Genomic DNA, 57,671 nt, shown 5'->3' on the forward strand with positions numbered 1-57,671 from the left:
GGCATCGGTGTGGCCCGCGGGGACGTCGAAGACCGGCATCCGGTCCTTGTGCGTGTACACGTCCTCGTACGACTCGACCCGCTCCGCGACCAGCAGCGTGTTGTCCGCCGCCCCCGGAACCTCCTTGTCCCAGTACTCCCGCATCTCCCGCGCCGACTTCAGGAAATAACCGTCCCCGTCGAACTTGAACCGCGTCGGATCGTTCAACGTCTTCCCCGCCTGCACGCACAACAACGCCGAATGCGTGTCCGCCTGGTCCTTCGTCACGTAATGCGAATCATTCGTCGCCAACGGCGGCAGATCCAGCAGCTTCCCGATCTCCAGCAACCCCTCCCGCACCGACCGCTCGATCGGAAGCCCGTGATCCATCAACTCCAGAAAAAAATTCCCCGCCCCGAAAATATCCTTGTAATCCGACGCCGCCTGAACCGCCGCCTCCCGCTGCCCCAGCCGCAACCGCGTCTGCACCTCGCCCGACGGACACCCCGTCGTCGCGACGATCCCCGCCGCGTTCTCCGCGATCAGCTCCCGATCCATCCGCGGCTTGCGGTAATACCCCTGCATCGACGCCAGCGACGACAACCTGAACAGATTCCGCAACCCCGTCGCGTTCCCCGCCACCATCGTCATGTGCGTATACGCACCACCACCCGAAACGTCCCCGCCCTCACCGAACTCGTCCGACCCCCGCTGCGACGCCTGCCCCCAGAACACCGGCTTCTTGTGAAACCGCGACTCCGGCGCGACATACGCCTCGATCCCGATGATCGGCTTGATCCCGTGCTTCTTCGACGTCTGATAAAACTCGTCCCCGCCGTACATGTTCCCGTGATCAGTCATCCCCACCGCGGGCATCCCCAGCCGGGCCGCCTCCGCGAACAAAGGCCCGATCTTCGCCGCACCGTCCAACATCGAATACTCAGTATGGACGTGCAGGTGGACAAACGATGGCATGGCCGCATTGGACCCGCCGCACCGCGCCGCCGTCCAACAACCGACACGCGTGCTCGGACCACCTCCGGTTGTGCCCCGAGGTGACCGCCGGTTGGCGAGTCCACAATGGACTCGCCAACCGGCGGGTTTTATTCTTCGGAGTCGTCGTCCGCGAGCAACGCGTACAGCCGGCGGCGGGCTTCACGAAGGACCTTGCGCGCCTCCGCGCACTGCGCCTCGCTGCCGGTGTGCGCGACCTGCGCCGCGGCCCCGGCCAACTCGCCGATCTGCTGATACAGCGCCGCGAAGCGGTCCGCACCCGGCTCCTCGCCGCGAGCCGGAGACTCCCAAAGCGCGGCGAACTCCTCCGCGCGCCCCGCTACGTGCTCCCGCCCCGCTTCCGTGAGATGCGCGACGCGACGGCCGCCCTCCTCCGCGGTGCGGACCAGGCCTTCGTCCTCAAGCTGCTGCAGAATCGGGTAAATGGACCCCGGGCTGGGCCGCCACTCGTCATGCGTGCGACGGCGGATTTCCTGCATCAGCTGATAGCCGTGGCGGGGTTCCTCCGCCAGCAGGGCGAGAACCGCCGGACGCACCGGGCGAGCCGGGCCTCGCCCGCCGCGGGGCGGACCTCCGAAGAACCCTCCCGGGCCGCCGGGGAAGCCAGGGAAACCGGGAAATCCCGGCCGATGCGGCGGCCCGGGCGGTCCCGGCAGGCCGGGCGGGAAGCCGCCCCGGGCTTCGAGCACGGTGTCGTCCCAGGCCTCCTCGCCGCCGGGCCGGCCCAGGCGACCGGGGTGGCCCCGGTGCTCGCCCGGACGGCCGAAGTGCGTGTGGTGCTCCCCCGGTTCGCCCGGGTGACCGGGGTGTCCGTGAGTTTCCCCCGGCCCGCCACGCCAGCCCGGATGCCCGCCCGGCCAACCCGCGTCCCAGCCCGGGTGACCGGGGTGTCCCTGAGGTTCCCCCGGCCCGCCCTGATGCTCGCCCAGCCAGCCCACATGACCGGGGTGTCCCTGAGATTCCCCCGGCCAGCCCGCATGACCGGGGTGTCCCTGAGGTTCCCCCGGCCCGCCGTGATGCTCGCCCGGCCAGCCCACATGACCGGGCCAGCCGAAGGCAACTCCCGGCTCCCCGAACAGCCCGGCCTGCCCACACCTGGCACCGGGTTCACCGAACACCGCATGCTGGCCGAACCCGGCTCCCAGGCCGCCGAACCGCCCAGGCCAGCCACGCTCCCCGCCTGCCCCAGGCCACCCGGGCCCCTCCCCCGGCCCGCCCGGATGTCGCCCCCTCCCCTCGCCGGGCCCGTCGCCGTGCGCCTCCGGCCTGCCGAACGGCGCCCCGCAGTCCCCGTCGCCAGGGTGAATCGCTCCGGGGCGGCCGAATCCGAACGGCACTCCGTGTCCGCCGAAGCGTTCTGGGCCGCCGAAGCCCCGGAACAGGTGTCCCCCGCCTGCGGTCCTGGTCATGTCATCCTCCTCCGTCGAACAATCGCCGATATGCCCACGATATATCGGCGATTGTTCGACGGCAAGGCCGCCTGGACCCAGCGGGCAGAAAGCTCAGGACGTCCCGGCGGGCGCGGNGCGGTGGTCGCGCCTTCGCCGCCGAAGCGGATGGACTTCGCTTCCTTCCCGAGGGAGGTCAGCACGGCGACCGCGATGAGCACCGGGATCACCGTCCACAGCAGCGCGGCCGGGTACCCCTGCGACTGCGCGATGCTTTCCTGGATCGGCAGGTTCAGCGCGGCCAGCAGGTTGCCGAGCTGATAGGTGACGCCGGGGAAGAAACCGCGGATCGCGTCCGGGGACATCTCGGTCAGGTGCGCGGGGATGACGCCCCACGCGCCCTGCACCATGATCTGCATCAGGAACGAGCCGAGCGCGAGCATCCCGGCTCCGTGGTCGACGGCGAAGATCGGGACGATCGGCAGGCCGAGGACCGCGGCGCCGACGATCGTCATCCGGCGGCCGAAGCGTTCCGACAGCGAGCCGAAGACCAGCCCGCCGATGATCGCGCCGACGTTGTACAGCACGGCGATCCACGTGCTGGTCGCCGCGCTCAGGCCCGCGCCGCCGTGCTCGGTCGCCTTCAGGAACGTCGGGTACACGTCCTGGGTGCCGTGGCTCATCCAGTTGAACGCGGTCATCAGCAGCACGAGGTACCCGAACCGGCGCAGCACCTTCGGGTTGAACAGGACGTCCTTGACCGACGTCCGGGTGACGCGCATCTTCTCCTGCGCCGCCTCCCACACCTCGGATTCCTTGACCCGCGCCCGGATCAGCAGGCTGATCAGCGCCGGGAAGATGCTCAGCACGAAAATCCACCGCCACTCCAGGCCGAGTGCGGTGTGGAACAGCAGGTACGCCAGCGCGGCCAGCAGGTACCCGGCGGAGTAGCCGGCCTGCAGCAGCCCGGAGAAGAACCCTCGCCGCTCCACCGGGATCTTCTCCATCGCGAGCGCCGCGCCCAGGCCCCATTCACCGCCCATGCCGATGCCGTAGACGAACCGCAGGATCAGCAGCACGGTGAAGTTCGGCGCGACCGCGCACAGCACGCCCGCCGCCGAGTACAGCAGGACGTCGACCATCAGCGGGATGCGCCGCCCGGACCGGTCCGCCCACAACCCGAACAGCAGCGCGCCGACCGGGCGCATGACGAGCGTCGCGGTGGTGATGAACGCCAGCTGGGTGGCCGTGGCCCCGAACGACTTGTCCTTCGCGATGTCCGCGAGCACGAACACGACCAGGAAATAGTCGAACGCGTCCATGCTCCAGCCGAGCCACGCGGCGAGGAACGAGTTCCGCTGATCGGCGCTGAGTTTGCGTTTTTCCCTGCCCCCTGCTGCGTTTTCGGTCACCGGCTTGGTCTACACCCGGTGCGGCGGAGAGGCAAGAGTCGCATGTGGACTCCCCCGGCCCCTGACATACCCAGCGAAAAAGGATGAAACGGGCTACCCGGGCGCTTGCGCCGAACGGGTCAGCAGGTGCGCCTCGCGCATCCGGCCGTCCCCGGTGAACCGCCCGAAAAACGCGACCACGATCTCCCTTTCCTGGCTGGCGAACGTGCAGCGTGTACCGCGCGGCGATGCGGTCGCCCTCGGCCATCGCCTCGTGGACTTCGATCCGGCTTTCCGGCCGGTTTTCCGCACCGGAAGGCAATGCGCGATCAGCCGCTCGCGGTCGATCCGCACCCTGCCGCCGCGTCTTCGTCGGTGCGCACCAGATCGTCAGTGAACGAAGTGAACTCCCCGGGATCGCCGCGTTCGGCGGATAAACTCTGACACACTGTAAGGTATCCGTCCGAGCTAACCTTGACAATGTGTAAGAAATGGTGAAACTCCGCGCCGCGATACTCGACGCGGCGCTCCGCGTGCTGGAAGCGGATCCGGACGCGAGCGTCGAAGCCGTCGCCGCGGCGGCGGGCGTAACCCGGCAAACCGTGTACGCCCATTTCCCGTCCCGCGAACGGCTTCTGGCCGCGGTGCTCGACCGGCTCACCGAGGAAGCTGTCGACGCGGTCTTACGAGTGCTAGCCTCCGCTCGCCGGACGTCCTCGCGCTATCCGATGCTGCTGCGCCGGTTCGCCTCGCAGCACGAGCCAGTCGCCAAGAGATTGCGGCCGATCGTCGAACGCGGGCAGCGCGCCGGGGAGTTCGACCGTCGTCCGCCGGCGGATTGGCTGGTCACGGTGATCATTCAGCTCAGCCACGCCGCCGCGGGCGAGGTCGACGCGGGACGGCTTTCCACGGAGGAAGCCGAAAGAGAGCTTTCGGCCACGGTGGTGCGGGTGCTCGGCTCGGCCTGAGGCTCAGACCGGAACACGGGAGTGCACCCGGCGGCCGATGTCCCGCGCCCACGCCCGGATCCGCTCCCAGTCGCGAAAATCCCCGGCCCGGCTGCCGCGCGCCATCAGCCTTTCCAGCACGCCCTCCGCAAGCGCCGGATCAAGCCGCCCACCGAACGTTTCGGTGCGCCCCGCGTCGATCGCAGCGGCCAGCAACGTCACCCGTGCGGGCAAGCTCACCCTGGCTGAATTCGCGCCAGGACCACACGGTCCACTGTGGAACAACCACACCGGACGCGCCCGCAACGCCTCGGTGTTGCGCTCCAGCAACCGCACCGCTTCGGGCCGCCACCGCGAGTAGTAGAGCGCACTGCCGACCACCACCGCGGCATACGCCGTGACACTGCCGGCCTCGCCCGCATCACGCACGTCGACGGCAAACCCGGCCGCGCGCAACTCCTCGCCGACAACTTCGGCGATCTCGCGGGTGCCACCGTGCTTGCCCGCGTACGCGACGAGGACATTGATCATGACTTTATTGTCCACCCCCGAGACGAACCTCGCCCGGCCGAACGCCGCCGTCCGTGAAGGGCTCTTCGCGGCTTTCAGGCCGGACCGCACACTCAGGCTTCGGGTGCCACGAGAACGCGACCACTCACCCCATCGTCCGATGCCGAGAAGCCAACCCCCCCAAACACCGTCTGCACCAGCGCCAGCACGATCAGCACCCCCAGCGCGGGCTTCCAAGACGAAGCAGCGTCATGCACCGCCCCGATGACGATGGGCCCCAGCGCCGCCAGCGTATAACCCGCAGACTGAGCCATCCCGGACAACGCCCCAGCGTCAGAATAATCCTTGGTACGCAGCCCAAACAGCGACAACGCCAACGCCAACGTGCTCCCGCCAGCCAACCCGGCGAAGACAGCCCAAACCACCGCGATCCCCGGCGCGACCAGAAGCCCAGTCAACGCGACCGTCAACAGCGACGATCCCGTGATCGCAATCGGACGCTGATCAGGCAGCCGGTGGATCAACACGGAGCAGACCAAGCTGCCAACCAGACCGGAAAGATTGAAGAGCAACTGGTGAAACCCAGCCGTCACCAAGCTGATCCCCGCGGCGTGCTCGATCGAAGACAGCCAGGTCACCAGCACATAGAAGGCGAGCGACTGCAACCCCATGAACACGGTGACCTGCCAGGCCAGCCCGTTCGTCCACGGCCGCGCCGCACCGGACGTCCGCACGAGCGCCGGTGCGGCGGCGGAACGGCGCAGCTGCGGCAGAAAAACCCCGAGAGCGACGAGCGCGAGCCCCGCCCAGACGCCCAGCGAAAGCCGCCATCCGCCGGCCTGCTGCCCGGCCAGCGGGACCGCGACCCCAGCAGCAATCGCGGCGACACCGGACTGGACGGCGGTGTACGTGCCGGTAATCGGCCCGACGCGGGCCGGGAAATCACGTTTGACGAGCGCGGGGAGCAGGACGTTCAGGATCGCGATGGCGACCCCGAGCAGGGCCGTTCCAGTCCACAGCAACACCTGCGGCGGAGCCGAGCGCACCAGGATCCCGATCGCGAGCAGCAGCACCGCCGCGCCGAGCGCGCGTTCAAGGCCGAGCTTCGCGGCAACCTTGGGGGCGATCGGGGAGCACGCGGCGAACGCGATGAGCGGCACGCTGACCAAGACGGACGCGGCTACCGAGGAAAGCCCCTGGTCGGCTTGGACGAAGCTCAGAACGGGGCCGAGAGAGGTGATCGCGGCGCGCAGGTTCACAGCGATCAGCAGGACGCCGGCGAGGACGAGCGCCGGACGCAGCGAGGTCGCGCGCTCGGGGGCGGCGCAGGCGGTCATGCGGCCTCCGCCCCGGGGAGCGCTGGGACGGCACGGGCGGTCATGCGGCCTCCGCCCCGGGGAGCGCTGGGGCGGCCCGGCCTCCGCGCCGCACAGCACCGACGGGCCGCAGAACCGGGTCGTCGATCATCGGAACCTCTCCCCCGCCGCCGGAGCACTCCCTGCGCCCAGCGCTGGATACCACCGGCATCGGGCGGACTCGCCGGTACCGATCCTGCCCGGTCGGGCACCAGGTCGGCAACAGCCTTACCGGTGCCCGGATTCGCCGACCGCGCTCGACTCGCGGGGCAGTCCGGCCGCGCAGCGGCACCGCTGAACCAGCCGGGCCGTCCCGCGCTGGTTCAGCGCACCGGCGCGATCATGGCCACAATGGACTCAGCCACGTGCGCGTCAGTGCGTTCGTCACCGGACGCGGCGAACTCGGCCAGTTCAAGACCGGGATGTTCGACGGCCGCGATCGCTTCGAAGATCTCGCGGGGCAGCAGTCCGTCGAGGTGACCCGATTCCGTGGTATGCGGAGTGGGGAAATCGCCGTACGCGTCGATCCGCGGCACCACGCAGGCCGGGTACGCCCGGAATCCGGCGGGCAGCGTCGCGAGAATTGCCGAACAGGTGCTGGCCGCGAGCACGGTGCGTCGTCCACCGGACCGGCGGGCACCGTGCCGCTGCCGCGCTCCCGGTCATTCCCGCGCCGCGGTCGTCGATATGGCTCCGGTCAGGCAGGGGCCGCCGCCTCGTCCGGCTGCGCGGTTTCGTTTTCCCGGAAGGAAAACGGGCAGGTATCGGTCCGGTCGACGTCCTCCTCGGGCAGGCCGTACTGCCACCATTCCAGCCCGGCGACGCCGTAGGAGCCGAGCTGGCGGGCGCGCGGGGCGCCGTCGTAGCGATCGATCCTCGCCCGGATGTTGCCGCGGACGTTGCGGCCGCTCGGGGTGTCGCCCGCGACGACGTCGAACCGCTCCCGCGGGTTGATCACGAGCACGAAGTGCTCGCCGAGGTTGCGGCTGCGCCGGACCTCGTGCGCGGGGCTGCTCATGTTGACGAACAACGGCATCCCGTTGAAGCACATAGACCACGAGCTTTCGCCGGGGTCGGTGCCGACGTTCTCCGGCCACGGGGCCGGGTCGACGCGGTGCAGTTGCTGGATCGCCTCCCAGCCGAACGCCTGGTACCCGGCGACCGACCCGGCGGACACCGCCGCGGGCGAAAACACGATCAGCAACGGGTACGCGGTGTCGAGATGACCGTTCCAATTCAGGGAAAGCTCGACGTAATCGGCGAGTTCGCCGCCGAGTCTCGCGATGGCGTCCGGTCCGGCGTCCTCCGCGAAAGCGAACAGCAGCAGCCTCTTCCGGAACGCGTTTCTGGAGAAGACGCACGGGAAACCGCGGTCGGTGAGCCGGGACTCGACGTCGCGGAAAGCGCGGGCGCGCCAGCCGTTTCCGAATGTTTCGGCCTCCTGCTGGGTGGCCAGGGTGGTGCTGCGGGATTCGAGCAATCGATGCATTCCGGCCCTCCGGGAACATTCTTCCTCGGGATACGCGTGCCCCGCTCCGCCGTCCGGCCGGGCCGCGGTCGCGCGGCGGTGATCGAGCCGCGATTCGGGGCCGCGGGCAGTTATTCCCCCATCGGACCAGCGCTGCCCCTCAGAACTCTATGGACCCAGGCCACCCCGCGCAGCGACCATCCGAGTGAACAATATTCGGCGAAGAATGCGCCGAAACAAGCCTCGGAACCGACCAATTCGCCTGCGACGTCCGGCGCAACCCGCGGCGGAGACAGCACGAGGTCACCCGCGTCAACTGGCCCGGACCACTGAAACCCCTTGACAGAAGGGCGAATCTTTTTCGTCCACAGTAGACTTTCACTGCGCGGACATTCAGGAAAGGAATCAACCGGTTCGCCCGGATGCCCCGACGACCGTACGCCGATCCGCCGATCCGCCGATCCGAACCCGGAATCCCACCCGCACGGCGGTGCGTTTTCGAAGACGTCCGACATTTCTTGGCGAACTGCTCATCGGTGCTTCATACGACCGGGGCCTCCGCGATCCGGCATCGGCCAAGGGCAGCGAAGATCGACGACAGGCGCTGGGCCGCGCTCACGCGTACGCCCGCGAAGCGCATCGCCTCCCGGCGCGAAACCTGCTTCTGGGAAGGTGCCCGCGACACCGCCCGGCTCCCCGGGAGCCCCTGCGGCGGTACCAGCTGACTTCGGCCACCGTGGACCGGCTTGGTCTACTGCGGCCCCGCCCTGCTGCTGCTCCTGCGGGACGAGCAGCCAGGGCAGATGCCCGCGACGATGCGGCTGGCCACGCTGAAAGGCTCAGCTGATCCGCTGAAGCAGAAGCCCGCCACGCTGCGCGCCCTGCTGCACCAGCACAGCCGCAACTTCAGCTACATCCACGTCGCCGACGAGCCCGCCGGCTTGATCCGGGTACTCGGCCTGCTGCAGCGGCGGGAAGCTCTGAACGGATTGGCCTCCGGCACCCCGACCGGCCTCCCGTTGCTCGAAGAAGCACTCACGGCCGAAACCACCGTCACCCCGCTGAGCTTCGACGCAGACGCGGCCGTCGACGTTGTGGCAGACGCGCTCAAGCGGGCGGAGCACGGCAGCCAGGCGCTCCAGTTGCCGGAACGTCCGCGGTTCGGGGAATCCGTGCCCTGGATCGAGGTCGCCGAAAGCGGAGCCGAGGTCGATCGCTGGGACCGGCCGGATCGAACGCGACGAAGCGAAGCTGATCTCCGCCCCGGACCCGATGCACTGGGCCAAACCCGGGGCCCGCCGCCCGTCGCAGGCAGCGCGCTACCGCGCCTGCGCGGTCCACGCCTCCGCCGAAACGGCAGGCAGCAGCGCATGCGGCACCGGACGCTCGTTGTGCACCACGAACGACGCGGTCACGATCACGTCCCAGCGGTCTGCCTTCTCGAAGGGCACCAGCTCGGACAGCTCGTCCCAGCTGATCCGGTCCCCGCCCTCGACCACGTCCCGCAGCCGGGAAACCGCGGCCTCGCCCGCTGCCGGAGCCAGCCGGGCCAGCGTCGCGTCGATGTCCAGGTCGTGTGCCGGGCAGTCCGCTTCGATGGCGGCGATCTCGGCTCGCGCCTGCGCCCTGCGGTCCTCGGCGAGATGCGCCCGCAGCCCCTCGAGAAACCGGAGCCGCTCCGGACGGTCGAGGAAAATGGTCAGCTCGCGCACAATGTCCGCCGGTTCGTCGCCGACGTGCACGAAGTTCAGGATCCGGTTGGGCGGGTTCAGCTTCGTGCGCAACTGGTGCGGACGGCGCTGGGCCGGATCGCCGACGCCTTTCAGCTCGCACAGCCGGACTGTCGCGGGCAATCCCGCGACCGGGCGGACGTCGCGCGCCAGGAACAGCAGCACATCGTTGGCGAGATACCAGAAAGTGCACAACTGCAGCCGGTCGACGGTGTAGATGTGCCAGTCGTAGCGCCACACCTCGCGTATCGAATGCCGGGTGTAGCCGAATCGCGTGGCGGCGACGGGCACGAAACCGTTGTCCGCCAGGTAATCCATGATCGGGCCGAGCCTGCGCCCGACCACCGCGTCCGGTTTGACCACCAGCATCGCCAGCCCGCCGAGCACTCTCGTCGCGGCACCGCCGAACACCGAAAGGACGTCCGCCCAACCCTCGCGGAAGTACAGGTCGTAGCCGAAGACCTCCCGCTTCTCCGGCACGACCGACAACTGCCGCCATTGTCCGGCCGTCGGCATCCCGTCGACCCGGTCCTCCCTGCCCGGCGTCCAGATCATCCGCTCATCCTGCCATGACGGCACCCTGCGCCGGCTCCGTTTCGCCGAGGACGGCGCTGGGCTGCCACGGTCCTGACGTCCGCTGCGGGTATCGTCGGCTGCCCGGACGACAGGAGGGTTGACGCGTGGCCAGGCAGCGGGTTCCGGTAGTGCTCGTCGCAGGTTTTCTCGGTGCGGGGAAGACCACGATGCTCAACCATCTGCTGGCCAACCGCCAGGGCGTCCGGGTCGGCGTGGTGGTGAACGATTTCGGCCAGGTGAACATCGACGCGCTCGCGGTCGCCGGGCAGGTCGACACGATGGTTTCGCTGGGCAACGGCTGCCTGTGCTGTGCGGTCGACGCCAGCGGGCTGGACGCGATGCTGGGCAAGCTGTCGCGGCCCGAGGCCGGGATCGACGTGATCGTGGTGGAGGCGAGCGGGATCGCCGAGCCCCGCGACCTGCTGCGGCTGATGATCGCCAGCGAGAACCCGGATATCCGGTACGGCGGGCTGGTCGAGGTGGTCGACGCTGTCGAGTTCGAGGCGACGCGGGTGCGGCATCCGGAGCTGACCGAGCATCTGCGGGTTGCCGACCTGGTGGTCCTCAACAAGGTCGACCGAGCCGAGGCGGACGCGCTGGCCAAGGTTCGTGCTGTCGTCGAGGAGCACGCGCCCGGGGCGCCGGTGCTGGAGACCGAGCGGGGGCGGGTTGATCCGGGATTGTTTTTCGATCCCCGGCCTCGGGAAAGCTATGGGCAGCTGTCTTTTGACGATCTGCGGGAACATGATCATTCCGAGCATTTGCACGAGCGGTATGAGAGCGTCGCCTTCACGGCCGAGCGGCCGCTTTCGCCTCGGCGGTTTCTCGCGTTTCTGGAGAGCCGGCCCGCTGGGCTGTACCGGGTCAAAGGGCAGGTGGATCTGGGGTCTCCGGAGTCGCGGTCCCGGTTCGGGTTGCACACTGTCGGGGCGTTTATGCAGGTAGAGAGGTCGGCTTGGCCGTCTGGGCCGCGGCGGACCGAGCTGGTGCTGATCGGCGCCGGGATTGATTCCGCGGCCGTTGAACGGGAGCTTGCCGCTTGCGTGGCCGAGGAGGACGGACCTGACGAGCGGGGGCTTTTGCGGTTTCTCCGGTATTTGGATGAACCCGGCGAGGGCGGGGCGCGCCACGCCGAAGATGCGTAAACGCGCGGGTTGGCGGTGCCGGGGTCGCAGTATGTCTTCGTAGCTCGGACCAGCCTCTTTGGAGGACTAGTTCCATGGCGGAGACAATTGCGGCTCGGTGGTACCTCGTGGGTGCGTTGCCGGAGGACGATCCTGTCGCGCATGTGATGACTCGGGCGGACGACCTGCGGTACCGGCGGTCGGCTTGCGGGGAGCGGGAATCGCGGACGTGGACGCCGATCGATCTGACCGCGCCGGGGACTGGGCATGTCACGCCTTGCCCCGGGTGCGCGGGCACTTTGGCCGGAGTGCCGGTGGGGGTTGGCGGGCAGGAGCAGTTGGCGTTTGATCTGCCGTTGGGGTGAGTCGGCTCGTCGCCGGGGGGGCGACATCGCTTGGGGTCGCTGGCGTGGGGCACCCCGAAGCCCGAGTGTGCTGACGGGAGGCTTCGTATCGGGGTGCAGGGGAGGGGCTGGGTGCCTCGATGGTGGGTGCAGCGACTGCGGGGAGGGGCTGGGTGCCTCGATCGCCGGGTGCAGCGGCGGCGGTTTGTGGGTGGGGCTGTGAAGGCTCATTGAGGGGATNNCCGGTGGAGGGTCGTGAGGGAATCAGAGTCAATGAGGGTGGCCCTCACGTACTTTCTGCTGGCTCGCGGAGTCACGCCTTCTTCGCCCGGCTCGGCGCGACCCGAGGCGGCTCGTTCGGCATCTTCGGGTACACCGGCGGCCACGGCGCGTCCATCAGCCCGCCGGCCAGGTCCTCTCGCGACATCTCCAGCAGCGCCTCGATCGACTGCGGCCGGTCGTTCGCGCCGGCCCACGGATCTCCCCGTTCCGCGACCAGCGCCGGTACCGTCGACAGCGTCAAGGCGTCCGGCTCCACCGTCGCCAGTTCGTCCCAGGCGATCGGCGTAGAAACCTGTCCGCCGACCCTCGGCCGCACACACCAAGCTCCGAAGACCGTTTTATGCGGTGCGTTCTGGTTGAAGTCCACGAAAACTCGTGAGCCTCGTTCTTCCTTCCACCATTGCGCAGTGATCAAGTCCGGATGCCGTCGTTCCAAAGCTCTTGCCAGNCGTAGCCGTCCCAGCGCGGTTCCAGCATCGAATACAGGTGCAGGCCGCGCGAACCGGAGGTCTTCACATAGACCTCGATTCCCAGCTCGGCGAGGAATTCTCGCACCAGCACGGCTGCCTCGCGCAGGTGCGGGAAGCCGATTCCGGGCGACGGGTCCAGGTCGATGCGCAGTTCGTCCGCGATATCCAGCGCCGCCGCGCGGTTTGGCCATACGTGGAAGCCCAGGCAGCCCTGGTTGACCGCCCACAGGACGTGCGCCAGGTCTGCTGCCACCAGTGCGTCGCTGGTGGTGCCGTTGGGGGTGGAGACGACGGCGGTGGTCAGCCAGGAAGGTGCGTTCTTGGGCGTGCGTTTTTGAAACCACGATTTTCCGCCCGCACCGTCGGGATAGCGTTCGAGCAGCAAGGGGCGGCCGCCAAGCCGGTCCAGCAAAGGGCCTGCGACAGCTCGGTAATAACGGACGAGATCGAGCTTGGTTTCGCCTCGTTCCGGGAAATAGACCTTGTCCGGGCTGGAAATGGTCAGTTCTACGCCGTCCAGTTCCAGCGAAACGCCGCTCATCGGGCCTCCCCGAACAGATCCGCCAGTTCGGCAGGCGGGGCCTCGTCCAGTTGTGCGTAGGTGCACGATTCCGGGGTCCGGTCCGGGCGGAAGCGCACCAACCGGCCGCCGTGGCGGAAGCGGCCGCCTTGGAGGTGTTCGTAGCGCACTTCGGCGACCTGTTCCGGGCGCAGCGGTTCCCACGACAGGTCCTTGTCCGGAGCCCACCGGCTGGTGGCGCCCGGCCGGCGCACCTCGTCGGCCTGCCATTCCGCCCAGCTGCGCCACGGATGCCCGTCGAGCGCGTTCTCCCGCCACGGGGCCAGCTCCTCGACCAGTTCCCGCCGCCGCGCCGCGGTGAAGCTGCTCGCCACGCCGACGTGGTGCAGCGAACCCTCGTCGTCGTACAGCCCGAGCAGCAACGACCCGACGCCCTTGCCGTCCTTGTGCCACCGGAAACCCGCGACGACACAGTCCGCGGTGCGCTCGTGCTTCACCTTCAGCATCACACGTTTGTCCTGCTCATACGGCAGATCGGCGGGCTTCGCCATGACCCCGTCGAAGCCCGCGCCCTCGAACCGGGTGAACCAGTCCTGCGCGGTGTCCGGATCCGTCGTGAGCGGGGTCAGGTGCACCCGCCGCAAGCCGGCCGAGGGAGCGAAAATCCCCTCCAGCGCCCGCCGCCGCTCGGCGAACGGCTCCTCGGTCAGGTCCCGCTCGCCGAGCGCGAGCAGGTCGAACGCGACGAAGCTGGCCGGGGTCTCCTCCGCGAGCTTCCGGACCCGGCTGGCTGCCGGATGCAGCCGCAGCTGCAACGCCCCGAAGTCCAGCCCGCGCGGCGTGACCAGCACGATTTCGCCGTCGACGACGCATTTGCCCGGCAACGCGTCGCGCAGCAGCTCGACCAGCTCCGGGAAGTACCGGGTGAGCGGCCGGTCGTTGCGCGAGCCGAGTTCGATCTCGTCGCCGTCGCGGAACACGACGCACCGGAAGCCGTCCCACTTCGGCTCGTACCAGAACCCGCCGTCGCGCGGCACCTCGTGCACGGCTTTGGCGAGCATCGGCCGCACCGGCGGCATCAGCGGTAGTTCCACCTGCGCGATCCTAAGCGGAACAGACGCTGACCTGCACCTTTTTGCTAGTCCGACCAAAGTAGGCCGACCCCGCCCGGCACGTAACCGTTGCTGCGAAGCCATTGGGCCGTGGCTGTGGTCGGATTAGTAACGATCGGCACAGTACCAACGCGCCAGCACAAGCCCGCCTCGCGGCTTGGGCGTGAAGTACGTAGCCTTCCGCGGCATCCGCCGTCCCGCCGCGTGCACCGCCTGCACCGTCTCGAACGGCACCGGGGCCAGCTGCACCACCGCGTCCGCGTCCGGCGGGACCGGGCTGCCTGGCAGCAGCGGACGCACGTGCGGGCCGTCCGGGTCGAGGCCGAGCGCCGAGCCGAGGAGCGTCTGTTCCACCACCTCGTGGTCGATCACCAGCGGATCCCCGGCGGGCAGCCGCACCGACAGCACCCGTGAACCAGCCAGCACCACTGCCGTGCCGGGGCAGGAAGGCGGGGTCGAGTCGTCCGACCAGGCCACGTCCAGCCCTGCCGCCTGCCAAGCCGCGAACAGGCTCTCGGCAGAGTGCCCGGTCCCGAGGAGCACGCGGTTGATCGCCCGGATCTCCAGCTGCGAACCCGCCGTGATCAACGCCAGCAGCTGACCGCTCCCGGCCGCAGCCGCGACACGGTGATTCCCGTCCGCCACCAGCAGATCGCTCGCCGACGCGGCCTCCAGCAGCCGTTCCTGCAGTTCGCCCGGCCGCACCACCCACAGCTCGTGCGACAGTCCCGCCCGGTCCACAGTGGACACATCTGGATCCGCCGCGCCCACTGCCTCCTTGACCGCCGCGGTCAGCTCCGCGCCGTCGCCGACCGGCACGAGCAGCGCGGCGCTCGTCGCACAGCCGAGACCGTCCAGCACGGCCGCGCGCTCGGCGACCACCTCCGGATAGACCTCCTCGGTGTGCTTCACGTGCGCCCCGGCCGACGTCAGCTCCCGGACGTCGACCAGGCACAGCACGCCCGCGATCGTCTCGCCGATCCGGTAAGCCGCGACGAACCCGGTTTCCGGCCGGTAATGCCCGGTCAGCAGCCGTTCGAGCGTCGCCCGCGCCTCCGGCAACGCGGCCTCGACATCCAGCCCGGCTGCCAGCGCGGCGGGCGTCCGCGCCGGATGCTGCGCGGCCAGCAGCGTGTCCCCTTCCGCCGCCGCGAGCGCTTTCGTCACCGCTTCCGGTTCGGCGAACTCGTCGACATCCGGTCCCGGCACCGCGCCCTCAACGACCCAGCCCCGGCCGATCGGCCGCACCCATCTGTCCATCCCCCCATGATGGCGGTCGGACGGGCCCCGGGCACCGATCGATCGGCTGGGGAATGCTTGCCGCGGCGAAGGAGTTCATTCCCGGCATGGGTAGCACGAGCAGTCCGCCCGCGGCGAAACGCGCCGCCGTGGGCCTTCGTTCCGAGCGGGGTCCCGTCCTCGCCGCCGTCATGCTGAGCACCGGCCTCGTGGCCCTCGACAGCACCATCATCGCCACCGCGGTGCCCTCCGTGGTCCGCGACCTCGGCGGGTTTTCCCAGTTCCCGTGGCTGTTCTCGATCTACCTGCTCACCCAGGCGGTCACCGTGCCGCTGTACGGCAAGTTCGCCGACGTCCTCGGCCGCCGCCCGGTGATGTTCTTCGGCATCGCCGCGTTCCTGGTCGGCTCGGTGCTGTGCGGGTTCGCGTGGAGCATGCCGGTGCTGATCGCGGCGCGCGCGGTGCAGGGCATCGGCGCGGGCGCGGTCCAGCCGATCAGCATGACGATGGTCGGCGACCTGTACACGGTCGAGGAACGCGCCCGGGTGCAGGGCTACCTCGCCGGCGTGTGGGCGGTCGCCTCGGTGATCGGGCCGACGCTCGGCGGCGTGTTCGCCGAATACCTCAGCTGGCGGTGGATCTTCTTCGTCAACCTGCCGCTCGGCGCGCTCGCCGCGTGGATGCTCTACCGCAAGTTCACCGAGCAGGTGAACCGCACGCGGCACAAGGTCGACTACGCCGGCGCGACCCTGCTGACGCTCGGCTGCGCGCTGCTGATCCTGGCCCTGCTGGAAGGCGGGGTCGCGTGGAGCTGGACGTCGGCGCCGAGCCTGGCGATCTTCGCCGTCGCGGTCCTGATGCTGGTCACGTTCGTGCTGGTCGAGCGACGCGCGGAGGAACCCGTGCTGCCCCTGTGGGTGTTCACCCGCCGCACGCTGATCGGCGGAAACCTGGTCGCGCTCGTCACCGGCGCGGTGCTGCTGGGCTTCAGCTCGTTCCTGCCCACGTACTCCGAAGGCGTGCTCGGCACGGACGCGCTCACCGCGGGTTTCGCGCTGGCCGCGCTGACGATCGGCTGGCCGATCGCGGCGTCGCTGTCCGGAAGGATCTACCTGCGGATCGGATTCCGCGACACCGCGCTGATCGGCAGCGGATTCCTGCTCGCCGGGGCGGTCATGGCCACGTTCCTCGGCTTGGACTCGGTGGTCTGGACGGCCGCGGCGGCCGTATTCGTGGTGGGGGTCGGCCTCGGGCTTTCCTCCAGCCCGACGGTCGTGGCCGTGCAGTCCACCGTCGGCTGGGAGCGTCGCGGCGTCGTGACCGCGACCAACATGTTCAGCCGCTCGCTGGGCAGCGCGGTCGGCACGGCCGTCTTCGGCGCGATCGCGAACGCGACCCTCGCGGGCCGGTTCGCGCACCCGCCCGCGGAGGTCGCCGGGCATCTTCCGCAGAGCGTCGACGCCACCAGCCGCATCCTCAGCGGCGCGCACGACAACTCACCGGCGACGGTGTACGTGCGCGAATCGCTCGCCGGGGCCACGCACAACGTGTTCCTCGCGATCGTCGCCGTGTCGGTGGTGAGTGTCGTCGCGCTGCTGCTCATGCCCCGCAAGACCGAGCAGCTGACGTTCTAGTTCTGCAGCGGCCCGAGTTCGCGCACGAAATCGTCGAGGAACTGCCGGTAGTCGCCGGAGTAGCCAGGCCGGACCACGAATTTCGTGAGGCCGGCCTCGACGTGCCGCTCGATCATCCGGCGTGCTTCGGCCCAGCTGGTGGGCACGAGATCGGTCGCCGGACGGCCCGGATTGCGCTGCTGCGCCACCGCCCGCAGCCGTTCCGGGATCCCGTGCGGCGCGAGGACCATGCTCAACCCGAAGTGGTCCGATTCGATCTCCCGGCCGGCCTCGGCGGCGGCTTCCTGGATCGCCAGCCGCGCCGCACGGGACTGATCCGGCGTGTGGAAGCTGCCGAGCCATCCGTCGGACAACCGGCCCGCGCGCCGCAAGGCGGCAGGCGCGGCCCCGCCGACCCAGACGTCGAGCCGTTTCGCCGGACGCGGCCCGATCGTCACGCCGTCGACCTGGAAGAACTCGCCGTCGAAGGACACGTCGTCCTGGTCGAGCAGCAGGCGCAGCAGCGCGAGCGACTCGTCGAAGACCGCCGCGCGCCGGCCGTCCGGCACCGGGAACAGGGCGCGTTCCGCGGGCTGCGCGGGCAGCAGGCCGAACACCGGGAGCACGCGTTTCGGAGCCAGTCCGGCCAGCGTGACCAGCTGTTTCGCGACCAGTACCGGATTCCGTCCGGGCAGGATCGCCACACCGGTGCCCAGTTTGAGCCGTTCGGTGCGGGCCAGCGCGTGCGTCATCCCGATCAACGGGTCGACATCCGGCGAATAAACCACTTCCGACAGCCACAGCGAGTCGACGCCCGCCGCCTCGCTCAGCTCGGCCAAACCGGTGAATTCCGCCGGCCCGGTCCCGAGTCCCGGCGCCACCCCCACCCGGATCTTGTCCACGCTCGCTCCGCTCTCCTCGGCACGTTCCCCTCGGCAGAACCGGATCCCGGCGCGAGTTCTTCCTTCTCAGGCGGTCGCTTCGATGACCCGGCCCAGCGCGGCGTGCAGCGCCTCCAGTTCGGAAACCTCCATGCCGAGCCGCTCGACGACGCGATACGGGATTTTCTCCGCCTCGGCGCGCAACTCCCGTCCCTTCTCCGTGAGCTCGACAGTCAGCTGGCGCTCGTCGGTCCGGCTGCGGCCCCGGGTCACGTACCCGACCGCCTCCAGCCGTTTGAGCAGCGGAGACAGCGTCGCGGGCTCGTGCCGCAACGCCGTGCTGAGGTCCTTCACCGACCGCGGCGACTGCTCCCACAGCGCCAGCATCACCAGGTACTGCGGATGGGTCAGCCCGTGCGGCTCCAGCAGCGGCCGGTAAATCGCGATCACGCTGCGCGAGGCGACCGACAGCGCGAAGCACACCTGCCGGTCGAGCTTCAGCGGGTCCTCGCCAAGGTCGATCTCGGCCACTCGTCCTCCTCGTGCTCGGGCCCACTCTAGCGCGGGCTGCACCACACTATTAGTTAGGGTACTAATCATTAGGGTACTGTGGTCGCAGACCCCGAGGAGGAACGATGACCGACCGGCCCGGCGTTCTCCGCTGGTTCGCCTACGCCGTGAGCGGACGGCTTCCCGAGCGCTACCGCGACTGGCTGCTGCACGACGCGACGTCCAAGCACTGGAAGGCCCGGCACGTCCTGCGCGCGACGGTGGGGATCGCCCCGCTGTGCCTGATCTGGCTGCTGCTGCCGGCCCCGCTCGGGCTGCGGCTGGCGATCGTGCTGATGGCCGCGCTGGTGTCGTACTTCTACTCGTGCGCGTACATGGAGGAAAGCATCGACCACCGGTTGTCCCGCAACGGTTTCCCGCCCGGAACCGGCAAGCGGGTCCGGCGCGAGAAAGCCGCCGAGGCAGGAGCCGAGGCGACCGCCCGCTACATCGCGGCCTACCGGCAGAACTCCGCCGACTAGACTCGGGAGCCGATGAGACGCAAGCGCCCGGCCCCGATCCCGCCCCGGCACGGCCTGGACCCCGCGCGGCTGCGGCTGCCCGAGGAGGGTCCGTGGACGACGCTGCTGGAGCACCTGGTCGAGCGCCTGCCCCGGGTCGCCCCCGCGCGGATCGAGGAAATGCTGCACGAGCAGCGGATCCACGGCGAGGACGGTCCGCTGGGGATCGACGCGGCATACGTCCCCGGTTCGTTCATCTGGTTCCACCGCGATGTGCCGGACGAGGTCCCGGTGCCGTTCGACGTCACCGTCCTGCACCGCGACGAGCACCTGCTCGTGGCCGACAAACCGCACTTCCTGGCGACCATCCCGCGCGGTCGGCACGTCCTGGAAACCGCGTTGGTGCGCCTCCGCCGTTCGCTGGACCTGCCCGCCCTCTCCCCCGCCCACCGGCTCGACCGCGTGACGGCGGGGCTGGTGATGTTCGTGATCACGCCGTCCGCGCGCGGGGCGTACCAGACGATGTTCCGCGACCGGTTGGTGCACAAGGAATACGAGGCGATCGCGCCGTACGACGCCGGCCTTGAGCTGCCCCGGACCGTGCACAGCAGGATCATGAAGGAACGCGGCGTGCTGGCCGCGCAGGAGGTTCCCGGGCCGCCGAACGCGGAGTCCACAGTGGAGCTTCTCGAACACCGGGACGGGCTGGGCCGCTATCGCCTCACGCCCGCCACCGGACGCACGCACCAGCTGCGGGTCCACATGTGTTCTTTAGGGATCCCCATCCTGGGCGACGATTTCTATCCGGAGCTGCACGAGAAACCGCTCGACGACTTCACGAAACCGTTGCAGCTGCTGGCGGAAGTGCTGGAATTCGACGATCCGCTGACTGGTGAGCATCGCCGGTTCACCAGCCGCCGGACGCTCGCGGCGTGGGATTCGCTCGAAGAATGGGCTAGGTGAGGGCCACCGCGAGGAAATGCGCGCTGGCGTTGATCAAGAGCGGATCTTGCTCGACCAGGCGGGCGCAGCGAAGGGCCGCGTCCACGCGCGCGTCGAATTCCTCGATCCCGGCCACGTCCAGGGCGGGCCAGGCCGGGCCCTCCACTCCGTACTCGGAAATCCCGGACAGGCCAGCGGTTTCCAGCTCGTCACGCAGTTCGTCCGCGGTGTGGAAATGCGCGGGTACGAAGCCGACGTGGCCGTCATAGCCGCCCGTATCGATCACGGCTCTTACCGCCGGGCTCACCTGTTCGGTGAGCTGGCCATTGGTTCCGCTCTCCAGGGCCGAGAGGTAACGACTGATCGCCGCCGCGAACAAAATGCCACCCGGACGAAGTACGCGCCGGGCTTCGGCAAGCGCCCGCTGGCGGTCACCGGATTCAGTCAAGTGATAGAGCGGCCCCATTAACAGCACGACATCCGCACTGTTGTCCGGCCAAGTCAAAGCTCGGGCGTCGCCGATTTCCGCTGTGCCGCCTTCGACCCCAGCTGCCTCGGCGACGTGCGTTGCCACGGGATCGACCACGTGCACGGAATGTCCGTCCGCAGCCAGCCATCGGGCGTGCACCCCGGTGGCCCCGCCGACGTCGAGCACTCGCTGCCCGGTCGCCGGTATCGCCCTGCGCACGAGTTCTTGCGTGCGCAGGAATTCCAGCCTGCCGTGCGGCGATCTGACCAGCCGCGTGTTCTCAGTGGTCTCGGTGTCGTAGTGCCCAACCAAAGTCATGACCGCGACAGTGGCCGAGTTCCCCTGCCGCGGCAACGGAATTACCGCCGGACGGGTGCCACGCGGCGGCAGGCACCCGCCCGGCCGCTCACCTGGTCCAGAACTTGATTCCGCTCCACTGCACGGTAATCGGCCCCGCCCCGCTCGCCGTCCGGTACGACCCGAACTTGTCGTAGTAACTACCCGATGGGCTGTCGTCGGTCTGCTTCAGCGAGCCGTTGATGTATACCTGGTGGGAGCTGCCCACTTGATTGATCGTGGTGACCCGCACCGAAGTCCCGGCCGTCGCGCCGGTCGCCACCGTCTGGCCGTTCTCGACGGCGTAAAGACGTCCGCCCTTCTCCACCGCCAGCAGAAAATACGGCCCGGCGTTCGGACCGTCGCGGAACGTCTGCTTCAGGCTGATCCGCGAACCGCCCATGCTGGTGATCTTGAAGGAACCCTCGAACTGGTGCGTGCCGCCGGCGTAGGTCTCGTAGCGGCGCTCGGCGCGCTGTTCGCCGCTGCCGTCGGAGCAGGTCAGCTTGAAGGTGAGCCCGCTGATCTGGCCGCAGCCCTTCCGCTGTTCCTTGTACCCCGGCGACCAGGATTTCCAGGTGCCGCCGCCGACCTGGGCATCCGCGACCGGGGCGAGAATCGCGAGCCCGCACACCGCCGCCGCCAGTGCTCCGCCGATCCGGGTTCTCGTGCGCACGTGCCGACCTCCGTGGAACTCAGGGCGGCGGTAGCGGTACAGGTCCAGACCACTGGCTGATCACTCTAAGTCCCCGGCCGGTCGCGGGCAAGAGCTCCTCCCTTGACGACTTTGTTTGTCACTGCTTGGCTCAGGGGATGCAGGACGTCGAAGTGATCGAGGACCCCGCTGTCGCGGCGGCCGCGCTGGACCCGGTGCGCGCCCGCCTGCTGGCCGCGCTGACCGAACCGGCGTCCGCCGCGGCACTGGCCGCCCGAGTGGGCCTGACCAGGCAAAAGGTCAACTACCACCTGCGCGCGCTCGAATCGCACGGCCTGGTCGAACCCGCCGGAACCCGGCAGTGGGGCGGCCTCACCGAACGCCTTTTCGCCGCCACCGCCGGCGCCTACCTGGTCTCCCCCGCCGCCCTCGGGGCCGTCGGCTCCGCCCGCGTGAAGCCGGACCGCCTGTCGGCGAGCTACCTGCTCGCCGTCGCCGGCCGCACCCTGCGCGAGGTCGCCGGATTGGCCCGACGCGCGGCCCGCGCGGGCAAACCGCTCTCGACGCTGACCCTGGACACGGAAATCGCCTTCGCGTCCGCCCGCGACCGCTCGGCCTTCACCGACGAGCTGGCCGCCCTCGTGACCGACCTCGTGTCCCGCTACCACAACGAGTCCGCCCCCGACGCCCGCCTGCACCGCCTCGTCGTCACCGCGCATCCCAAGCCCGCCGAGTAGTTCATCCGAACAGGCGTTCGAATATCGTGTAATTTGGAGGCATGAGTCAGGCATTTCAGGGCTCGCTGTTCGGTGCCAGCGGGCCGGCCACGCTGGGCCCGCTGTCCGGCGTGCAGCGCACCGAACTGGGGCAAGGCGCGTGGATCGACGTGCTGCCCGGGTGGCTCGACGGCTCGGACGAGCTGTACGAACACCTGGCGGCCGAGGTCCCGTGGTACGCGGAACGCCGCCAGATGTACGACCGAGTCGTCGCCGTGCCGCGTTTGCTGTGCTTCTACCGGGAGCACGCGCCCTTGCCGCACCCTGTCCTCACCGAGGCCCGCGAAGCACTGTCCGCGCACTACGCAGGTGAGCTGGGCGAACCGTTCCGCACGGCCGGACTCTGCTACTACCGCGACGGCCAGGACAGCGTCGCCTGGCACGGCGACGACCTCGGCCGCGGCCGGACCGAGGACACCATGGTGGCAATCCTGTCCGTCGGTGCCGCCCGGCACCTGGCCCTGCGCCCACGAGGCGGCGGAGACTCAGTGCGGTACCCGCTGGGGCATGGGGACTTGATCGTGATGGGCGGATCGTGCCAGCGGACGTGGGAACACGCGATCCCGAAGACGGCCCGTGCGGTGGGGCCGCGGATCAGTATCCAGTTCCGGCCGAGAGGGGTGCGATGAGGCAAGAAGCCCGGCGAGGACAGTGCGGGCAGAGGCGACGGGTTCCGCTCACCTGCGTGGGCCCAGTCCGACCAGGACGCGCTCATCACGAGTGCGCGGTCGGTTCGGTCAAACGGCCTCGTGCGTTCATGAGCACTGCGGGTTCGGCCGTACCGCCCGTGCGGACCAGGCACACGCTGCTGGTCCGGCCAGGGTGCCTGGTGCACCCATCAGCGCACCGCCGCTGCGCACCACCCGCCCGCGGCCGGTCCAGCCACGCCACCCCGCACACCCTGAACCCACCACCGGTCCAGCCGCCCCGCACACCACGACCCCGCCGCCGGTGCGGCCACTGCCCAAGCCATCCGCCGGGCACATCCGCGGCATCCGGCAGCAGACGGCCGATCCCACCAACTCAGCCGCAGCCGCACGAGACCCCCCGCACCGACCGGCCGCCGACCCGCCCCGAGGCGACCACCCGAGCCAGCCCGGCNCCCGCCCCGAGGCGACCCCCCGAGCCAGCCCGGCCGTCCAGCGATCCGAAATCAGTCCACCAGCACCGGCAGCGAATCAAGCCCGTACACGATCGACACCTTCCGGAACTCCAGCTCCTCCGGCTGCACCGCAAGCCGCAGGTTCGGGAACCGCCGGACCAGTGCCGGGTACGCCGCCCGCAGCTCCATCCGGCCCAGCTCCGCGCCGATGCACCGGTGGATCCCGTACCCGAACGCCAGGTGCGAGGACGGCTCGCGGGCCGGGTCGAAGCGGTCCATGTCGCCCTTGCCGAGCACCGGGTCGCGGTCCGCGACCGACAGCGAAACCAGCACGATGTCGCCCTCGCTGATGCGCACGCCCGCGATGTCCATGTCCTGCTTCGCGAACCGCGGGAACGCCATCTGCACCACAGTCAGATAGCGCAGCAGCTCCTCGACGAACCGGTGCACCGCATCGTCGTCGCCCCGGACCGCCTCGAACGCCGCCGGGTCGCGCAGCACCACCAGCGCGCCCAGCGCCAGCATGCTCGCCGTGGTCTCCAGGCCGCCCGTGAGAATGCCGTCCGCGAGACCGGCGAGCTCGCGGTCGTCGATCTCGTCGCCGTGCTCCTTGATCAGCATGCCGAGCAGGCCGTCGCCGGGCTGTTCGCGCTGCTTGCGCACGATCTCCAGCAGGTACCCCAGCGACTCCGAGATCGCCCCCAGCGAGGCGCCCGCGCCGCTGAACAGGTCGAACCGCGCGGTGCTCAGCCGCTGGAAGTCCGCCCGGTCCTCATAGGACACGCCGAGCAGCTCGCAGATCGTGAGCGACGGGATCGGCAGCGCGAACTGCTCCCACAGGTCCACCGGGCCGTCCGCGGCGGCCATCGCGTCCAGCTGGTCCGCGACGATCTCGTCGATCCGCGGCGTGAGCCGGGAAAGCCGGCGCATCGTGAACTCGGGCGTCAGCAGCTTCCGCAGGCGCGTGTGGACCGGCGGGTCGGCGAATCCGAGGCCGCCCGGGTTCTGGTCCTCGGTGACGCCCGCGTTGCCGACGAGGTTCGTGAAGTCGTTGCTGAACTCCGTGCCCTTCCCGAGGACGGCCTTGGCCTCCTCGTAGCCGGTCACGAGCCAGGCGTTCATCCCGAACGGCAGGTCCAGCTTGCTGATCGGCGCCTCGCCGCGCAGCTTGCCGAGGTCGGGAACCGGGTCGAGGCCTTGGCGGCGCAACGGCTCCAGCGCCGAATCCGGCAGCAGCGCCATCTTTTCGAGATCGAAACCACGCTTCTGCTGGCGGGCGATGTACCGGCGGCCGGCCCAGGCGAGGATGCGCGAACGGAGACTCCCCATGGCGGCGACAGTACCGCAACCACCCCTTCCGCCGGTCCCGGGCGGAGACGCCCGTCACCCTGTGACCAACGGAGGTCCACAGTGGACTCCCGTCACCCGGCCAGGTGACGGGTCCCGGGAATTGTCAGACCCCCCGGACAGAATGGCCCGCATCGGCAGCGACCTGGTGGCCGGCCGGTCGCAGCCGGTGAAAGTACGCGACGACGAGGCGAGTCCCGTGAGAGGCTCGCAAAGAAAGGGAGGAACCGGACATGACTGCGGCGCTGATCGGGCGGGCCCACCCCGCCGCGACCTTGCGCGCGCAGCTCTCGCGCGCCACGGCCAGCCACGGCGGCCTCGCCCTGGTCGCCGGCGAGGCCGGAATCGGCAAGACCACGCTGGTCAGCGCACTGGCCGACGACGCGCGAGAAGCAGGCGCGCTCGTCCTCGGGGGCACGTGCTGGGAGTCCGGGGCCGCGCCCGGCTATTGGCCGTGGGTCCAGGTCATGCGCTCGCTGCGCCGCGAGGCCGCGCCGCACGAATGGGCCGTCGCCAGCTCGCCGACGCTGTCCGCGCTGCTCGGCGAAACCCCCGAGCCGCCCGCCGACGACGGCTTCGAACTGCCCGACGCGGTCACCCGGGCGCTGGTCACTGTGGCGCAGGACCGACCGGTGGTCGTCATCCTCGACGACTTGCACTGGGCCGACCCGGCGTCGCTGCGGCTGCTCGAATTCGCGGCCCAGCACACCTGGTTCGAGCGATTGCTGCTCATCGGCACATACCGCGACGTCGAGGTGGACGCGCCCAGCCATCCCCTGCACGAGCTGATGCTGCCGCTGGTCGCGAAAGCAGCCACGATCACGCTCACCGGCCTCGACGAAACCGGAGTCGCCGAGCTGATGAGCCGCACCGCGGGCGCGGATCCGGGCGCCGAACTGGCCGCCGACGTGCAGCGCCGCACCGGCGGCAACCCTTTCTTCGTCGAGCAGACAGCGCGGTTGTGGCGCAGCGGAAGCACCGTGTCCGCAGTCGCGCCCGGAGTCGCCGACGCACTCCAGCGGCGGCTGTCCCTGCTCCCCCGCGCGGTCACCGATCTGCTCACCAACGCCGCGGTGCTCGGCCGCGAGTTCTCGCTCCGGCTGCTCGCCGCCACCGTCGGTGCGCCAGCCGCACAGGTCGACCACCTGCTCACCCGNTCACCCGCGCCGTAGCCGCCCGGCTCGTCATCGCACTCGGCGAAGGCCGCTTCTCCTTCGCGCACGACCTGGTACGGGAGTCGAGATACGCCGAACTGACCTCCGGCGAAGCACAACGCCGCCACGCCGCGGTCGTGCGCGCCGGTGAACACACACCGACCCTGATCGGCGTCGCCGAGCGCGCCCGGCACGCCTACCTTGCCCATGCCGAGCTCGATCCGAAGCAAGTAGTCCGCCTCTTGCTCGCCGCAGCCAAAGACGCAGGCGCCCGGATGGCCTTCGAAGAATCCATCGCGCACCTGCGCCGAGCCCGCGAACGAGCGGCAGACGACCGCGGCCAAGCCGTCGTAGCGCTGGAATTGGCCACCGCGCTGTGGCGCTCCGAGGCGAAAGACGAAGCCTGGCTGCTCTGCGAGGAGGCCGTGGCCCTGGCTCGCCGAGAGGACAACGCGAACCTCCTGGCCCGGGCCGCCCTCACCCTGTCGAGATTCGGCACCGGCGGTGCCCAGCGCGAGTTCACCGTTCACGTTCTCCGCGAGGCGCACGAAAAACTGTGCGGCGGCAACGCGGCCGAACCCCTCTCGCTGGACCGCATCAGGCTGGAACTCACCGCCCGCGCCACGATCCTCGCCCGCGCCGACGAGGACGACGACGCGCTGGCGTTCACTTTGTGGGCCAGACACGACGCGATCTGGGGCCTGGGCAGCGGCGCCGAACGCGAGCGGCTCACCGACGAACTCGCCGCCATCGCGCGGCGCACCGGCGACCGGGAGAACGAGTTCTTCGCGGCCTCGCTCAAGTGGGTCGCGATGCTGGAACAGGGGGATCCGCGGTACCTGGACCAGTTCCACGCGTTCCAAGGGGTCGCCGGAGAAGGCGTGCAAGCCGCGAAACTGGCGGAAGCGATCGACCGCAACATCATCTGCGCCTTCCGCGGCCGCTTCGCCGAAGCCGGCGAAGCACTGGCCGCCGTGGAAATCTTCGGCAGCAACGACTACGGCTACATGCCCGACCAATTGCGCTGGAGCGCGCTGCTGGTCCAAGGCCGATTCGCCGAAGCCGCCGACCTCCCCGCAAAAATGGCCGATGCCGGTTTCCCCCACCCGGCCCTGTTGCGCACCCTCGCCGCAGCACTGGCCGGCGACGCAGCCACCACCCGACACGAACTGTCCGAAGCGCTCGCAGACGGCCCATACGCCCGTGCCTTCACCCCGCTGTGGCTGCGTTGCCAAGCCCAAGCGGCCGTCGTGCTGGAAGACCGCGCAGCAGCCGAACGCTTGCTGCGCGAGCTTTCCCCGCACTCCGGAGAATGGCTGGTCTCCCTGTACGGCTGCGAACTGAGCGGCCCGGTAGACCTGTGGACCGGCCTGCTGCACAAGACCCTGGGCGACCACGAAACAGCCGCCGCCCACTTCACCTCCGCCGCCCGCTCCGCAGACCGGTTGCGTGCCCGCCCGTGGGCCGTCGAAGCCCGCAACCACCTGGCAGGCACGCTGCTGGACCTGGGCGACACCGACCGCGCCGCCGCCCTGGCCGATGTCGTCTCCGCTGAAGCCGTCGAACTGGGCCTGCACCACATCACCGCCCGCCCCCGCCCCGCGACGTCGCCACCACCTGCTGCCGTCAACGAATTCCACCGAACCGACGCGGTCTGGACCCTGCGCTTCGCCGGCCGCGAGGTACGCATGCCAGACGCAAAAGGCCTGCGAGACTTGAACTTCCTGTTGAGCAGACCTGGCACCGAAATACCCGCCGCGCACCTGCTCGCCCCCGACGGCGGCCAAGAGTCCGAAGCCACCCGCACCTTCAGCGGCGACCCCATCCTGGACGACACCGCGAAAGCCGCCTACCGCCGCCGCCTGGACCACCTGGACGAGGCCATCGCCGCCGCCGCCCTCCGCGGCGACGACGCCAAAGCCGCCACCTTGGACACCGAACGCGCCGCCCTGCTCGACGAACTCCGAACGTCCACCGGCCTGTCCGGCCGAACCCGTCGCCTCGGCGACGAAACTGAACGAGCCCGCAAAGCCGTGACTGCCCGCATCCGCGACACCCTCCGCAAACTGACCGCCCTCCACCCGGAACTGGCCGACCACCTCCGCCGCACCATCACCACCGGCTCGTCCTGCAGTTACCAACCGGACACCCCCATGACCTGGCGCCTGTAACCGCCAGCGCGCCCGGCCGACCGCGCCCAGGCCGGGCATCAGGGGGAAGAGAAAGACAAGGAGAAGGGAGAGAAAGAGACAGGAGACAAGAACAAACCGCACCACCGCACCACCGCACCACCGCACCACCGCACCACCGCACCACCGCACCACCGCACCGAGTGAGGGTGGCCAGGCGGGTCAGGTCGCGCAAGCGGGCTCATGCAGCCAGGCCGCCCGGGGAAGGGGCTGCCGATGCCGCGGCTCGCGCGAGGCCGAGCCCGGCAGGTCGGCGAGGCTCACGGGCGCGGCAGTGCTTCACCCGGTGCACCGGAACCACACGCCGGCCGAAAGGGCGGAGTCCGAGCGCGGCAGCGGTGCTGGTGGCTAGGCTGGCCGTCCGCGTCGACGTCGAGGTCGTGGAGGCCGCAGGCAGATATGGCAGGCACACCCGCACACAACGACTCCGGTTATCTCGGTTCAGCAGGCGGGACCTCGTGCCATGTGGTGCGCACGAACCGTCCGTGGGAATCCGGGATCGATGCCATCGGAGTCTCCGTCGGTGACATCCTCGGCAGCCTCGGCCGCGCCGTCCGCGAACAGTCGCTGGACTCGGGCTGGGATTCGATCGACTACGAGGCGATTGTCCCCGAAAGGCCGTACGTGCTGAGCATCCGCGGCACCGACCGGGGCTCGCTGCGGTTCGCGGTGCTCATGACTCCGCACGAAGGCGGCGGCTCCAGCCCGCCGACGTTGCCGGCGATCGCCACGGCCGCTGAAGCCGGCATTCGTTTCGCAGCGAGGGCGAACTCGAGCGCGTTCGGGTTGCCGCTGCTGGGCACCGGCGATCTCGGATTCAACGAGGAGGAAGTCGCCGCGGTAGTGATTCCAGCGGCGGTCCGGGCGCTTCAGGACACCAGCGGCCTGCGCAGTCTTGTCTTCGTCTGCAACTCCGAGCCTGCGGAAGACGCTATCCGCGCGGCCTGGCACCAGGCGGGCGGCATGCGATTCTCCGCGGTCGAACTGGCCGGCGGCGTCTCGAACGACCTGGTCGATCCGACGCGCGGCATCCCTCTCGAACGCGACCGGCTCGGCGTCGCACCCTACGTGTCGATGCTGGCGACGGTGATCGCCGACCGGAGCACTCTGCCGCCGCTGTCGGTCGGGGTGTTCGGCGAGTGGGGGTCCGGCAAGAGCTACTTCATGGGGCTGATGCGGGCCGAGGTGGGCAGGCTCGCGGGGTCGGGCAATCCGGCTTACTGCCGCGAGATCGTCCAGATCGGGTTCAACGCCTGGCATTACGCGGACCGCAATCTGTGGGCCAGCCTCGGCGACGAGATCTTCCGGCAGCTCGCCGGTCCGGGCCCGAATGCGCAGCAGCGGCGTGACCAGCTGCGCGAGGAGCTGGCCACACGGCTCGATCAGGTCACCGAACTCGAGGACGCGAAGCGGCAGGCGCAGGCGACTGCGGCGAAACTCCAAGCGGATGTCGACAAAGCCGCGCTGAATCGGAAGGACGCCGCGAGAGTCCTGATCCGGGCGTTGGGCGGCAGCCGGGAAGTGTGGCAGCGCCTCGGGATTCAGGACGAGGCCGAGCAAGGGGCGCTGCTCGTCGAGCAACTGCGCGGCACGTTGTCCGAAGCCGAGGCATTGCGCAGGTCGCCGAAGGGGCGTTGGGGCAAGGCGGCGCTGGTCGCGTCCGCGGTCATCCTGCTCGCCGGGTTCTTCGTCGCCGCGATCGTGCCGGTGGCGCGGGAATGGCTGGCCGGGGTCGGCGTCGGGTTCGCCGCGGTGGCGGGCACGGGGGTCGCGTTGCTGAGCCGGGCCCGGTCGGGATTTCGGGAGTTGCGCGAACTCAGCGAGGATCTCCGCCGCGGCATCGACCGGCGCGCGAGCCGGATGGTCTCGCCCGAGGTCGCCCGGATGCTCGAGGAGATTCGGCGGGCGGAGACCGATCAGCGGGTCGCCGAGGCGCAACTGGAAGAAGTGGTGGCGAGGGTCGGCGAACTCGGCCGGGAGCTGACCGAGCTGACGCCGGGCCGCAATCTTTACGCTTTTCTGGCCGACCGCGCGCACGGCGATTCCTATCGGCGCGACCTCGGGCTGATCTCGACCATCCGGAAGGATTTCGAGCAACTGGTCGAGCTCATGGACGATTGGCGCGCGCACCCCGATTCGGCCGGCACCCCGATCGACCGGATCGTGCTGTACATCGACGATCTCGACCGGTGCGGCGCGCGCCAGGTGGTCGAGGTGCTGGAGGCGGTGCATCTGCTGCTCGCCCTGGAGTTGTTCGTGGTGGTGGTCGGCGTCGATCCGCGGTGGCTGACCCGGTCGTTGCACAGCCGCTACGACGGGATGCTCGACGATTCCCCGGACGCAGGCAGGCTCGCTTCGCCGGAGGACTACCTCGGGAAGATCATCAATCTGCCGTTCGTGCTGCCGACGATGTCCGAGGGGAGCCTGCGCCGCTTGCTGCGGTCGCTGACCGACGACCGCCTGCTGGAGCCGGCGGGCGAGGAACGGACGCAGCGGATTCCTCCCCCGGCAAGGACACTCCCGGACCTGGTTCCCGAGATCGAGGAAGGGTCCGAAGTAGACAGTCAGAGCCGTCCGGAGCGGGCCGCGGATCCGCCGCGTCCGCTCACGCCCGCGGAGATCGACCTGCTGTCCGAGCTGGACGCGCTGATCAGCACGCCGCGCGAGGCGAAACGGCTCTTCAACCTGTACCGGATGCTCCGCGCGACCCGGGACCTGTCCGCGGCGTCGCATTTCCTCGGCGACGACACCGAACCTGGTGACTACCAAGCAGTCGTGGCGCTGCTCGGTCTGCTCACCGCGCCGGGACTCGTGCTCGAAAAGGCACTGGACACGCTGCCGGACCCGGAACGATCGATCACCGGCGGCCTCGTCCACCGTCCGCCGGATGCCGCCTGGGCCGCGTTCGTGGCCGATTGCGCACCGCGGCGCCACGGCGAGGTCTGGCGGAACCCGGTCGCCGGGACGCTCTGCGACAGCGAACTGCGGGACTGGCGTCAGCTGCATCGCGGCCTTGCCCACGTTTCGGCCACGCTCCGCATCGACACGCTTTCCCGATTCCAGCGCTGGATTCCGGCCGTCCGCCGATTCTCCTACGTGCTCTCCCCCACGACCTGACTTCCCGGGAGACCGTCCGGTTCGCGACCCGGACGATCTCCGCGGAGCAGGGGTTGTACAGCGGCGCGACCGGCACCAGCCACATCACGGCCTCGCCCACGTATCAACCACACCGCATCAACACACTTTCCCAGCCCCAGCACTGGATCCCGGCCGTCCGCCACGCACCACCCCACGACCTGACTACCCAGAAGACCAACCAGCCCGCGCCCCAGACGCACCCGCCGGAGCAGAGTCACTTTCGGCTGCACAGCGGCGCGAACGGCACCAGCCACATCACGGCCTCGCCCACGTATCGACCACACCGCATCAACACACTTTCCCAGCTCCAGCACTGGATCCCGGCCGTCCGCCACGCACCACCCCACGACCTGACTGCCCGGAAGACCATCCGGTCCGCGACCCAGACGGGACCCGCAGAGCAGGGTCACTTTCGGTTGTACAGCCGCATCGTCAGCGTCCCGAACACTGCGGTCAGCGCGACCGACGCGATCAGCGTCCAGGTGATGGCGCCGCCGTCCCAGGCTCCGGACATCATCGAGCGCACCGCGGTCACCAGGTGGCTGATCGGGTTGGCCGAGACGCCGGCCTGGAGCCAGCCGGGCATGGTGGACGGGTCGACGTAGATGTTGCTGAGGAACGTCAGCGGCATGATCACCATCATGCTGACGCCCATCACCGACTTTTCGGACCTCAGCAGCAGCCCGAACATCGTCCACACCCAGGACAGCCCGAACGAGAACACGAGCAGCAGCAGGACTCCCGCGGCCACGCCGCCGACGCCGCCGTCCGGGCGGAAGCCCAGGATCAGGCCTACCACCATGATCACCACGGACGCGATCAGGTACCGCAGCACGTCGCCGAGGAGGTAGCCGACCATCGGGGCGGGACGCCAGATCGGGAGCGTGCGGAAGCGGTCGAACACGCCCTTCTCGATGTCGGTGTTCACCGCGACGCCGGTGTACATCGTGATCATCACGACGCTCGACGCGAGGATGCCCGGCAGGAAGAACTGCAGGTACTGCGTCGGCGAACCGGCCAGCGCGCCGCCGAACAAGTACGTGAACATCAACGTCATCATGATCGGGAACGCGGTGACGTCGAACAGTTGCTCCGGCACGTGCTTGATCTTCAGCACCGCCCGCCAGCCGAAGGAGAACGACGCGGACAGCGCGCTCGGCCGCGGCGGCCGTTCGGTGGCGAGCAGGACCGCGGCCAGCTCGTCCGGTTTCGGGGTCGCGAGGTCGAGATCGGGTTCCTTGACGGTGGTCACGCCGCCTCCTCGGTGGCTGTGCGGTCGGTCAGAGCCAGGAAAACCTCGTCGAGGCTGGGCTGGCCGAGCGAGAACGTGTCGACGATGACGCCGGCCTTCGCGAGTTCCGCGAGAGCCCGCGACGCGCGGTCGGCGGCGGCTTCGTGCGCGTCCGACGACAGCCGCGCGGTGATCGCGACCGGGTCGGGATCCAGTTGCACGGTGGCGGACAGTGCGCGTTCCAGCATTTCGGCGGCGGTCGCGCGCTGGTCGGCGTCCCGCAGTCGCACGTGGACGGCTCCGACTCCGACCGAGGCCTTCAGCTCGCCCTTCGTGCCCTCGGCGATGACCCGGCCGTGGTCGATGACCGCGATCCGCGACGCCAGCTGGTCGGCCTCGTCGAGGTACTGCGTGGTGAGCAGGACGGTGGTGCCCTGCGCGACGATCGCGCGGACGATGTCCCACACCTGGTTGCGGCTGCGCGGGTCGAGGCCGGTGGTCGGTTCGTCGAGGAACAGCACATCCGGCGTGTTGAGGATGCTCGCGGCGATGTCGAGCCGGCGGCGCATGCCGCCGGAGTAGTTCTTCACCTGCCGGCGCGCGGCGTCGGTGAGCCCGAACGCGGCGAGCAGCTGGGCCGCCCGATCGCGCGCGGCGGCGGTGCGGTGCCCCAGCAGTTTGCCGAGCAGCACCAGATTTTCTTGCCCGGTCAGGTCTTCGTCGACCGAGGCGTACTGGCCGGTGAGGCTCACCCGGCTGCGCACGGCGTCCGCCTCGCGCACCACGTCGTGGCCGAACACCCGTGCTTCGCCGCCGTCCGGGCGGGACAGCGTGGCGAGCATCCGGACGGTGGTGGTTTTGCCCGCGCCGTTGGGCCCGAGGACGCCGTACACGGTTCCGGCGGGCACCACGAGGTCGACCCCGTCGACCGCACGGGTCTCGCCGAACACTTTGACGAGCCCGGAAGTCTCGATCGCCGGTTCCCCGGCAGCGTTGCTCATGTCTTTTCCTTCCCCTCAGTTCTTCATCCGCGATACGGCCGCGCGCGCCGGCCGTCGCGCAGCGCGAGTCCCCACCAGATCAGTTCGTCCAGTAGAGCAGAGGCCGCGTGGCCTGCGGATTCGCCGTGCGGACCCGCGCCGGGGTCGTCGCATTCGTGCTCAAGCAGGTCGAGACACACCGAATCCCGCACCGTCGCCGTGTGCAGTTCGGTGAAGACATCCCGAAGATGCTCCACCGCGTAGCGGCCTCCCGCGCGGTAGCCGTAGGAGACGAAGCCGACCGGTTTGGCCCGCCATTCCTCGTACGCGCAGTCGATCGCCTGCTTCAGCGACGCCGGGAAGCTGCGGTTGTACTCGGGCGTGACCACCACATACGCCTCGGCCGCCGCGATCCGCTTCGCGAACCCGGCCATGACGGCCGTCGGCTCGGCAGGCAGCCGGGCCGGGATCGCGAACGTCGCGAGGTCGAGCACGTCGAGCACCGCCCCGCCGTGCCCGGCGGCCCGCTCGACGAACCATCGTCCGATCTCACCGCCGGCCCGGCCTTCCCGGGTGCTGGCGACGAGCACGGCTACCCGCAGCTCCTCGTCCACATTTCTTGGGCGCCAGATTGGTGCGCGATGCTGCCAGATTGGATCTAGCAGGGCGTTTGTGCTGCTCAGCGAGCCAGGGAAGAGTGCCCGCGAGTCCGCTGGACGGCAGCGGGGAGAGACGCAAGAACGGATCTGGCGCGTTCTCTTCTCGGCGGCAGTCAGCGGCTCACCGCCGCGGCGCCAGCCCCGAAACCGCCATCGCGGGCAGGATGACCCGCATGGACACGGATCTGCCCACAGTCAGTGTGCGTTTGCGGCGCGCCGATGCCGTGGTGCTGTTCGACTGGTTGATGACCGTCGACCTGGACACGGTGCCCATCACACATCCAGCGCAGAAGCAGGCGCTAGCCGATCTGCTCTCCGGCTTGGAATACCTGACCGACAGCGACGTCGCTCAATCCACGGCTGAGGAAATCGAGGCCGCGCAGGCGGAGGTCGCCAAGGACATGGGCTGGTAGCCGCTAAGACTTGGTACCCGTGACCGGCGAGGCGCGGAAACAACCCCGCCGGTCACGGAGACTCACTCCCGCAACGCCAACGCCACCGCGCCCAGCAGCGAAGCGTCCTGGTCGAACCGCGCGGGCACCAGTTCCGGCGGGAACGGCACCGCCGCGGTCAACCGCTCCCGCAAAGCGGGCAGCAGCACGTCAGCCGACCGGACCAGCCCGCCGCCGACCGCGATCCGGGCGGGGTCGAAGGCGATCGCCAGGTTGGCCACGTGCATGGAAAGCTCGTCCAACGCCGAAGCGACCAGCTCCTTGGCCTCCGTGTTTTCCCGTGCCAAGGCGAACAACTCCCCCGCAGTGACCGGGCGGCCGAGCAGCGCGGTTGCCCGCGTGCCCAGCCACCGGCCTCCGACGGCTTCTTCCAGCGGCGCCGCTCCGCTGGCGAAACCGTCGGCGTCGTGCGGGGTGCGCAGGTTGTATCCGATCTCCCCGGCCGCCCCGTTCGCGCCGGTCAGCAGGCGGCCGCCGACCAGGACCGCGGCGGCGATTCCGGTGCCGAGGGACAGGAAGACCGCGGGGTCGGCTCCCTTCAGCGTGCCCCAGGTCCATTCCGCCAGTGCCGCGGCTTTGGCGTCGGTGCCCACCGCGACCGGAACGGCGGGGAAGGCTGCCGACACCAGTTCGGCCAGGCGGAGTTCTTCCCAGCCGGGCACGTTCGGGGCCAGCAGGATCCGGTCCGGCAGCACGATTCCCGGGCTGACCACGCCGATCGCGGCCAGCGGGGTACCGGAAACCAGCTCGGCGGCGGCGGCCAAAGCCCGCGTGACCACCTGTTCGGCGCCCGCTTCGGCGTCGGTTTCCAGGCGGCGGGCCGCCAGCAGGGCGCCAGTCCGGTCGGACAGACCCAGCGCCACTTTCGTGCCGCCGAAGTCGATGCCCAGGATCAGGTCTTCCGATGTCACTCGCGGGTCCCCTCGATGACCGGCGGGACAGCGCCCTGGCTGTCCCGGTGCGGACCGGCGGGCACCACGACCCGGCCGGTGTTGAACCCGTCGACGCTGACGGTCGGGGCCGCGCCGCGGAGGTCGGCGGCCCGGTAGCGGACGGTCAGCGTCTGCGACTGGCCCGGCCACAACGTGATGTCGTTGTCGTCCCAGGTCGCGGCTGGCAGCTGCGACCCGTCGGCAGAGCGGCGCAAGTCCGCGCGCAGGAAGAAACTGACCGCGGAGGTCTTCGACGTGTTGGTGACCGTGACCGCGGTCGCGGTGTCCGTGCCGTCGGGGCCACGCGACGGGCGGGTCGACGCGGCCACGCCGACCCGCGACTTCGGCAGATCGCGCAGGGCAGTCAGATCGCTGTACTGGCTCATCGTCGCCTGCGGGTTCTGCAGCGTCTTCGCCCAGTCGACGACGTCCTTCCGCGTCGACATCCAGTAGACGTTCCGGTCCACGACCTTCCCGCCCTGGCGCACCTGCAACTCGACGAAGTACACCTGCGCCTTCGCGGGGGCCTTCGTCTCCGCCGGGACCTTCGGCTTCAGCAACTCGGTCGCGACGCCCTGGCTGTCCAGCGAAACCGCCGGAGCGGTCTGGTCGTCGAGGACCTTGCCCGCGGTGTCATACACCTTGGCACGCACCGAAATCCCGTTCTGCCGCGCGGCGCCCAGATTGGACAGCGCGACCGTGCCGGTGTCATAGGCGTAGAGCGCGTGCAGCGGCTTGTTCGCCTTCTGCGCACCGAAATACGCGCCTGGCTGGTCGCCGTCGTTGTTGTACAGCGACCACAGCAGCGTCGGCCAGCCCTTGTTCAGCTGCCAGTACACCACGCCGGTCGACGGGTTCTCCTTGTCGTTGGCGTGCGCGAGGAACGCCTCGAACTGGGAACGGGTGTTCTCGTAGTTCGCGATCTGCGCGGACTCCACATAGGACTCCAGTGAATCCCATTTCCCGTATCGACGGGCGATCGACTCGTCCAGAGTGTACAGCGTGCCGAACTTGTAGCCGCCGTGCCCGGATTCGTCATTCGCGTGGTACTGGTTGTACGCCGGGTCCTGCCACAGCTTCGCCTGCTCCTGCGGCGACAGGAAACGCCGGAGCGAATCCAGTGTCGGCACGGTGTGCCCGGCACTCTGTTCGCTCGCGAAACCCCAGGCGCCGCCCGCGTTCGTGCGGCTCGGGTCGGTCTTGTCGAAGGTCGACGAGTCGTACCAATAGGCTGGCGGGACCCAGTCGTAGGGGCCTTCCTTCTCCCCCGACGGGCCGAGCGTCTTCGTGCTCTTGTACTCCGCCGACGCGATGACCGGCACGTCCCAATCGGCGGCCTTGAACGCGCTCAGCGTCTCGGTTTCCTGTCGCGGGATCGGCTCGTTGTCGCTCCAGCCGTAGGTGATCACGCTGGGGTGGCCGCGTTCGCGCTGCGCGATCGAGTACGCGGAATCGTGCATGATCCGGTAGTCGCGATCGGTCAGTTTCTCCGGATGCTCCGGCTGCCAGGCGTCGCAGCAGAGGAATCCGCCGAGCACCAGCAGTCCGGCGCGGTCGGCCTGGTCGTAGAAGTCCGCGGGCATGTCGTGGCCTTCGAGCCGGACTCCGGACAGGCCCATGTTCTTGATCAGCGCGATCTGGTGCGCGATGTCGGACTTGTCGTAGCGCAGGAACAGGTCCGGTGCGAAACCGCCGCCGCGGAACACGAAATCGCGGCCGTTGACCGCGAACTTCCGCGCGCCGTCCGGCAGCGCCGGGGACTTGCCGATCAGCTTCGACGTCACCGTCCGGATCCCGAACGTCTCCGACGACGAGGTCGACACCACGCCGCCCTGCGAAACTGTCGTGCCCAAGGTGTACAACGGCTGTGCACCCATCGAGTACGGCCACCACACCTGAGGCTTGACGATCTTCAACTGCGGGAACTTCGCCGGCGTGAACGTCACGGTTTGCTTGGCGTGCGCGGGAACCGTGACATTCTGCCGCACCACGACCGGCCAGCCGCCGCCCGGCGGTGTGACGGTCGCGGCGACCTCGCCGGTCTGCGGCGCGGGCGCGTCGTTGGTGACGTCGACCTTCGCGGTCAGCGAAGACGTCGACAGATCCGCCGCGTTGTCCTGCACGACGTGCGCGTTGGCGCCGCTCAGCGCGTCCGACAGCTGCAGCGTCGGCGGGAACTGCAGGCCGGTGTTGTTGTCCGGCACGATCTGCGCCCAGTCGGCCTGGTCGAGCGTGTACATCGAATTCGGGTCGTTCGGGTACATCTTGACCGCGAGCGTGTTCCGGCCCGGCCGCAGGAGTTTCGTGACGTCGAAGGTGTGCCCCGCGTACGCGCCGCTCACCACGTCCTTGCCGGCGACGAGCGTGCCGTTCAGCCACACGTCGCCCTCGCCGACGACGCCCGGGATGGTCAGCTTCGCGTTCTTGCCGGGCCGGAAGCCGGGGTTGAAATCGGTGCGGAACCACCACGGATCCTTGAACTGCTTCGTGGTGACCGGCCCGCGCTTCGTCTGGTAGCCGAAGCACTTGCGCATGTTGTCCGAGTAATACACGTTCGCGCACTTGCCGTTTTGCACCAGCGCGGTGATCTCGGTGCCCGGCGCGCCCGCGTCGTCCGGCTTCACCTTCAGCCAGCCGCGCGTCGGGTAGCCGGGCTTCGACACCGCCGTGCCGCCGTCCTTGACCTGCGCGGTCGTCAGCACCTGCCAGCCGCCGAGGCCGATTGCCGGCGGACCCTGCGGACGGGACGCCACCGGTTCCGGTTGCTGCGCGGAAGCGGTGGCCGTGACTACGCCGGGGAGGAGGACCAGCGCGGCGATCCCGGCGATCAGCGGTTTCCTCACGACTCCGCCCCCGCGGGCTGGGACGCGAACGCCTCGCGGATTTCCTTGGGACCGAACGGCCACACCTTTTCCTTCGAGGCATAGACCAGGAAGGCGACGAGCCCGAGGGCGATCCAGGCGATCGAGAGCCAGATCGAAAGCCAGCTGGCCGACACGTACACGTAAACCCACCCGATGAGCGCGACGATCGTCGGCACCGGATACAGCACCTGCCGGTAAGGCCGCTTGAGGTGCGGCTGACGGCGGCGCAGCACGATGATCGCCGCGACCTGCGCCAGAGACTGGATGATCACCAGCACGGTGACCGCCGCGTTGATCACGTCAGTCAAGGTGAACAGCGAGCCGATCGCGGTGATCGCGCCCATCGCGAGCACGCCCGCGGTCGGGAGGTTCAGCTTCGGGTGCAGTTTGCCGAACACCGGCAGGAACACCTTGTCGCGCGCGGCTTCGAAGGGCACCCGCGACCCGCCGAGCAGGCCGGCGAACACCGAACCGACCGCGGCGATCACGATGAAGACGGTGACGATCTTCGCGGTCGCCGAACCCCACGCCTGCTCCAGCACCGACGATGCCACGGATGTCGCGTTCTTGAGTTCCTCCAGCGGGGTCGAGCCGAGAACGCCGACCTGCAGCAGGAAGTAGAGCGTCATGATGCCGAGGATGGAGAAGAGGATCGAACGCGGGAGCGTGCGGCCCGGATCGCGGACCTCGCCGCCGAGGTAGGCGCTCGTGTTGTAGCCGAGGTAGTCGTAGACGGCGATGACCAGTCCCGCGCCGAGACCGGACCAGAACGCGCCGCCCGAGCCGAAGGCTCCCGGGGTGAAGTCGAACGCCTGGTGCGCGTCGAAGTGCGAGAAGGCCGCGATGATCACCGCGAAGACGGCGAAGAGCATGATCAGGAACAGCGCGGTGGTGAGCTTGCCGATCTGGCCGATCCGGCGGAACAGCGCGAGCACGATCAGCACGACGAGGCCGATGCCGACGACCTTGCCCAGCGGGGTGACGCCGCCCGCGCCGGTCACGCCCGGCACCAGGTAGCCCAGGTACTGGACCAGCCCGATGATGCCGGTGGACATGATGAGCGGGATGAACAGCACCGCGCTCCAGGCGAAGAGGAACGGCATCAGCCGCCCGGAGCGGTACTGGAACGCTTCGCGCAGGTAGATGTAGGTGCCGCCGGCCCCGGGCAGCGCCGCGCCCAGTTCGGCCCACACCAGCCCGTCGGCGAGCGCGATGATCGCGCCGATGATCCAGCCGAACATCGCCTGCGGGCCGCCCATGGTCGCGACCATCGCGGGGATGGTGACGAACGGGCCGATCCCGCACATCTGCGTCATGTTGATCGCGGTCGCCTGCAGCGGCCCGATCCGGCGTTCGAGACCGTCCCCCGGAAGGGTCGCGGAGTCCCCCGGGCGGGTGGGTGAGCTCACGTCGTGCCTCCATCCAATAGTTAGTAAAGCTTCTTAACATACGCGGAACGGGGTGCGGAAGAGCTGCGTCCGGAAAGTTGCCGAAACCGGTGCGGGAGCGGAAGAAGGGAACGGCGGGGCGCGGGTCCGGCGGACGGGGCCGCCTCCCCGTGCGGGGCGGGTCCGGTTGACGGGGCGCCTTCCCGTGCGGGGGCGGTCCGGCGGACGGGGCCGCCTCCCCGTGCGGGGCGGGTCCGGTTGACGGGGCACCTTCCCGTGCGGGGCGGGTCCGGCGGACGGGGCCATCTCCCGTGCGGGCGTGCCATCCGGCCGGATGGCACCGCTGACCGGGAGCTTCGGCAGCGAGCCTCGCGCGAACCGGCTGCCGGGCGGAGCGCGCGGCTGCCAGGCCGCTTCCCGCCGTCCGCCGATCCGGGAGCGTTCGCCTGATGTCCCAACCCGTTGTGCGCCCCGGGTGCCTCCGGCTGGTCCCGTTGTCCACCGGACATCTCAAGCACCTGGCCGAACTCTCCGCCGCCCCGGAAGCGATGCGCTATCTGGCCGGTGTGCAGACCAAGGAGGGGGCGCGGGAGCTGCTCCGGCACAGGTTCCGCGACATCGGGCTCGACCGCAGCTACGCCAGGACGGCAGCGGACGGCCAAGCCTCCCCGGCGACGATGGCGTCGATCGGGCTCCGGCGCGTCCGGGACTTCGTCGCCGCCCCCGAGTACTTCGCCCCGGGTGACGACCGGCACGCGGTCGAGTATCCCGTCGGCCGCGAAGAGCGGCTGGCGTGTTCGCCTGATGTTCCGACCGGTCTCGCGCACCGAGCGCATCCGGCTGGTCCCGTTCGCCGGTTACTGGGCCTTGCGGCCCGGCGAGACTCCGGGAGAGGCGCGACTTCGTCTCCGCCGGCCCCGGCTGCTTCGCGACGAGTGGCTGGCCCGGAACTAGCGGAAACACGTTCACCCCGGCGCGCCGCGGAGGCGGATGGCACGCCGGCCCGGCGACCCCATATCGTTGCGCGGGCAGCCGTCCGGAGGTGGAACCCGAACCGTGCCCGACTACTACGCGGTACTCGGCGTGGGGAAATCCGCGTCCCCCACGGAGATCAAGGCGGCCTACCGTCGGCTGGCCAAGACGTTGCACCCGGACGCGGGCGGCACGGTCGGCACCTTCCAGCTGTTGCGCGAGGCCTACGACACCCTCGCCGACCCCGATGAACGCGCGCGCTACGACGCCGGCGTTCCGGCCGCCTCGGTGCCCAGACCGCGGCCGCGGCGGCGGTTCGGCGAACAGCCCGGCTACCGGTTGGAAGCGCCGGACATCGATCCGGAAACCCTGGAGTGGTGGTCGTTCGCCGCGGCCGATCCGCGGATGCGGCACGGGCGGCGGCGCGGGCCGGGGCACACGCCGGTCGTCGCGGCGGTCGCCGGCACGGTGCTGGTGCTGGCGCCGCTGCTCGCCGGGATCGACTTCACGCCGCCGGTGCTGATCGTCTGGCTCGCGCTCACCGCGGGCACCGCGCTGCTCGTGCACCGGCTCGCCCGCGGTTTCCTGTCCGCGCGCCGCGCCCGGCACGAGTTCGCGGAGGAGTTCGGCGGCAACGCGGTGTTCGGCTCCCCCGGCGCCGAGGCCGACGAGCTGGCCGAACGGCTCACCGCCGACCTGCTGGAGCGCTATCTGACCCGGTTGCCCGGCGCGCGCATCTTCCACGGTCTCGCGTGGCCCGGTTCGGTGTTCGCCGACGTCGACCACGCGGTGCTGTGCGGGAAACGCCTGGTGCTGGTCGAATCGAAGCTCTGGCTGCCCGGACACTACGAAACCGCGGAGGACGGACGGCTGCTGCGCAACGGGCGGCTGTTCCGCGGCGGCGGCAGCCAGCTGGAAGAAAGCCTGGAGCGCTACCGCGAACTGCTGCCCGGCGTCGCGCTGCGCGGCGCGATGATCGTGTACCCGAGCCGCGACGGGGAGGTCACCACCGCCGAACCGGACGGCGAACCCGGTCCGCCGATGACGCCGGAGCAGTTCCTGCACGAGATCGGCGGCTGGCTGTCCGCCGAACCGTCCACTGTGGACCACAACGCGCTGCGCACGGTGCGCGCGCAGGTCACCGGGTCCGGCCGGGCGGCCTGACTCACCGGGGACATATCCGGCACGTGTCACGCTGAGTGCATGACCACCGTGTCCGCCGGCCGCCGTCCCGTCCTGCTCGCGCTGGCCGGGATCGCCGCGCTGGCTCTCGGCGCCGTGCTGGTGCTGCTGTTGCAGGTGGTACCGCCCACCGACGAGATCAGCGCGACCCGGCGGACCATCAGCGAATACGGGCTGTCGGACCGCAAGTGGGTGTTCGACCTGGCGGTCGTGCTGGTCGCGGCCGGTTCGGCGGTCGCGTTCGCCGTGCTGCGGCTGCAAGGGCGGCTGCCGGTCCTCGCGGCTGTGCTCGGAGCGTTCTGGACGGCCGGGTTGCTGGTGATCGTCGCGTTCCCGAAGACCGACTGGACCCAAGCGGCGGCGACCGGCGCGGGCGGCACCCTGCACCGGGTCGCCAGCGTCGTCGCCTTCGTCTGCCTTCCGCTCGCGGTGCTCGTCTCGGCGCGCAGGGCCTTTCCGAACTCGCCAGGCCGCCGGTTCCTCGCCCGCGCACTCGCGGTCGCGTCGCTCGCCTGGTTCGCGGTGATCCTCGGCGCGGTCGCCGTCGCCGCGATGACCGACCAGCACTGGTGGCTGCTCATTCCGCTCGGCCTCGTCGAACGCGGGATGGCGCTCACCGAACTCGTCGCGCTGGCCGCGCTGGCCGCCCCGGGAAGCGCCGCGTCAGCATCCGGACGCTGAGGACCGCGCCGGCAGCCAACGCGCTCAGCACGGAGGCGTTGCCGAGCACCATCTCGCCCGGATTCCAGGACAGCCCCCGGTGCCCGCCCTCGGGAACCACGGCCAGCGCGATCCCGCTGAAAACCGCTCCGGCACAGATCAGCGCGCGCCTGCCGGACAGAAAACCGGCCAGCGGCACCGCCCAAATCCAGTGGTGTGTCCACGAAAGCGGGCTCACCAGCAGCCCGCACCCCGCCGTCACGAGCAACGCGGCTCGCGGGTCGCCGCGCCGGTGGAACTCGCGGACCAGCAGCGCGCCCGCCAGCAGGCACAGTGCGGCCGACGCCGCGTACCAGCCGAGCGAGGTCGCGCCGAACCTCGCGAGCATCCCGTGCAGAGATTGGTCGAGGACCCAGTCGACGGTTCCGGCGTTGCGGTTGTCCAGCACGGCCGAGGTCCAGTACCGGATCGTGTCTCCCGGCAGGATCAGCGCCCCGGCCGCGCTCGTCCCGAGGAAGGTCGCCGGCGCGTGCCACGCGCCGGAGCGGCGGCCGGTCAGGACTCGGTCTCCTGGCCAGCATTTCGGTCATCCCGTTGCGGGCGGTGTCCTGGATCGACTGAAACTCCTCGCGCAGGCCTTCGTCGAGGCCGGGGAACCGGTAGCGCGCCGAGTCCGCGCGCATGGCCAGCACCGACAGGTGGTGCGCGACCACGTCGTGCAGCTCGCGGGCGATCCGGGCGCGTTCCTCCAGCACCGCCCGGCGGGTGGACTCCGCTTCCAGGTCGCGTTCCGCGCCGCGCAGCCGGGAAACCAGCCAGCCGAACGCCAGCGGCACCGCGAGCAGCACGGAGATCGCGACCAGTTCGCCCCGCACGTTCGCCAGCAGGGCGCCGACCCCGGTGGAGATCAGCCAGACCCACGCCAGCACGCCCGGCCGGCGGGTGCGGCCGACCGCGGCGAGCACGGGGATCGCCGCCACCGCGAACCCCTCGGTCCACGGCCAGCCGAACCGGGCGTGGATCCCGTAGAGCTGGTCCGCGCAGCCCACGACGACGATCAGCACCCGCCAGGCCCACAGCGGGCGCACCAGGGCGAGCCCGACCGCGAACATGGTCAGCGCGGCCGCCAGCACCCGCGGACCCTCGTTCGCGCGGTCGGCGGGAAAGAACGCGAGCACTCCGGCGACGACCGCCGCGAGCCCGGTCAGCGCCTGGTGCGTCCGGCCGGGCGCGACAGCCGGACCGCCGCCCCCGCGCGCGTCCCGCCGCGGCGAGGGGCGCGCTCGTGCTCTTCACCGGCGGCGACCCTACTAGCCGGGACCGGCATTCCGGCCGCACGGGGCGAACCGCACTTCCGAGGTCTCGCGAAATTCTCGTACTAAGCGTACGCTTAGCGCCGCTGCCGAACCGCTTTCTCGACGATGAGGAGATCCCCGTGACCGCTTCCCGTGTGGCCATTGTGACCGGCGCCGGCCGTGGCATCGGCGCCGCCGTCGCCCGCCGCCTCGCCTCCGACGGGTTCGCCGTCGGCCTGCTGGACCTCGACGAGGCCGGAGTCAAGCAGGGCGCCGAGGCGATCGCCGCCGACGGCGGCCGCGCGGTCGGCGTCGCGCTGGACGTCAGCGACGCCGGGCAAGTCGAAGCCGCGGTGACCCGCGTGGCCGAGGAACTCGGCGCGCCGACCGTGCTGATCAACAACGCCGGCATCACCCGCGACAACCTGCTGTTCAAGATGACCGAACAGGACTGGGACTCGGTGCTCAACGTGCACCTGCGCGGTTCGTTCCTGATGACCCGCGCCGTGCAGCAGTACCAGACGCAGGAGAAGTGGGGCCGGATCGTCAACCTGTCCAGCACCTCGGCGCTGGGCAACCGCGGGCAGGTCAACTACTCCGCGGCCAAGGCGGGCATGCAGGGCTTCACCAAGACGCTGGCGATCGAACTGGGCAAGTTCGGCGTCACCGCCAACGCGATCGCGCCCGGGTTCATCGCCACCGACATGACCGCGGCGACCGCCGAGCGCGTCGGCATGAGCTTCGAGGACTTCAAGGCCGCGGCCGCCTCGCAGATCCCGGTGCAGCGCGTCGGCACGCCCGAGGACATCGCGAACGTCGCGTCGTTCCTGGTCAGCGAGGGCGCGGGATTCGTGTCCGGCCAGGTCATCTACGTCGCCGGCGGACCGAAGGACTGATCTCGATGCGCGTGTTCTCCGATGTCGCCGAACTCGCCGAAGCAGTGGGCGGGCCCCTGGGCACGAGCGAATGGCACACCGTCTCCCAGGAGCAGGTGCAGCTGTTCGCCGACGCCACCGGCGACCACCAGTGGATCCACCTCGACGCGGAAAAGGCCGCTGCCGGCCCGTTCGGCACCACGATCGCGCACGGGTTCCTCACGTTGTCGCTGATCCCGGCGTTCCTGCCGGAGATCTACCGGGTCGAGGGCCTGAAGATGGGCATCAACTACGGCCTCAACAAGGTGCGGTTCCCGCAGCCGGTCAAGGTGGGCTCGCGGGTGCGCGGGACCGCGGAGCTGGCCGAGCTGACCGACGTGCCCGGCGGCAAGCAGGCCGTGGTGCGCTGGACCGTCGAAATCGAGGGCGAGGACAAACCCGCCTGCGTCGCCGAGATGGTCTCCCGGCTCATCCTCTGAACCCCGTGACCTCGCACGAACTGGAGTCCTTCCGATGACCGAAACCGACCCGCCCGGCCTCGATCTGGCGAGGCTGCGCGCCCATCTCGACCGCGAGCGGCCCGGGCTCGTCTCCGGAGCCCTCACCGCGGAGGTGGTGCAGGGCGGGCGGTCCAACCTCACCTATCTCGTCTCCGACGGCACGCGGCGCTGGGTCGTCCGCCGTCCGCCGCTCGGGCACGTGCTGCCGACCGCGCACGACATGCGCCGCGAGTTCCGCGTAATGAGCGGGCTGGCCGGAACTCCGGTTCCGGTGCCGGAAACTGTTCTGCTGTGCGAGGACGCGGACGTGCTCGGCGCGCGGTTCTACGTGATGCAGTTCGTCGAGGGCACGCCGTACCGCACCGCCGAGGAGCTGGAGCAGCTCGGCCCGCAGCGGACGCGGGCGATCGCCGATTCGCTCGTGGACACACTCGTCGACCTGCACGCGGTCGATCCGGAAGCGGTCGGGCTCGGCGATTTCGGCCGTCCGGACGGCTTTCTGGAACGCCAGCTGCGCCGGTGGAAGAAGCAGCTCGACGGTTCGCGCAGCCGCGACCTGCCGGGTGCCGACCGGCTGCACGACCAGCTCGCCGCGGCGATTCCGGTGTCCGGCCCGCCCGCCATCGTGCACGGCGACTACCGGCTGGACAACGTGCTCGTCGACGGCGACGACCGGATCACCGCGGTGCTGGACTGGGAGATGTCCACGCTCGGCGACCCGCTCACCGACCTCGGCCTGATGGTCACCTACGCGCGGCGGGACCAGCTCTCGCTGCCGATGGTGTCGAACGCCAGCAGCGCGCCGGGATATCCGGACACCGGCGAGACGATCGCCCGCTACGCACAGCGCTCCGGCCGCGATCTGTCGGCGCTGGACTGGTACGTGAGCTTCGCGTTCTTCAAGCTCGCGGTGATCCTCGAAGGCATCTACTTCCGTTTCCAGCAAGGCAAAACCGTCGGCGAGGGCTTCGACCAGATCGGCGCCGCCGTCGCCCCCCTGATCGAGCAGGGCAGCAAGACGCTCACCAAGGAGAACTGATGGACTTCGCGTTCGACGCCCGTACCGAGGACCTGCGCGGGCAGCTGCTCGAATTCATGGATTCGCACGTCTACCCCGCCGAGGCTGTTTTCCACGAGCAGCTGGCCGCGCGCACCGACCCGTGGTCGCCGCCGCCGGTCGTCGGCGAGCTGAAGGCCGAGGCGCGCAACCGCGGGCTGTGGAACTTCTTCCTGCCCGGCGACCACGGCGCGGGACTCACCAACCTCCAGTACGCGCCGCTGGCCGAGATCACCGGCCGCAGCCCGCATCTCGCGCCTGCCGCGGTGAACTGCGCCGCGCCGGACACCGGGAACATGGAAGTGCTGACCATGTTCGGCAGCGAGCAGCAGAAGAAGCAGTGGCTGGAACCGTTGCTGGCCGGGGAGATCCGCTCCGCGTTCGCGATGACCGAACCCGACGTGGCCTCTTCGGACGCGCGCAACATCGCGACCAGCATCCGCCGCGAGGGCGACGAGTACGTGATCAACGGGCGCAAGTGGTACATCACCGGCGCGATGAACCCGAACTGCCAGATCTTCATCGTGATGGGCAAGACCGATCCGGACGCGCCCGCGCACAAGCAGCAGAGCATGATCCTGGTCCCGCGCGACACCCCGGGGCTGACCGTCGTGCGCGGCATGCAGGTGTTCGGCTACACCGACGGCGACCACGGCGGGCACGCCGAGGTGCTGTTCGAGGACGTGCGGGTGCCTGCGGAAAACCTGATCGCCGACGAGGGTTCCGGGTTCGCCGTCGCGCAGGCCCGCCTCGGGCCGGGCCGCATCCACCACTGCATGCGCGCGATCGGCATGGCGGAGCGCGCGCTGGAGGCGATGTGCCGCCGCACGCTGTCGCGCGAGACGTTCGGGCGTCCGATCGCCGATTCCGGCGTCGTGCAGGACTGGATCGCCGAGGCGCGCGTGCGCATCGAACAGCAGCGGCTGCTGGTGCTCAAGACCGCGTGGCTGATGGACACCGTCGGGAACCAGGGCGCGCACACCGAGATCCAGGCGATCAAGATCTCCACCCCGCTGGCGGTCGAATGGATCCTGGACAAGGCGATCCAGGCGCACGGCGCGGGCGGCGTCTCGCAGGACTTCCCGCTGGCGGAGATCTGGGCCGGGGTGCGCACGCTGCGGCTCGCCGACGGTCCGGACGAGGTGCACAAGCGTTCGCTGGCGCGGCGCGAGCTGAAGAAGTACCGGACGGAGGCGGGCAAGTGACCGTCGAGGAGCTGCGGGCGCAGGTCGCTTCGTTCCTCGCGGCGCACGATCCGGCCGAGTTGCCCGCTTTGGACTTCCTGCGGGCTCGGTTCGACGCCGGGCTCGCCTGGGTGCACTTCCCCGAGGGACTCGGCGGCCAGGGCGCTCCGCGGGCGCTGCAGGGCGAGGTCGAAGCAGCTTTCGCCGCCGCTGGCGCACCGGACAACAACCCGCGCCGGATCCTGATCGGTCTCGGCATGGCCGCGCCGACCATCCTCGCGTTCGGCACCGAAGAACAGAAGAAGCGCTACCTCCGTCCGCTGTGGACCGGCGAGGAGGTGTGGTGCCAGCTGTTCAGCGAACCAGGCGCGGGCTCCGACCTCGCCGCGCTGGCGACCCGCGCGGTCCGCGACGGCGACGACTGGGTCGTGACCGGGCAGAAGGTGTGGACGTCCAGCGCGCATCTCGCGCAGTGGGCCATCCTCGTCACCCGCACCGACCCGGACGTGCCGAAACACCAGGGCATGACGTACTTCCTGTGCGATATGACCGCGCCCGGCGTCGAGGTCCGGCCGTTGCGGCAGATCACCGGCGAGGCCGAGTTCAACGAGGTTTTCCTTACCGAGGTGCGGATTCCGGACGCGCAGCGGATCGGCGCGGTCGGCGAGGGCTGGAAGGTCGCGCAGACCACGCTGATGAACGAACGCGTCGCGATCGGCGGCACCGCGATGCCGCGCGAGGGCGGCATGATCGGGCTGGTCGCGAAGACCTGGCGGGAGCGTCCGGAGCTGCGCACGCCGGAACTGCGCGACCGGCTCGTGCAGCACTGGGCCGAAGCCGAATCGCTGCGGCTGGCCGGAGAACGGCAGCGGCAGCAGCTCGCGGCGGGCGCGCCCGGTCCGGAGGGTTCGGCGATGAAGGTGGCCTTCGCCGAGCTGAACCAGCAGCTGTCCGGCCTGGAACTGGAACTGCTCGGCGAAGAGGGCCTGCGCTACGAGGACTGGACGATGCGCCGTCCGGAACAGGTCGACTTCTTCGGCCGCGACGCGGGGTACCGGTACCTGCGCGCCAAGGGAAACTCGATCGAGGGCGGTACCTCGGAGGTGCTGCGGAACATCATCTCCGAACGCGTGCTGGGGCTGCCGTCCGAGCCGCGGGTGGACAAGGACGTCGCCTGGAAGGACCTGCCGCGATGAGCACGCCGGACCTGCTGTACTCGGATGTGGAAGAGGATCTGCGGTCTTCGGTGCGTGCGCTGCTGACCGACCGCGCCGGGCCGGCCGCGCTGCTGGCCCGCGTCGAAACGGGCACGCCGTACGACCTGGCTCTGTGGAAGACGCTGGCCGCCGACCTCGGCACGGCCGGGCTGATGGTGCCGGAATCCCTTGGCGGACACGGGGCTTCGCCGCGCGAGGTCGCGGTCGTCATGGAGGAACTGGGCCGGAGTGTCGCGCCGGTGCCTTACCTGGGCAGCGCGGTGCTCGCTACTGCCGCACTGCTGGCCGCGGGTTCGGACCTGCTTCCCCAGCTCGCTTCCGGCTCGGTGATCGGCGCGCTGGCAGTGCCTTTGTCGACCGCTCCTGGTGCCGCGTTCCCTGCCGCTGTCGAGTTTCTTGACGGAACCCTGACCGGCCGAGTGTCCACAGTGGTCGATGCTTCGGTCGCCGGTCTGCTGGTCGTTCCGGCGGTGGGTCCTGACGGTCCTGGCCTTTACGCCGTGGACGCTTCGGCCGCGACCGTGACCGAGGCCGTGTCGCTGGACCTGACGCGCCGGGTCGCCGACGTGACTCTGCATTCTGTTGCCGCGCAGGTGATTTGCACCGGTGCCGCTGCTGCCGACGCGTTGGACAGCGCCTTGACCGCTGCGGCTGGGTTGCTGGCTTCGGAGCAGACCGGGATCACCGAGTGGGCGCTGGCAGAGACTGTCACGTACCTGAAGGGGCGGTACCAATTCGGCCGTCCGGTCGGGGGTTTTCAGTCGCTGAAGCACCGGTTGGCGAATCTGTACACGGAACTGGTCAACGCGCGCGCCGCGGCTCGGTACGCGGCGGATGCGCTGGCGACGGGGAACGACGTGCCGATCGCGGTGGCTGTCGCGCAGGCACGGGTGTCGCCGATCGCGGTGCACGCGGCGGAGGAAGCGATTCAGCTGCACGGCGGGATCGGGATGACGTGGGAACATCCGGCGCATCTCTATCTCAAGCGGGCCAAGAGCGACCAGATCGCTTTCGGCACGCCGGGGCGGCATCGGGCCCGGTTGGCTGACCTGGTGGATCTGCCCGCCTGACGGTTTTTGCCGGTGGCCGGCGTTAACGTGGTCGGCATGGACGAGACCCCGGCTTCCCTTCCGGCCTGGCATGGATGACCTGTCCGATGCTCCGGCCTGGGCCGATGAACGGCCCGAAATCCATCCCGCGGATCCGGCCTGGGCTTCGCGGGGTTCGGCGTTGTGCGCTGAGGTCGCACGGCTGCTCGCGCCGTGGCTTGCTCCTGGGCGGGTGGAGCACGTCGGCTCGACAGCGGTGCCCGGTTTGGCGGCCAAACCGGTGCTCGACGTGATGGCCCCGCCGCGGGACCTGTCCGCGGCGACGGTCTCGGCGGTGGTGCCGGTGCTTTCCGCTGAGGGCTGGTGTTTCGTGCCGCCGGAACTGGACGTCGCGGCACCTTGGCGGCGGTTTTTTGTGCTGCCGGACGCGGAGGGGCGACGCCGGGTGGCGCATCTGCATCTGCTGCCGGAGGGACATCCGAGGTGGCAGGCACAGCTTCGATTCCGGGACGCGCTGCGGGCGGATCCCGGGCTGGCCGACGAGTACGCCGAGGTGAAGCGGCGGCTGGCCGGGGAGGTGAGGGATCGGGAGGAGTACACGGCGGGGAAGACGGAGTTCGTCCGGCGGGTTCTGGGCGGCTGAGAGCGACCATCCGGCATGGGCGGTCGAAGGGGGACGTCCACCACGACCAACGCCGGGTCTCTCCGCCCGAGCCGCGTCGAAACTTCGGCGTGGTCGCTCCCCCGCCATGCGGCCCGGTCTCTCCGCGCGGAGCACCCGGTCCGTTCCGGCGGGTGCCGCGATCACCCTGCCGGAACGGGGAATCCCCGGCGACCGCTGCGCGACGCCGCGACCAGACCGCTCCAGTCCGGTNCCAGTCCGGTCCCAGGACCGACCGCGCCCGAAACCGCAGCGCCCCGATCCGAACAGGACCCCCGGCGACACCGCGACCAGACCGCTCCAGTCCGGTCCCAGAACCGACCGCGCCCGAAACCGCAGCGCCCCGACCCCACCCGACCCGAACAGGCCCCCCGGCGACCGCTGCGCGACGCCGCGACCAGACCGCTCCAGTCCGGTCCCAGGACCGACCGCGCCCGAAACCGCAGCGCCCCGACCCCACCCGACCCGGCCGATCACGGCCCGGCCGCATCGCACTGCCCCACCCCGAGCCCACCAGACCGCGGCCCGCGTCGAGCGCTGCCTCAACCAGGCCGTCGCCTCCCCTGCACCGGAACCCGGCCCAGCCGTTCTTACCGCGAGACCGTCGGCGGCGACGCGTAGCGGGTGCGGCGTTGCCAGGTGCGCGGGGCTCTCCCTGCCTGGCAGGCGATGCGAAGGTCCGTGAGGGGAACCCTGAGGGAATCTGATTCCTTCAGGGTTCCCCTCACCGGCAGCGCAGTCGCGATGGCGGCGACGAGGCCGCACCCCTCGGAAACGGCGGCCTCGTCGCGGCCTGGACCAGGGTCAGCCGTGATACCCGGCCACGATCTTCGTGAACGCGTACTTCGGCTGCGAGATTCCGCTGCACTCCCCGCCGCCCGAGCAGTCCCGGTTGGCCGCCCAGAAAGTGAACCGGCCGAGGTGGTGGCTGGCCGCGTAATCGCGGATCGCGGTGAAGTCCGGCACCGACACGACCTCGCCGGCGTTGTCCGTCTTGCCGTTCATCGACGACAGGCCCGCGTGCCGGTACGCGGTGGCGCTGTCCCAGCCGAACGTCGACTTCAGCTGGGACACCAGGCCGTCCACCGCGGACTTCGTCTTGCCTGCCATGTCGCCGCCGCTGGAGAAGTCGAACGGCATCACCGACCACACGTCCACCGGCGCGCCGATCGCCTTCGCCTGCTTGATCAGCCGCTTGCCCCAGTCGTTCGGGCCGGACGTTTCGGTTCCGATCGTGATCACGACGCGCACGCCGGGGTTCTTCTGCTTGGTGATCTTGACCGCGTTCAGGATCCGGTCCTGCACTGTCGCGTTCTCGAACTCGTCGGTGTTCTCGATGTCGAGGTCGATCGCCTTCAGGCCGTACGCGTCGATCACCTTCTGGTACGCCCCCGCCAAAGCCGTGGCCGAGGAGCACTTCGCGCCGAGTTTCGTGCCGGACCAGCCGCCGAAGGACGGGATGACGTCGCCGCCCGCGTCGCGGATGCTCTTGACCAGCGTTTTGTCCGAACCGGTCAGCGAACGGTCGCCGTCCCACTTCGGGTTGCACGAGCCGTCCGAAAGCATGAACGCGAGCGTGAACGTCTTGATCCCGGTCGCGGACATCGCCGCCGACGCGCTGGTCTGACCGGCCCATTGGTACAGGTACGGCGAAGCGAGCACCGGGTCCGGAGCGGCCGCCAACTGCGGAGCGGACGCGGGCGCGGCCGTGGCCACCCCGGCCGCGGTCGCGAGAGCCGCCCCTGCCGCCGCCGCGAGCGCGGCCAGCCGACGCACTGATTTCATCGTGTTCCTCCCACGAGCACCACGGAACACCTCCGGTTTGAGGCGGCGGGATCAACCCGGGAGGAGTGCACCCGGAAGGGTGCCGTCACACACTGGACTAGACCAAATCAGCGTGTCAAGGGCCGCAGCCCGAACGGCGCAGAAGGCCGGAAACAACGCGCCCGGCCGGTTTTCCCCCGGCTGGGTGGGGCCGAAAGTCAGGGGCGGCCAGCGGCGGTACCCTCCCCCGAGCACCTCGGAGAAGTCGTGGTCGCGGGTCTCCGGCAGGGCCAGCACGCACAAAAAGCTGAGCACCCCGAGCGCGACCGGCACCAGGGAAACCGGCACCGTCGAACCGGTCGATGCCCACAGATCGGTCGAGATCAACGGCACGATCACGCTCGCGGCGCTGTAGGCGATCGAAGCACCGGTACCGCGCGCGGAACAGCTCCGGCGGGAACGCGCCCATCGGCCCGTACAGCATCGCGAAACACGCCAGGCCGCCGACGAACCCGAGCGTCAGCAGCACCGGATTTCTCTTCTGCACCAAGGCGAACAGCGGAAACGCCCACACCACAACGGAAACCGCGGCCGCCGGCGGCCCCATCGGTCGGACTTCATCGCCAACACCAGCGTCGCCACGCCCATCACGGTGGCCGCGATGAGCAGGCTGATCAGGACAGCCGTGCGCGGGATGCCGAGCGTGGTCGTCGCCATCGAAAGACGGAACGTCGTGACGGTGCAGAAAAGCGCGAGCACGAACGACAACGTCGACAGCACCAAGACCCGCGGCTGTTTCCGCAGCAGTTCGAACAGCGGGACTTTCGCCTGTTCGGCTTTGTCCAAAGCAGCCTGGAAAACCGGCGTCTCGGCGATCTTGATCCGGATGCAGAACCCGACCGCCGGCCGCACCTCGGAGAACAGGAACAGCAGATTGTCCAGCACGAATCCGATGGCCAGGCCGAGCTGCGGGAAAGCCGAACACAGGCCGCGTTTGCCCGGCGGCGCGTACTCCGTCGACAGCAGCACCGCGCCGCCCCATTCGCCGCCGATGCCCCGCACGAACGGCAGCACCACCGGCAGGACCGGCGACCAGATGCCGAGCGTGCCGTGATCCGGCACCAGCCCGAAGGCCACTGTGGACAGTCCCATCACCGGCAAGGAGGTGACCAGCAGGGACTTGCGGCTGATCCGGTCGCCCCAGTGTCCGAACAGGATCGCCCCGACCGGGCGCGCGACGAACCCCACCGCGAAGGTGCCGAGCGAGGCCAGCACCCCGGCGGTCGAGAAGAACGTCGGGAAAAATACTTTCCCGAACACCAGCGCCGCCGCGGTCCCGTAGAGGTAGAAATCGATAGCGGTGCCAATACTGTGCCGATCGTTGCCAATCCGACCACAGCCACGGCCTAATGGCTTCGCAGCAACGGTTACGTACCGGGCTGGGTCGGCCTGCTTTTGGTCGGATTAGCAAATAGCGGCGGTGGCGACGCGCGACAAGCCGGCTCGCGGGTACGGTCATTCCGGCTCCCTGTTCGGGTCACGCGTCGCCGGGCAGCTCCTCCATTTTCCGCTGCAGCTTGTTCATCCCGCCGAGCCAGCGGTCGGTTTCGGTGGCGCGCAAGGCATAGAAGTCCGCGACCTCGGCGTGCGGCAGCACGAGGAACCGGTTCTCGGCCATCGCGGCGAACAGCGCGTCGGCCACCTGCGGCGGGTCGATCGCGCTGGCGCCCATCAGCAGTTTGCCGCGTTCGCCGGTCTCCTCCAGCATCGCGGTGCGCACGCCCTGCGGGCAGATCGCCTGTACGGCGATGCCGCGGTGCCGGTAAGTCGCCGACAGCCATTCCGCGAACGCCAGCGCGCCGTGCTTGGTCACCGAATACGGAGCCGACCCAAGGCTGGTGAGCACGCCCGCCGCGGACACCGTCGCGACAAACCGGCCCTCGCCGCGCTCCAGCCACGCCGGCAGCAGCAACCGGGCCGCACGGACGTGCGCCATCACGTTGACGTCCCACGCCAGCGACCACGCGTCCTCGTCCGCGTTGGCGTCGCCGAACGGCGCGACCCCAGCGTTGGCACAGAAGACGTCGATCTCACCGAGCGTTTCGCGGGCAGCGGTGATCAGGTCGGCCACCCCGGATTCGCTTGCCACGTCACCCGCGAACGACCTACCGCCCACCTCCGCCGCGACCTCGGCGGCTCGGTCCCCGTCGAGGTCCGCGACCACGATGCGAGCCCCGTCCGCCGCGAACCGCTGCGCCAGTGCCGCCCCGATCCCGCCACCACCGCCGGTGATGACGACTCCGGCGCTCACAGACCGCCGCCGAGCGTCACGCCGCCGTCGAGAACGACCGTCTGCCCGGTCATCCAGCCCGCCTCGCCGGAGAGCAGGAACGCCACCGCGCCCGCGATGTCCTCCGGCACACCGAGCCGCTTCATCGGGTACGCCGCAGCGACTTCTTCCTCGCGCCCCTCGTAAAGCGCGGTCGCGAACTGCGTCTTGACCACCGCCGGAGCCACCGCGTTGACCCGGATCCCCGGGCCGAGTTCCGCGCCGAGTTCCTGGGTGAGCCGGATCAGCGCGGCCTTGCTGACGCCGTACATGCCGATGCCCGGCGAGGTGCGGATGCCCGCGATCGAGGCGACGTTGACCACCGACCCGCCGTGCTCGCCCATCCACGCCTCCCGCGCGGCGCGGATCCACGACAGCGGCGCGACCACGTTCACCGCGAAGATCTTGCTCGCGGCGGCCGGGTCGACGTCCAGCGTCGGACCGTAAACCGGGTTGATGCCGGTGTTGTTGACCAGCATGTCGAGACTGCCGAACTTCTCGACCGCGGCGGCGACCGCCTCCTGCTGGTGCGCGGCGTCGTCGGCCTTGCCGGGCACCGCGATCGCGACGTCCGGACCGCCGAGCCGCTCCACGGCCTCCGCGAGCGGCTCCGGCTTGCGCGCGGTGATGCACACCTTCGCCCCGCGCTCGACGAGCCCCTGCGCGATGGCCAGCCCGATCCCCCGGCTGGCCCCGGTGACCAGGGCAACGCGATCCTTGAACGACTCCACCACACCGTCTCCTTGTCCGTCGCTGGACAGCCACCGCTAAGCGGCCGCTTAGCGCAGGATAACGGTGCTGCGGCCCCTCGCAACCTCCAACCGCCGCCTCAGCCGTCACACCACAAAGAGCTACCACCGGTCAAACCCTGCGTATCCGCCCTGGACCGTCGCCTGCGCGGGACGGCCTGAGGCGTGCGGTCGCCCCGCCGTTCTGGTTTGGCTGGGTTTCGGCCAAGGGCCAGGACGCGTACGCCCGCGGGACGCGCGCATCACGCTCGCCGCCAACGGCGTGCGGCGCCGCGGAGCAGCCTCGACTCCGTAGCTGTTTTCACGGCGTTTCTGCCGCTGTAGTGAAATGGTCCCATGCAGGTGCGGAAATGGCGTGCGGCGGGCATCGCGACAGCAACGGCCGTCGCGTTGGGCGCGGTCATCTGGTTCTTCGGCGTTCCGGTGCCGGAGTGGGCAGTCGGCCCGCAGGAAGGAGTCTCCCGGGCAGAGTGGCTGTCGGCCGTCAACAACGCACGCTCGGGATTCCTCACCAGTTTGAGTGTCGTGGCCGCACTCGCGACCGTCGGTCTCGGCATCCGCAAGTACTTCCAGGATCGCGACAAACAACGGCTGGACGAGGACAAGCACCTGATCAGCCAGTTCGACACGGCATGGGGCCGGATGGCCTCGGACGACCCGCTCGTCCGGGCGAACGCGGTGCGCACGCTGGCCCGGTTGATGTCCGATTCTCCCCGGGATCGAGCGTCGATCCTGCGGTCGATCTGCGATCTCCTGCGCAAGCAGACGGAGGATCGCCCCGGCGAAGACCGGGCCGAAGCGGATGTCGTCGCGGCGGTCGACCTCCTGCGCGAACGGTCGCCGCGGGCCGAGACGGATCCGCTCGATCTGGCGAACGTTCGCCTCCCCCGGGCTGACCTGCGCGGCGCGGCGCTTCGCGGAGTCCTGCTCCGCAACGCCGTCCTCTCCAACGCCGACTTGGCCAACGCCGATCTCCGCGAGTCCGCGATGTCCCAAGCAGTGCTACGCGATGCCACCCTCTCCTCCGGGCGGCTCGACGGCGCTGAGCTGGAGCAAGCCGATCTGAGCGGCGCGAAGTTGCACGACGTGTCGGCCGAGGGCGCCTCGCTTGCCGAAGCCGACTTCCGCGGTGCCGATCTGTCCGGAGCTGTCCTGCGCGGGGCCGTTCTGCGGCGCGCACGACTGTCCGAGGCGAAGCTCGACCGAGTCGACTTCACCGGTGCCGACCTGGCCGGCGCGGATCTCTCCGGATCCGACCTCGGCACTGCCGTCGGGCTCACCGGCGAGCAGCTTGCCCGCGCGGTCGGCAAAGCCACTACGCTGCCCCCGTACCTGCGGAAATGACGGTATCCCCGACAGTCGCCGTAGCGGTGCACGACGGGTTCTACGGCTGCGGCACCGGCGCGGGCTACGCCAATTTCGGCACCCTCGGCGCTCTTGCCGATCTCCTGCCCGCCGACGTCCAGCTCGCTGTCCTGCCCCTTCGGCTGGACCGCAGCAGCGCGGAACACCACCCGCAGTGGCACGCCCGGGCTCGGCACCGCCTGCGCAACGCGACGATTCTGCCGGTCGACAACGGAACGGACGGTCAGGACCGCTGGGGCAGCCTCGAAAACTTCCGGCGCTTGGTCCGCTCGACCGCCGATCGGCTGCGTGCCCTGCCGGCGGAGCCCCTCCTGATCATCGCGTTCGACGCCCCGTTCCTGGGACTCGGCTCGGCACTGTCCCCCGCGTTGCTGCCACACCTCGTGCTCGCGCCGCGTTCCAGCGCCGCGATCCACGCACCGCACGACCTCGAACGCCGTGCCTGGGAACGAAACGGAATGCTCTCGGCCGTCGCCGGGGGCGCACGGATCGCGACCATCTCCCCGTTCATGGCCGGCCATCTGCACCGCGAATACGGCATTCCGCGACAGGCGATGACGGCGCTGCCGGACGGCCTGACCGGCGACGACTGGAACGGCTACGGCGACTCGGCCGACCCGGATCTTCCGCCATTCGTCTTCTCGATGGGACGAGCGGAGCCGTACAAAGGATTCGAGGACCTGCTCGCCGCGTGGGACCTCCTCGCTCGCGAAGGCACCGCGCTCCCTCTCTTGCTCATCGCGGCGACGAGCGAAGGTTCCGAGCCCACGCCGTACCAGAACGTCCTGCGCGCCCGGGCCGAGCGACTCGCCGCACCGGTTCGGATGCTGACCCGGTTCACCCCCGACGTCCCGCGGTTGCTCCGGCACCCCGGCTTGCGAGCAGTCGTCGTGCCCTCGCACGCCGAACCTTTCGGCCGGATCCCGATGGAGGCGTTCGCGGCCGGGGCCGCGCCCGTGATCACCACCACGAGCCAAGGTCTCGGCGGCCAGATACGCGACGGCGTCACGGGCTTCCGGTGCGAGCCGAAGTCGCCCCGATCGTTGGCGCTCGCCGTGCGCCGCGCCCTCGAAATGAGCCCGGACCAGCGATCGCGCATGAGAGACCAGGCTCGCCGAGCGGCCCTGCGCGACTACGATCACCCGGCCGCCCTCCGCACCTTCCTGACCAGGGCGGCACCGTGGCTGCGGCTCCGCGGCCCAGACCATCGGATACGGTTGCCGAGCACAGCCCCGCCCGCCGCCG

The 57,671-nt window shown here is 69.9% G+C and carries 53 protein-coding genes and 2 pseudogenes (1 of these 55 running past the window's edge); 24 read left to right on the forward strand and 31 right to left on the reverse strand.

What is annotated here, in order from left to right; all coding sequences use genetic code 11:
* The 4 genes from A4R44_RS10545 to A4R44_RS10560 form a co-directional block, all read right to left on the reverse strand.
* Positions 1-954: PHP domain-containing protein (locus tag A4R44_RS10545; protein ID WP_157904849.1), on the reverse strand; the 954-nt coding region annotated here is incomplete at its 3' end.
* 128 nt (positions 955-1,082) lie between these two features.
* On the reverse strand, positions 1,083-1,529 hold the full coding sequence (locus A4R44_RS50150) for a PadR family transcriptional regulator (RefSeq protein ID WP_067578809.1): 447 nt from the start codon (positions 1,527-1,529) through the stop codon (positions 1,083-1,085).
* Positions 1,530-2,398: 869 nt separating this feature from the next.
* The gene (locus A4R44_RS10555; protein WP_304456046.1) at positions 2,399-3,703 is read right to left on the reverse strand and encodes an MFS transporter; all 1,305 of its coding nucleotides are present in this window, start codon (positions 3,701-3,703) and stop codon (positions 2,399-2,401) included.
* 183 nt (positions 3,704-3,886) lie between these two features.
* Positions 3,887-4,126 carry a hypothetical protein gene (locus A4R44_RS10560; RefSeq protein ID WP_202506186.1) on the reverse strand — a complete coding sequence of 80 codons (240 nt, stop codon included), beginning with the start codon at positions 4,124-4,126 and terminating at the stop codon, positions 3,887-3,889.
* A gap of 137 nt (positions 4,127-4,263) precedes the next feature.
* Between A4R44_RS10560 and A4R44_RS10565 the strand changes: the two genes are divergently transcribed.
* Positions 4,264-4,740, forward strand: coding sequence for a TetR family transcriptional regulator (locus A4R44_RS10565; RefSeq protein ID WP_067578811.1), 477 nt, complete (start codon positions 4,264-4,266; stop codon positions 4,738-4,740).
* A 3-nt stretch (positions 4,741-4,743) separates the two neighbouring features.
* On the opposite strand, the gene A4R44_RS10570 is transcribed toward A4R44_RS10565, so the two are convergent.
* The 6 genes from A4R44_RS10570 to A4R44_RS10595 form a co-directional block, all read right to left on the reverse strand.
* The gene (locus A4R44_RS10570; protein WP_067580089.1) at positions 4,744-5,250 is read right to left on the reverse strand and encodes a flavodoxin domain-containing protein; all 507 of its coding nucleotides are present in this window, start codon (positions 5,248-5,250) and stop codon (positions 4,744-4,746) included.
* 92 nt (positions 5,251-5,342) lie between these two features.
* The gene (locus tag A4R44_RS10575) at positions 5,343-6,566 is read right to left on the reverse strand and encodes an MFS transporter (RefSeq protein ID WP_095213275.1); all 1,224 of its coding nucleotides are present in this window, start codon (positions 6,564-6,566) and stop codon (positions 5,343-5,345) included.
* 341 nt (positions 6,567-6,907) lie between these two features.
* Positions 6,908-7,195 carry a hypothetical protein gene (locus tag A4R44_RS10580; RefSeq protein WP_067578813.1) on the reverse strand — a complete coding sequence of 96 codons (288 nt, stop codon included), beginning with the start codon at positions 7,193-7,195 and terminating at the stop codon, positions 6,908-6,910.
* A gap of 86 nt (positions 7,196-7,281) precedes the next feature.
* On the reverse strand, positions 7,282-8,073 hold the full coding sequence (locus A4R44_RS10585; RefSeq protein ID WP_067578815.1) for a YqcI/YcgG family protein: 792 nt from the start codon (positions 8,071-8,073) through the stop codon (positions 7,282-7,284).
* An 818-nt stretch (positions 8,074-8,891) separates the two neighbouring features.
* Entirely contained in the window at positions 8,892-9,176 is a 285-nt protein-coding gene (locus A4R44_RS47820) for a hypothetical protein (RefSeq protein ID WP_143132654.1), read from the reverse strand.
* Positions 9,177-9,371: 195 nt separating this feature from the next.
* Complete coding sequence (locus A4R44_RS10595) at positions 9,372-10,337, reverse strand: nucleoside-diphosphate kinase (RefSeq protein WP_067578819.1); 966 nt, start codon at positions 10,335-10,337, stop codon at positions 9,372-9,374.
* A 125-nt stretch (positions 10,338-10,462) separates the two neighbouring features.
* On the opposite strand from A4R44_RS10595, the gene A4R44_RS10600 reads away from it, so the two are divergent.
* Both A4R44_RS10600 and A4R44_RS10605 read left to right on the forward strand, forming a co-directional pair.
* Positions 10,463-11,503 carry a GTP-binding protein gene (locus A4R44_RS10600; protein WP_067578821.1) on the forward strand — a complete coding sequence of 347 codons (1,041 nt, stop codon included), beginning with the start codon at positions 10,463-10,465 and terminating at the stop codon, positions 11,501-11,503.
* A 74-nt stretch (positions 11,504-11,577) separates the two neighbouring features.
* Complete coding sequence (locus A4R44_RS10605; RefSeq protein ID WP_067578823.1) at positions 11,578-11,847, forward strand: hypothetical protein; 270 nt, start codon at positions 11,578-11,580, stop codon at positions 11,845-11,847.
* A 292-nt stretch (positions 11,848-12,139) separates the two neighbouring features.
* On the opposite strand, the pseudogene A4R44_RS10610 reads toward A4R44_RS10605, so the two are convergent.
* From A4R44_RS10610 to A4R44_RS10620, 3 genes and pseudogenes are all read right to left on the reverse strand, one after another.
* Positions 12,140-13,119, reverse strand: a pseudogene (locus tag A4R44_RS10610) (DNA polymerase domain-containing protein).
* Positions 13,116-14,192 (reverse strand): ATP-dependent DNA ligase, encoded by a 1,077-nt coding sequence (locus A4R44_RS10615; RefSeq protein WP_198545243.1) that lies wholly within the window; start codon positions 14,190-14,192, stop codon positions 13,116-13,118. The pseudogene A4R44_RS10610 and the gene A4R44_RS10615 overlap by 4 nt, the downstream one beginning before the upstream one ends.
* Positions 14,193-14,315: 123 nt before the next feature.
* A complete protein-coding gene (locus A4R44_RS10620; protein WP_067578827.1) occupies positions 14,316-15,470 on the reverse strand; it encodes a DUF1015 family protein in 1,155 nt (384 codons plus the stop codon).
* A gap of 86 nt (positions 15,471-15,556) precedes the next feature.
* Here A4R44_RS10620 and A4R44_RS10625 point away from each other — a divergent pair, with 86 nt between their 5' ends.
* Positions 15,557-17,083 carry an MDR family MFS transporter gene (locus tag A4R44_RS10625; RefSeq protein ID WP_067580090.1) on the forward strand — a complete coding sequence of 509 codons (1,527 nt, stop codon included), beginning with the start codon at positions 15,557-15,559 and terminating at the stop codon, positions 17,081-17,083.
* Here A4R44_RS10625 and A4R44_RS10630 read toward each other — a convergent pair.
* Positions 17,080-17,964, reverse strand: coding sequence for a TIGR03854 family LLM class F420-dependent oxidoreductase (locus A4R44_RS10630; RefSeq protein WP_067578830.1), 885 nt, complete (start codon positions 17,962-17,964; stop codon positions 17,080-17,082). The genes A4R44_RS10625 and A4R44_RS10630 overlap by 4 nt on opposite strands.
* A 66-nt stretch (positions 17,965-18,030) precedes the next feature.
* Positions 18,031-18,474: a MarR family winged helix-turn-helix transcriptional regulator gene (locus A4R44_RS10635; protein ID WP_067578831.1), complete on the reverse strand. Its 444-nt coding sequence runs from the start codon at positions 18,472-18,474 to the stop codon at positions 18,031-18,033.
* A 104-nt stretch (positions 18,475-18,578) separates the two neighbouring features.
* Here A4R44_RS10635 and A4R44_RS10640 point away from each other — a divergent pair, with 104 nt between their 5' ends.
* Positions 18,579-18,974 (forward strand): DUF5313 domain-containing protein, encoded by a 396-nt coding sequence (locus A4R44_RS10640; protein WP_067578834.1) that lies wholly within the window; start codon positions 18,579-18,581, stop codon positions 18,972-18,974.
* Positions 18,975-18,986: 12 nt separating this feature from the next.
* Positions 18,987-19,916, forward strand: a complete 930-nt coding sequence (locus A4R44_RS10645) for an RluA family pseudouridine synthase (protein WP_067578836.1) — start codon at positions 18,987-18,989, stop codon at positions 19,914-19,916.
* Here the strand turns inward: A4R44_RS10645 and A4R44_RS10650 are convergent.
* Positions 19,909-20,682, reverse strand: a complete 774-nt coding sequence (locus A4R44_RS10650) for a class I SAM-dependent methyltransferase (RefSeq protein ID WP_067578838.1) — start codon at positions 20,680-20,682, stop codon at positions 19,909-19,911. The genes A4R44_RS10645 and A4R44_RS10650 overlap by 8 nt on opposite strands.
* 88 nt (positions 20,683-20,770) lie before the next feature.
* The gene (locus tag A4R44_RS10655) at positions 20,771-21,376 is read right to left on the reverse strand and encodes a hypothetical protein (RefSeq protein WP_067578840.1); all 606 of its coding nucleotides are present in this window, start codon (positions 21,374-21,376) and stop codon (positions 20,771-20,773) included.
* A gap of 137 nt (positions 21,377-21,513) precedes the next feature.
* Between A4R44_RS10655 and A4R44_RS10660 the strand changes: the two genes are divergently transcribed.
* Positions 21,514-22,092, forward strand: a complete 579-nt coding sequence (locus A4R44_RS10660) for a helix-turn-helix domain-containing protein (RefSeq protein WP_067578842.1) — start codon at positions 21,514-21,516, stop codon at positions 22,090-22,092.
* Positions 22,093-22,133: 41 nt separating this feature from the next.
* Entirely contained in the window at positions 22,134-22,760 is a 627-nt protein-coding gene (locus A4R44_RS10665; protein WP_067578844.1) for an alpha-ketoglutarate-dependent dioxygenase AlkB, read from the forward strand.
* 524 nt (positions 22,761-23,284) lie between these two features.
* On the opposite strand, the gene A4R44_RS10670 is transcribed toward A4R44_RS10665, so the two are convergent.
* Entirely contained in the window at positions 23,285-24,562 is a 1,278-nt protein-coding gene (locus A4R44_RS10670) for a cytochrome P450 (protein WP_067578846.1), read from the reverse strand.
* A 251-nt stretch (positions 24,563-24,813) separates the two neighbouring features.
* On the opposite strand from A4R44_RS10670, the gene A4R44_RS52270 reads away from it, so the two are divergent.
* The 3 genes from A4R44_RS52270 (at position 24,814) to A4R44_RS10680 (ending at position 31,040) form a co-directional block, all read left to right on the forward strand.
* Positions 24,814-25,752: an AAA family ATPase gene (locus tag A4R44_RS52270; protein ID WP_369805869.1), complete on the forward strand. Its 939-nt coding sequence runs from the start codon at positions 24,814-24,816 to the stop codon at positions 25,750-25,752.
* Positions 25,753-25,871: 119 nt separating this feature from the next.
* Positions 25,872-27,905 carry a hypothetical protein gene (locus A4R44_RS10675; RefSeq protein WP_369805870.1) on the forward strand — a complete coding sequence of 678 codons (2,034 nt, stop codon included), beginning with the start codon at positions 25,872-25,874 and terminating at the stop codon, positions 27,903-27,905.
* 417 nt (positions 27,906-28,322) lie between these two features.
* Positions 28,323-31,040, forward strand: a complete 2,718-nt coding sequence (locus tag A4R44_RS10680; RefSeq protein ID WP_157904850.1) for a P-loop NTPase fold protein — start codon at positions 28,323-28,325, stop codon at positions 31,038-31,040.
* A gap of 427 nt (positions 31,041-31,467) precedes the next feature.
* Here the strand turns inward: A4R44_RS10680 and A4R44_RS10685 are convergent, their stop codons facing one another.
* Genes A4R44_RS10685 through A4R44_RS10695 form a run of 3 tightly spaced genes read right to left on the reverse strand, consistent with a single transcriptional unit; the run spans position 31,468 to position 33,886 of the window.
* A complete protein-coding gene (locus A4R44_RS10685) occupies positions 31,468-32,313 on the reverse strand; it encodes an ABC transporter permease (protein WP_067578851.1) in 846 nt (281 codons plus the stop codon).
* Positions 32,310-33,293, reverse strand: a complete 984-nt coding sequence (locus A4R44_RS10690; RefSeq protein ID WP_067578853.1) for an ATP-binding cassette domain-containing protein — start codon at positions 33,291-33,293, stop codon at positions 32,310-32,312. Before A4R44_RS10690 ends, A4R44_RS10685 begins: the two co-directional genes overlap by 4 nt.
* A gap of 23 nt (positions 33,294-33,316) precedes the next feature.
* The gene (locus A4R44_RS10695; RefSeq protein WP_067578855.1) at positions 33,317-33,886 is read right to left on the reverse strand and encodes an NADPH-dependent FMN reductase; all 570 of its coding nucleotides are present in this window, start codon (positions 33,884-33,886) and stop codon (positions 33,317-33,319) included.
* Positions 33,887-34,104: 218 nt separating this feature from the next.
* Between A4R44_RS10695 and A4R44_RS10700 the strand changes: the two genes are divergently transcribed.
* Positions 34,105-34,344: a hypothetical protein gene (locus A4R44_RS10700; RefSeq protein ID WP_067578857.1), complete on the forward strand. Its 240-nt coding sequence runs from the start codon at positions 34,105-34,107 to the stop codon at positions 34,342-34,344.
* A gap of 62 nt (positions 34,345-34,406) precedes the next feature.
* On the opposite strand, the gene A4R44_RS10705 is transcribed toward A4R44_RS10700, so the two are convergent.
* The 3 genes from A4R44_RS10705 to A4R44_RS10715 are packed head-to-tail and all read right to left on the reverse strand — an operon-like array spanning position 34,407 to position 39,588.
* Positions 34,407-35,294: an ROK family protein gene (locus tag A4R44_RS10705; RefSeq protein ID WP_067578859.1), complete on the reverse strand. Its 888-nt coding sequence runs from the start codon at positions 35,292-35,294 to the stop codon at positions 34,407-34,409.
* The gene (locus A4R44_RS10710; RefSeq protein WP_067578861.1) at positions 35,291-38,158 is read right to left on the reverse strand and encodes a beta-mannosidase; all 2,868 of its coding nucleotides are present in this window, start codon (positions 38,156-38,158) and stop codon (positions 35,291-35,293) included. The genes A4R44_RS10705 and A4R44_RS10710 overlap by 4 nt, the downstream gene beginning before the upstream one ends.
* Positions 38,155-39,588, reverse strand: a complete 1,434-nt coding sequence (locus tag A4R44_RS10715; protein ID WP_067578863.1) for an APC family permease — start codon at positions 39,586-39,588, stop codon at positions 38,155-38,157. Before A4R44_RS10715 ends, A4R44_RS10710 begins: the two co-directional genes overlap by 4 nt.
* 1,035 nt (positions 39,589-40,623) lie before the next feature.
* Here A4R44_RS10715 and A4R44_RS10725 point away from each other — a divergent pair.
* Both A4R44_RS10725 and A4R44_RS10730 read left to right on the forward strand, forming a co-directional pair.
* A complete protein-coding gene (locus A4R44_RS10725; RefSeq protein ID WP_067578867.1) occupies positions 40,624-41,703 on the forward strand; it encodes a DnaJ domain-containing protein in 1,080 nt (359 codons plus the stop codon).
* 39 nt (positions 41,704-41,742) lie between these two features.
* Positions 41,743-42,402 (forward strand): DUF998 domain-containing protein, encoded by a 660-nt coding sequence (locus A4R44_RS10730; RefSeq protein ID WP_067578869.1) that lies wholly within the window; start codon positions 41,743-41,745, stop codon positions 42,400-42,402.
* Here the strand turns inward: A4R44_RS10730 and A4R44_RS10735 are convergent.
* Positions 42,335-42,940, reverse strand: a complete 606-nt coding sequence (locus A4R44_RS10735) for a glycosyltransferase 87 family protein (protein WP_095213277.1) — start codon at positions 42,938-42,940, stop codon at positions 42,335-42,337. The genes A4R44_RS10730 and A4R44_RS10735 overlap by 68 nt on opposite strands.
* Before the next feature lie 79 nt (positions 42,941-43,019).
* Positions 43,020-43,094: pseudogene (locus A4R44_RS50155) on the reverse strand (hypothetical protein); the annotation flags it as partial.
* Between A4R44_RS50155 and A4R44_RS50160 the strand changes: the two are divergent.
* The 8 genes from A4R44_RS50160 (at position 43,063) to A4R44_RS10775 (ending at position 50,201) form a co-directional block, all read left to right on the forward strand.
* Positions 43,063-43,410 (forward strand): hypothetical protein, encoded by a 348-nt coding sequence (locus A4R44_RS50160; protein ID WP_067578872.1) that lies wholly within the window; start codon positions 43,063-43,065, stop codon positions 43,408-43,410. The pseudogene A4R44_RS50155 and the gene A4R44_RS50160 sit on opposite strands and share 32 nt — an antisense overlap.
* A gap of 406 nt (positions 43,411-43,816) precedes the next feature.
* On the forward strand, positions 43,817-44,572 hold the full coding sequence (fabG, locus tag A4R44_RS10745) for a 3-oxoacyl-ACP reductase FabG (protein WP_067578875.1): 756 nt from the start codon (positions 43,817-43,819) through the stop codon (positions 44,570-44,572).
* 5 nt (positions 44,573-44,577) lie between these two features.
* Positions 44,578-45,030, forward strand: coding sequence for a MaoC family dehydratase (locus A4R44_RS10750; RefSeq protein WP_067578877.1), 453 nt, complete (start codon positions 44,578-44,580; stop codon positions 45,028-45,030).
* Between the two features lie 34 nt (positions 45,031-45,064).
* Positions 45,065-46,090 (forward strand): phosphotransferase family protein, encoded by a 1,026-nt coding sequence (locus tag A4R44_RS10755; protein ID WP_067578879.1) that lies wholly within the window; start codon positions 45,065-45,067, stop codon positions 46,088-46,090.
* The gene (locus tag A4R44_RS10760) at positions 46,090-47,313 is read left to right on the forward strand and encodes an acyl-CoA dehydrogenase family protein (RefSeq protein ID WP_067578881.1); all 1,224 of its coding nucleotides are present in this window, start codon (positions 46,090-46,092) and stop codon (positions 47,311-47,313) included. Before A4R44_RS10755 ends, A4R44_RS10760 begins: the two co-directional genes overlap by 1 nt.
* Positions 47,310-48,488, forward strand: a complete 1,179-nt coding sequence (locus tag A4R44_RS10765; RefSeq protein ID WP_067578883.1) for an acyl-CoA dehydrogenase family protein — start codon at positions 47,310-47,312, stop codon at positions 48,486-48,488. Before A4R44_RS10760 ends, A4R44_RS10765 begins: the two co-directional genes overlap by 4 nt.
* On the forward strand, positions 48,485-49,579 hold the full coding sequence (locus A4R44_RS10770) for an acyl-CoA dehydrogenase family protein (protein ID WP_067578885.1): 1,095 nt from the start codon (positions 48,485-48,487) through the stop codon (positions 49,577-49,579). Before A4R44_RS10765 ends, A4R44_RS10770 begins: the two co-directional genes overlap by 4 nt.
* Before the next feature lie 70 nt (positions 49,580-49,649).
* Positions 49,650-50,201, forward strand: a complete 552-nt coding sequence (locus A4R44_RS10775) for a GrpB family protein (protein WP_067578887.1) — start codon at positions 49,650-49,652, stop codon at positions 50,199-50,201.
* A gap of 822 nt (positions 50,202-51,023) precedes the next feature.
* On the opposite strand, the gene A4R44_RS10780 is transcribed toward A4R44_RS10775, so the two are convergent.
* The 5 genes from A4R44_RS10780 to A4R44_RS10795 all read right to left on the reverse strand — a co-directional run bounded on the left by A4R44_RS10780 (position 51,024) and on the right by A4R44_RS10795 (position 55,043).
* Positions 51,024-52,004, reverse strand: a complete 981-nt coding sequence (locus A4R44_RS10780) for a chitinase (RefSeq protein ID WP_198545244.1) — start codon at positions 52,002-52,004, stop codon at positions 51,024-51,026.
* A gap of 51 nt (positions 52,005-52,055) precedes the next feature.
* Complete coding sequence (locus tag A4R44_RS50165; protein ID WP_232791563.1) at positions 52,056-52,382, reverse strand: hypothetical protein; 327 nt, start codon at positions 52,380-52,382, stop codon at positions 52,056-52,058.
* 120 nt (positions 52,383-52,502) lie between these two features.
* On the reverse strand, positions 52,503-53,303 hold the full coding sequence (locus tag A4R44_RS50170) for an MFS transporter (protein WP_232791564.1): 801 nt from the start codon (positions 53,301-53,303) through the stop codon (positions 52,503-52,505).
* A gap of 217 nt (positions 53,304-53,520) precedes the next feature.
* Positions 53,521-54,294, reverse strand: coding sequence for an SDR family oxidoreductase (locus A4R44_RS10790; RefSeq protein ID WP_067578889.1), 774 nt, complete (start codon positions 54,292-54,294; stop codon positions 53,521-53,523).
* Complete coding sequence (locus A4R44_RS10795; RefSeq protein WP_093574477.1) at positions 54,291-55,043, reverse strand: SDR family oxidoreductase; 753 nt, start codon at positions 55,041-55,043, stop codon at positions 54,291-54,293. The genes A4R44_RS10790 and A4R44_RS10795 overlap by 4 nt, the downstream gene beginning before the upstream one ends.
* A gap of 354 nt (positions 55,044-55,397) precedes the next feature.
* Here A4R44_RS10795 and A4R44_RS10800 point away from each other — a divergent pair, with 354 nt between their 5' ends.
* Positions 55,398-56,405: a pentapeptide repeat-containing protein gene (locus A4R44_RS10800; RefSeq protein ID WP_067578893.1), complete on the forward strand. Its 1,008-nt coding sequence runs from the start codon at positions 55,398-55,400 to the stop codon at positions 56,403-56,405.
* Positions 56,402-57,671 carry the 5' portion of a glycosyltransferase family 4 protein gene (locus tag A4R44_RS10805; protein ID WP_093574246.1) on the forward strand. The gene runs 38 nt beyond the window's last position, so only the first 1,270 of its 1,308 coding nucleotides appear in the window; it begins with the start codon at positions 56,402-56,404; its stop codon lies beyond the right edge, outside the window. The genes A4R44_RS10800 and A4R44_RS10805 overlap by 4 nt, the downstream gene beginning before the upstream one ends.

This window comes from Amycolatopsis sp. M39 (assembly GCF_001651785.1).
Classification (GTDB): Bacteria; Actinomycetota; Actinomycetes; order Mycobacteriales; family Pseudonocardiaceae; genus Amycolatopsis; species Amycolatopsis rubida.

Coding starts and splice junctions, on each gene's coding strand:
- A4R44_RS10565 (WP_067578811.1), top strand. CDS start 4,264: ATGGTGAAACTCCGCGCCGCGATACTCGACGCGGCGCTCCGCGTGCTG.
- A4R44_RS10570 (WP_067580089.1), bottom strand. CDS start 5,250: ATGATCAATGTCCTCGTCGCGTACGCGGGCAAGCACGGTGGCACCCGC.
- A4R44_RS10575 (WP_095213275.1), bottom strand. CDS start 6,566: ATGACCGCCTGCGCCGCCCCCGAGCGCGCGACCTCGCTGCGTCCGGCG.
- A4R44_RS10585 (WP_067578815.1), bottom strand. CDS start 8,073: ATGCATCGATTGCTCGAATCCCGCAGCACCACCCTGGCCACCCAGCAG.
- A4R44_RS10595 (WP_067578819.1), bottom strand. CDS start 10,337: ATGATCTGGACGCCGGGCAGGGAGGACCGGGTCGACGGGATGCCGACG.
- A4R44_RS10605 (WP_067578823.1), top strand. CDS start 11,578: ATGGCGGAGACAATTGCGGCTCGGTGGTACCTCGTGGGTGCGTTGCCG.
- A4R44_RS10620 (WP_067578827.1), bottom strand. CDS start 15,470: ATGGACAGATGGGTGCGGCCGATCGGCCGGGGCTGGGTCGTTGAGGGC.
- A4R44_RS10625 (WP_067580090.1), top strand. CDS start 15,557: ATGGGTAGCACGAGCAGTCCGCCCGCGGCGAAACGCGCCGCCGTGGGC.
- A4R44_RS10640 (WP_067578834.1), top strand. CDS start 18,579: ATGACCGACCGGCCCGGCGTTCTCCGCTGGTTCGCCTACGCCGTGAGC.
- A4R44_RS10645 (WP_067578836.1), top strand. CDS start 18,987: ATGAGACGCAAGCGCCCGGCCCCGATCCCGCCCCGGCACGGCCTGGAC.
- A4R44_RS10650 (WP_067578838.1), bottom strand. CDS start 20,682: ATGACTTTGGTTGGGCACTACGACACCGAGACCACTGAGAACACGCGG.
- A4R44_RS10660 (WP_067578842.1), top strand. CDS start 21,514: ATGCAGGACGTCGAAGTGATCGAGGACCCCGCTGTCGCGGCGGCCGCG.
- A4R44_RS10665 (WP_067578844.1), top strand. CDS start 22,134: ATGAGTCAGGCATTTCAGGGCTCGCTGTTCGGTGCCAGCGGGCCGGCC.
- A4R44_RS10670 (WP_067578846.1), bottom strand. CDS start 24,562: ATGGGGAGTCTCCGTTCGCGCATCCTCGCCTGGGCCGGCCGCCGGTAC.
- A4R44_RS10680 (WP_157904850.1), top strand. CDS start 28,323: ATGGCAGGCACACCCGCACACAACGACTCCGGTTATCTCGGTTCAGCA.
- A4R44_RS10690 (WP_067578853.1), bottom strand. CDS start 33,293: ATGAGCAACGCTGCCGGGGAACCGGCGATCGAGACTTCCGGGCTCGTC.
- A4R44_RS10700 (WP_067578857.1), top strand. CDS start 34,105: ATGGACACGGATCTGCCCACAGTCAGTGTGCGTTTGCGGCGCGCCGAT.
- A4R44_RS10730 (WP_067578869.1), top strand. CDS start 41,743: ATGACCACCGTGTCCGCCGGCCGCCGTCCCGTCCTGCTCGCGCTGGCC.
- A4R44_RS50160 (WP_067578872.1), top strand. CDS start 43,063: ATGGCCAGCACCGACAGGTGGTGCGCGACCACGTCGTGCAGCTCGCGG.
- A4R44_RS10750 (WP_067578877.1), top strand. CDS start 44,578: ATGCGCGTGTTCTCCGATGTCGCCGAACTCGCCGAAGCAGTGGGCGGG.
- A4R44_RS10755 (WP_067578879.1), top strand. CDS start 45,065: ATGACCGAAACCGACCCGCCCGGCCTCGATCTGGCGAGGCTGCGCGCC.
- A4R44_RS10760 (WP_067578881.1), top strand. CDS start 46,090: ATGGACTTCGCGTTCGACGCCCGTACCGAGGACCTGCGCGGGCAGCTG.
- A4R44_RS10770 (WP_067578885.1), top strand. CDS start 48,485: ATGAGCACGCCGGACCTGCTGTACTCGGATGTGGAAGAGGATCTGCGG.
- A4R44_RS10775 (WP_067578887.1), top strand. CDS start 49,650: ATGGATGACCTGTCCGATGCTCCGGCCTGGGCCGATGAACGGCCCGAA.
- A4R44_RS10780 (WP_198545244.1), bottom strand. CDS start 52,004: ATGAAATCAGTGCGTCGGCTGGCCGCGCTCGCGGCGGCGGCAGGGGCG.
- A4R44_RS10800 (WP_067578893.1), top strand. CDS start 55,398: ATGCAGGTGCGGAAATGGCGTGCGGCGGGCATCGCGACAGCAACGGCC.